This is a genomic window from Clostridium sp. NSJ-145, assembly GCF_021044725.1.
GTDB lineage: Bacteria > Bacillota > Clostridia > Clostridiales > Clostridiaceae > Clostridium > Clostridium disporicum_B.
Window position 1 is genome coordinate 1 of record NZ_JAJNOS010000022.1, and the last position, 42,592, is coordinate 42,592.

36 protein-coding genes and 4 pseudogenes are annotated in these 42,592 nt (G+C 28.3%); 4 read left to right on the forward strand and 36 right to left on the reverse strand.

What is annotated here, in order from left to right; genetic code table 11:
- Positions 1-174: 174 nt before the first annotated feature.
- From LQE93_RS15220 to LQE93_RS15240, 5 genes and pseudogenes are all read right to left on the reverse strand, one after another.
- Positions 175-333: pseudogene (locus LQE93_RS15220) on the reverse strand (FAD-binding protein); the annotation flags it as partial.
- 252 nt (positions 334-585) lie between these two features.
- Entirely contained in the window at positions 586-1,959 is a 1,374-nt protein-coding gene (locus LQE93_RS15225; RefSeq protein WP_231074306.1) for an MATE family efflux transporter, read from the reverse strand.
- Positions 1,960-2,121: 162 nt separating this feature from the next.
- Complete coding sequence (katG, locus tag LQE93_RS15230; protein WP_055266902.1) at positions 2,122-4,317, reverse strand: catalase/peroxidase HPI; 2,196 nt, start codon at positions 4,315-4,317, stop codon at positions 2,122-2,124.
- Between the two features lie 198 nt (positions 4,318-4,515).
- Positions 4,516-5,121 carry a hypothetical protein gene (locus LQE93_RS15235; protein WP_055266900.1) on the reverse strand — a complete coding sequence of 202 codons (606 nt, stop codon included), beginning with the start codon at positions 5,119-5,121 and terminating at the stop codon, positions 4,516-4,518.
- Positions 5,122-5,273: 152 nt separating this feature from the next.
- Complete coding sequence (locus LQE93_RS15240; protein WP_231074309.1) at positions 5,274-5,666, reverse strand: DUF3887 domain-containing protein; 393 nt, start codon at positions 5,664-5,666, stop codon at positions 5,274-5,276.
- 284 nt (positions 5,667-5,950) lie between these two features.
- Between LQE93_RS15240 and LQE93_RS15245 the strand changes: the two genes are divergently transcribed.
- Complete coding sequence (locus tag LQE93_RS15245; RefSeq protein ID WP_055266896.1) at positions 5,951-6,613, forward strand: hypothetical protein; 663 nt, start codon at positions 5,951-5,953, stop codon at positions 6,611-6,613.
- A 167-nt stretch (positions 6,614-6,780) separates the two neighbouring features.
- On the opposite strand, the gene LQE93_RS15250 is transcribed toward LQE93_RS15245, so the two are convergent.
- A complete protein-coding gene (locus LQE93_RS15250) occupies positions 6,781-7,608 on the reverse strand; it encodes a polysaccharide deacetylase family protein (RefSeq protein ID WP_186838802.1) in 828 nt (275 codons plus the stop codon).
- A gap of 273 nt (positions 7,609-7,881) precedes the next feature.
- Between LQE93_RS15250 and LQE93_RS15255 the strand changes: the two genes are divergently transcribed.
- Complete coding sequence (locus LQE93_RS15255; RefSeq protein WP_231074311.1) at positions 7,882-8,658, forward strand: sulfite exporter TauE/SafE family protein; 777 nt, start codon at positions 7,882-7,884, stop codon at positions 8,656-8,658.
- Between the two features lie 90 nt (positions 8,659-8,748).
- Here the strand turns inward: LQE93_RS15255 and trhA are convergent, their stop codons facing one another.
- The 12 genes and pseudogenes from trhA to LQE93_RS15315 form a co-directional block, all read right to left on the reverse strand.
- Positions 8,749-9,420 carry a PAQR family membrane homeostasis protein TrhA gene (gene trhA / locus LQE93_RS15260; RefSeq protein ID WP_055266888.1) on the reverse strand — a complete coding sequence of 224 codons (672 nt, stop codon included), beginning with the start codon at positions 9,418-9,420 and terminating at the stop codon, positions 8,749-8,751.
- Between the two features lie 362 nt (positions 9,421-9,782).
- Complete coding sequence (locus LQE93_RS15265) at positions 9,783-10,538, reverse strand: AIM24 family protein (protein WP_055266878.1); 756 nt, start codon at positions 10,536-10,538, stop codon at positions 9,783-9,785.
- A 543-nt stretch (positions 10,539-11,081) separates the two neighbouring features.
- Entirely contained in the window at positions 11,082-11,510 is a 429-nt protein-coding gene (locus LQE93_RS15270; protein ID WP_186838804.1) for an N-acetyltransferase, read from the reverse strand.
- A 77-nt stretch (positions 11,511-11,587) separates the two neighbouring features.
- On the reverse strand, positions 11,588-12,958 hold the full coding sequence (locus LQE93_RS15275; RefSeq protein ID WP_231074312.1) for an MATE family efflux transporter: 1,371 nt from the start codon (positions 12,956-12,958) through the stop codon (positions 11,588-11,590).
- A 256-nt stretch (positions 12,959-13,214) separates the two neighbouring features.
- Positions 13,215-14,033, reverse strand: coding sequence for a rhamnulose-1-phosphate aldolase (gene rhaD, locus LQE93_RS15280; RefSeq protein ID WP_186838806.1), 819 nt, complete (start codon positions 14,031-14,033; stop codon positions 13,215-13,217).
- A gap of 68 nt (positions 14,034-14,101) precedes the next feature.
- Positions 14,102-15,358, reverse strand: coding sequence for an L-rhamnose isomerase (gene rhaA, locus LQE93_RS15285; RefSeq protein WP_231074314.1), 1,257 nt, complete (start codon positions 15,356-15,358; stop codon positions 14,102-14,104).
- 1 nt (position 15,359) lies between these two features.
- Positions 15,360-16,775 (reverse strand): annotated as a pseudogene (rhaB, locus tag LQE93_RS15290) (rhamnulokinase).
- Between the two features lie 30 nt (positions 16,776-16,805).
- Positions 16,806-16,970 (reverse strand): aspartyl-phosphate phosphatase Spo0E family protein, encoded by a 165-nt coding sequence (locus LQE93_RS15295; RefSeq protein ID WP_148315771.1) that lies wholly within the window; start codon positions 16,968-16,970, stop codon positions 16,806-16,808.
- A 101-nt stretch (positions 16,971-17,071) separates the two neighbouring features.
- Positions 17,072-18,034 (reverse strand): AraC family transcriptional regulator, encoded by a 963-nt coding sequence (locus LQE93_RS15300; protein WP_186838809.1) that lies wholly within the window; start codon positions 18,032-18,034, stop codon positions 17,072-17,074.
- A 162-nt stretch (positions 18,035-18,196) separates the two neighbouring features.
- Positions 18,197-19,981 carry an alpha/beta hydrolase family esterase gene (locus LQE93_RS15305; protein ID WP_231074316.1) on the reverse strand — a complete coding sequence of 595 codons (1,785 nt, stop codon included), beginning with the start codon at positions 19,979-19,981 and terminating at the stop codon, positions 18,197-18,199.
- Between the two features lie 41 nt (positions 19,982-20,022).
- The gene (locus LQE93_RS15310) at positions 20,023-21,330 is read right to left on the reverse strand and encodes a PTS sugar transporter subunit IIC (protein ID WP_231074318.1); all 1,308 of its coding nucleotides are present in this window, start codon (positions 21,328-21,330) and stop codon (positions 20,023-20,025) included.
- An 87-nt stretch (positions 21,331-21,417) separates the two neighbouring features.
- Complete coding sequence (locus LQE93_RS15315) at positions 21,418-23,748, reverse strand: family 78 glycoside hydrolase catalytic domain (RefSeq protein WP_231074319.1); 2,331 nt, start codon at positions 23,746-23,748, stop codon at positions 21,418-21,420.
- Positions 23,749-23,973: 225 nt separating this feature from the next.
- On the opposite strand from LQE93_RS15315, the gene LQE93_RS15320 reads away from it, so the two are divergent.
- On the forward strand, positions 23,974-25,029 hold the full coding sequence (locus LQE93_RS15320; RefSeq protein ID WP_055266860.1) for an AraC family transcriptional regulator: 1,056 nt from the start codon (positions 23,974-23,976) through the stop codon (positions 25,027-25,029).
- A 137-nt stretch (positions 25,030-25,166) separates the two neighbouring features.
- Here LQE93_RS15320 and LQE93_RS15325 read toward each other — a convergent pair whose 3' ends face one another.
- The 18 genes and pseudogenes from LQE93_RS15325 to LQE93_RS15410 all read right to left on the reverse strand — a co-directional run bounded on the left by LQE93_RS15325 (position 25,167) and on the right by LQE93_RS15410 (position 40,883).
- On the reverse strand, positions 25,167-26,339 hold the full coding sequence (locus tag LQE93_RS15325) for a MalY/PatB family protein (protein ID WP_186838531.1): 1,173 nt from the start codon (positions 26,337-26,339) through the stop codon (positions 25,167-25,169).
- Complete coding sequence (locus tag LQE93_RS15330) at positions 26,329-27,189, reverse strand: DUF3737 family protein (protein WP_231074321.1); 861 nt, start codon at positions 27,187-27,189, stop codon at positions 26,329-26,331. Before LQE93_RS15330 ends, LQE93_RS15325 begins: the two co-directional genes overlap by 11 nt.
- Before the next feature lie 271 nt (positions 27,190-27,460).
- Positions 27,461-27,868: a MerR family transcriptional regulator gene (locus tag LQE93_RS15335; RefSeq protein ID WP_186838533.1), complete on the reverse strand. Its 408-nt coding sequence runs from the start codon at positions 27,866-27,868 to the stop codon at positions 27,461-27,463.
- A gap of 173 nt (positions 27,869-28,041) precedes the next feature.
- Positions 28,042-28,620 (reverse strand): sugar O-acetyltransferase, encoded by a 579-nt coding sequence (locus LQE93_RS15340; RefSeq protein WP_084759026.1) that lies wholly within the window; start codon positions 28,618-28,620, stop codon positions 28,042-28,044.
- 116 nt (positions 28,621-28,736) lie between these two features.
- A complete protein-coding gene (locus LQE93_RS15345; protein ID WP_231074322.1) occupies positions 28,737-29,996 on the reverse strand; it encodes an MFS transporter in 1,260 nt (419 codons plus the stop codon).
- 85 nt (positions 29,997-30,081) lie between these two features.
- On the reverse strand, positions 30,082-30,882 hold the full coding sequence (locus tag LQE93_RS15350) for an MBL fold metallo-hydrolase (RefSeq protein ID WP_231074324.1): 801 nt from the start codon (positions 30,880-30,882) through the stop codon (positions 30,082-30,084).
- Between the two features lie 500 nt (positions 30,883-31,382).
- Positions 31,383-32,399 (reverse strand): oxidoreductase, encoded by a 1,017-nt coding sequence (locus tag LQE93_RS15355; RefSeq protein ID WP_231074325.1) that lies wholly within the window; start codon positions 32,397-32,399, stop codon positions 31,383-31,385.
- A 9-nt stretch (positions 32,400-32,408) separates the two neighbouring features.
- Entirely contained in the window at positions 32,409-33,383 is a 975-nt protein-coding gene (locus LQE93_RS15360) for a Gfo/Idh/MocA family protein (RefSeq protein ID WP_231074327.1), read from the reverse strand.
- A gap of 1 nt (position 33,384) precedes the next feature.
- Positions 33,385-33,846 (reverse strand): heme-binding protein, encoded by a 462-nt coding sequence (locus LQE93_RS15365; protein WP_231074329.1) that lies wholly within the window; start codon positions 33,844-33,846, stop codon positions 33,385-33,387.
- Between the two features lie 117 nt (positions 33,847-33,963).
- Positions 33,964-34,800, reverse strand: a complete 837-nt coding sequence (locus LQE93_RS15370) for a MurR/RpiR family transcriptional regulator (protein WP_231074330.1) — start codon at positions 34,798-34,800, stop codon at positions 33,964-33,966.
- Between the two features lie 49 nt (positions 34,801-34,849).
- A pseudogene (locus LQE93_RS15375) lies at positions 34,850-35,095 on the reverse strand (MerR family transcriptional regulator); the annotation flags it as partial.
- 711 nt (positions 35,096-35,806) lie between these two features.
- Positions 35,807-36,106 (reverse strand): annotated as a pseudogene (locus LQE93_RS15380) (FAD-dependent oxidoreductase); the annotation flags it as partial.
- Positions 36,107-36,146: 40 nt separating this feature from the next.
- The gene (locus tag LQE93_RS15385; RefSeq protein WP_231074331.1) at positions 36,147-37,766 is read right to left on the reverse strand and encodes a recombinase family protein; all 1,620 of its coding nucleotides are present in this window, start codon (positions 37,764-37,766) and stop codon (positions 36,147-36,149) included.
- Positions 37,767-37,883: 117 nt separating this feature from the next.
- Positions 37,884-38,051, reverse strand: a complete 168-nt coding sequence (locus LQE93_RS15390; protein WP_231074332.1) for a hypothetical protein — start codon at positions 38,049-38,051, stop codon at positions 37,884-37,886.
- 141 nt (positions 38,052-38,192) lie between these two features.
- Positions 38,193-39,782: a recombinase family protein gene (locus LQE93_RS15395; RefSeq protein ID WP_231074334.1), complete on the reverse strand. Its 1,590-nt coding sequence runs from the start codon at positions 39,780-39,782 to the stop codon at positions 38,193-38,195.
- Positions 39,783-39,788: 6 nt separating this feature from the next.
- Complete coding sequence (locus tag LQE93_RS15400; RefSeq protein ID WP_231074335.1) at positions 39,789-39,944, reverse strand: hypothetical protein; 156 nt, start codon at positions 39,942-39,944, stop codon at positions 39,789-39,791.
- A gap of 63 nt (positions 39,945-40,007) precedes the next feature.
- Positions 40,008-40,367: a hypothetical protein gene (locus tag LQE93_RS15405; protein ID WP_231074337.1), complete on the reverse strand. Its 360-nt coding sequence runs from the start codon at positions 40,365-40,367 to the stop codon at positions 40,008-40,010.
- 372 nt (positions 40,368-40,739) lie between these two features.
- The gene (locus LQE93_RS15410) at positions 40,740-40,883 is read right to left on the reverse strand and encodes a hypothetical protein (RefSeq protein WP_231074338.1); all 144 of its coding nucleotides are present in this window, start codon (positions 40,881-40,883) and stop codon (positions 40,740-40,742) included.
- Positions 40,884-42,120: 1,237 nt separating this feature from the next.
- Between LQE93_RS15410 and LQE93_RS16955 the strand changes: the two genes are divergently transcribed.
- Complete coding sequence (locus tag LQE93_RS16955) at positions 42,121-42,264, forward strand: helix-turn-helix domain-containing protein (protein ID WP_442870541.1); 144 nt, start codon at positions 42,121-42,123, stop codon at positions 42,262-42,264.
- Positions 42,265-42,592 lie beyond the last annotated feature (328 nt).

Sequence of the window (42,592 nt, forward strand, 5' to 3'; positions counted from 1 at the left end):
ACCTCCTATTTGTCGTGTCAAAAAACTTGTTCATTTAGAAATAATTTCATATAAATATATGAATAAAAAATAAAAAGACCGTCTACTGAAATGATTTTAAAAATCATTTCAGAGACAGCCCCTTTCCACCTGAAAATCTACTGGACTTTCAATATAATATATTACTATTTCATATTACTTATTATTAGCAGCACTCTTACCTGCAATTCTACCAAATGTAAATATATCTGATAATGAGTTTCCACCTACTCTATTACCGCCATGAATTCCACCTGTAACTTCTCCAGCAGCATATAAACCCTCTATAACATTTCCTTCTTCATCAATAACTTCTATCTCTTTATCTTTTGAAACTCTAACTTATAATTTTGAAGCTTGATATTTTCTTCAAATTTAGTTTTCACTTCAGAGATTGAATTCCATTGAAGTATCTCATTACACTCCTTAAGTGAAAAGTCAAAACTTCTAAAAACCCTACATGCATTAAATTTTGAACTTTCATATACAAAAAAAGTGGAAAGCTAAAGCCTACCACTAAAATTATACTAATATTTTATAATGCAAAAACACTCTTGCTATATTTATTTAAATACTTTTAATCTCTATACTTAATGCTTTCTTTTTACACTCTTCAAGCCAATTTGATTTTTTATAATATATTAAAAATACAGTTGTACTTAAGAACCACGTAATAGGATATGCCCAGAATACTACTGCTATATCATTTATTAAATGTGTTGCAATTTGTATATATGAAACACGTATTACGCACCAACAAATCAGCATTGTTAACATAGGTATCTTTGACCTACCAGCCCCTCTTAAAACACCAGATACACAATGTGAAAATGATAATAAGAAGTAAAATAATGCATTTAGATGTGCTCTTTGTGCCCCTACAGCTATAACATCTGGATTATTTCCAAATATACTAATAAGATATGGAGCCAAGACAAATATAACTAGCCCAATTACTTCAGCGCAAATACAAGAAAATAAAATTCCAAATCTTGCTCCTTCTTTTACTCTATCAAAATTTTTAGCACCAATATTTTGACTTACAAATGTAGTAATTGCCATTGAGAATGCTGTAACTGGTATAAAAGCAAAGCCTTCTAATTTTATATATGCACCATTTCCAGCCATAACAACTGCACCAAATGAATTGACACTTGATTGAACAACTACATTAGCAAAAGCAATCACTGAATTTTGTATACCTGAAGGTAATCCTATATTTATCATACTTTTAAGAATACTTTTTTCTATACAAATACCTTTTATGGTTACTTTGTATGTGCTATCAATACGAGCTAATCTAAAAAAAGCTAAAAATGCACTTGTACCTTGTGATATTACTGTAGCTATTGCAGCTCCTATAACTCCCATATTAAAAAATCCTACAAATACTATATCCAAAATGACATTAATTATAGCGGATATAACAAGATAGTATAAAGGACGTTTGCTATCTCCTACAGCTTGAAAAATACCACAAGCTGTATTATACATAATAACAAAAATAATACCTGTAAAATATGTTCTTATATATATTGATGAATCTTGAAATACATTATCAGGAGTTCCCATAAGTCTTAGAATAGTCGGTGTTAATAAAGTGCCTATTATAGTAAGGATTGTACCGCTAATAAATCCAAATGATACTGCAGTTCCAACGGCTTTTTTAATCTTTTTCTCATCCTTTGCTCCAAAGTATCTAGAAATAATTACACCTGCTCCTGAAAACATTCCTCCAAAAAAACCTACAAGTAAAAATATTAATGCTCCAGTACTAGTAACTGCTGCTAAAGCATTTTGCCCAACATAATTCCCTACAACTATGGCATCTACAACATTATATAGCTGTTGGCATACTTGTCCTAAAAATATTGGAAGAGCGAACTTTAACATACCAATCTTTGCATTTCCTTCTGTCAAACTTATCTTTTCGTTTGTCATTTTTATACCATCCCCAAATTACTTATATTTCTATTTATTTTATCAATTGGAAATAATTATATAATTTGACACAGTATAAGTCAATAAGATACATTGGTTTCTAGAAAAGTGACAAGCAACTGCTTGCCACTGGAAATTTACTGGACCTTCAAGGTCTAGTTTTTATCTTTTTATATCAAAACGGTCTGCATTCATAACTTTATTCCAAGCATTTACGAAATCTTGCAAAAACTTTTCTTTATTATCATCACATGCATATACTTCAGCTATTGCACGAAGTTGCGAATTAGAACCAAAAATAAGATCAACTCTTGTTGCTGTCCATTTTACCTTTCCTGTCTCTCTATCACAACCTTCAAATCTTTGCTTATCTTCATCTATTGGTTTCCATACTGTATTCATATCAAGGAGATTTTGGAAGAAATCATTTGTAAGACATTCAGTTTTATTTGTAAATACACCATCTTTAGACTGCTTATAATTTATATTTAACACACGCATCCCACCAATTAATACTGTCATTTCAGGAGCAGTTAGTGTTAATAGTTGTGCACGGTCAATTAACATTTCTTCTGGTTTTGCTGAAATTTCACTTTTTATATAGTTTCTAAATCCGTCTGCTTTAGGTTCAAGTACGCTGAATGAATTTATATCTGTTTGATCTTGAGTTGCATCAGTACGGCCTGGAGTAAAAGGAACAATAATATCATATCCTGCATTTTTTGCAGCTTGTTCAATACCAGCACATCCAGCAAGTACAATAATATCTGCTAGAGAAACCTTCTTATTTCCAGATTGTGATTTATTAAACTTTACCTGGATTTCTTCTAATACATTTAGAACATTATTAAGCTCTTCTGGCTCATTTACTTCCCAATTTTTTTGTGGTTCAAGACGTATTCTTGCACCGTTTGCACCACCACGTTTATCTGAACCACGGAATGTTGATGCAGATTCCCAAGCTACTTTAACAAGCTCACATATAGATAATCCAGATGATAGAATCTTTTTCTTAAGATGTATGATATCCTTTTTATTAATCAATTTATGATTAACTACTGGCACAGGATCTTGCCAAATAAACCTTTCAGTTGGAACATCTGGTCCAAGATATCTTGATATTGGCCCCATATCTCTATGAGTTAATTTAAACCATGCACGTGCGAAAGCATCAGCAAATTTCTCTGGATTTTCTAAATAATCTAATGCTATTGCTTTATATTTAGGATCAGTAATAAGTGATAAATCTGCTGTAGTCATCATAGGTCTATGTTTCTTTAAAGGATCGTGTGCATCAACTACCATATCCTCTTCATCAACATTAATCGCTAACCATTGATATGCTCCTGCAGGACTTTTAACTAACTCCCATTTATATTTAAATAATGTTTTTAGATAACCCATATTCCACTGTGTAGGATTTGCTTTCCATGCACCTTCTATTCCACTACCTATAGTATATTCACCATTACCACTTCCATAACTATTCTTCCATCCTAGTCCTTGTTCCTCAATAGGTGCAGCCTCTGGTGCAGGACCAACATATGTAGCAGGACCTGCACCATGACACTTACCAAAGGTATGTCCCCCTGCTATAAGTGCAACAGTTTCCTCGTCATTCATAGCCATACGTGAGAAAGTTTCTCTAACATCTTTAGCTGATGCCATTGGATCTGGTTTTCCATTTGGCCCTTCCGGATTTACATAAATTAATCCCATTTGGACAGCCGCAAGTGGATTTTCTAATTCTCCATCACTTGACATTTTATTATCTCCAAGCCATTTTTTTGCACTTCCCCAATAAATCTCTTCTTGTGGCTCCCATACATCTTCACGTCCACCACCAAAACCTATCAGTTTTATTCCCATAGATTCAAATGCACAGTTACCTGCCAATATCATAAGATCCGCCCAAGATATTTTATTTCCATATTTCTTTTTAATAGGCCAAAGTAAACGACGTGCTTTATCTAGATTAACGTTATCTGGCCAGCTATTAAGAGGTGCAAAACGTTGTGTTCCTTTACCAGCACCACCTCTACCATCTCCAATCCTATATGTTCCTGCACTATGCCATGCCATACGAATAAATAATGGGCCATAGTGACCGTAATCAGCAGGCCACCAGTCTTGAGAATCTGTCATTAACTTATACAAATCATTTTTTATCTCTTTAAGGTCTAGTTTTTTGAATTCTTCAGCATAGTCAAAACATTTAGACATTGGATTACTTAAATCTGAATTTTGATGAAGAATTTGAAGATTTAATTGGTCTGGCCACCAATCTTTTGTTGTATATCCTTCACCAGACATATCTTTACTACTCCTTCCTGTCACTGGACATTTGCTTTCTGTCATACATTATCCTCCTTATATTTAATTTAACAAATTAATGCCGTTACTGTATTATATTCATAATTTAACTAATTATTTTAATTAATACGTAATATTAATGTTATGATTAAAAGCTTTTATTTCTCTAACCCAAAATACAACTTGAAAATAAAAATGCCCCAAAGGCTTATATTTTTACAAACCTTTGGGGTAATTTAACATTTATTTTATTTTAAACTTACCATCTACATTTATTACTTTAATACCTAAAGCACTTAGTAATTTTTCCATACTCTTTACTTGATTAACATATTTAATATTATTCTTTGCAACTAACTTTCCTACCATCTCTTTTATAGCTATTTTGTCATCACCAGTAAGATATATTTCCCTCTTTATATAGCCTCTATTAATATACGTAATAGTAGTCCATATCTGCTCATCTGTTATATTATTTATATTCATAAGAACTCTTGTAAATCCCTTACCTCTCATCTTCGCTGGATATGCTAGCTTAAAGTATTTGATAAATCCATGTTCTTTTTTAGGATCTTTATCACTTACAAATTTACCTAACTGAGCCTTTAAAGCATTCATTAAGAACATTATAGTATTTGGTTTTACTGAATCATTCATTTTATCTATACTGTTGTATATAAGATTGTATGTTTCTTGAACCTTTTCTGGATTAACTTCAGGATCTCTTAAAAATTTTACTATTTCTATATATTCCAATACAGTTTTCTTACTTTCTAACTTTTTACCATAAGCTCTTTCTAAAAGTTCTACTGCACTTAATTCATTAATTTCATTTATGCTTAATTCCATTATAAAATTACTCCTTTTTTTCTTTAGTCAATACATTATATCACTTACTCTTATCTAATGCATTATTTAACTTTTCCAAAGCTTCTTCATTATCATTTTTAGCAAAATTTATCACACAATAATTTGTATGATCTTTTAGTAATATCTTTCTACTAATTTATATCCATTGCATCTAGCTTTAAATCTTCTGTAAATACAAAGATAAATCTTACATTTTTCTCAAGATATTCCGTCTTAACAGCAGTTACTGGATTTCCATCTTTTTCTCTTACTTCATAATTTAATATTTTTTTAAAAGCTCCTACCTGTTCGCTAATGCCTGTCCATATACTTTCTAATGTTCCTTCAGAAATGGTTTCTTTTAAAGCATCTGTACTCATATCATAAACTGCCTCATAATTATTATGATTCAAATTATTTATTATTTGTTCTGATACTCCCTTTATTTCTTCCTCATTATACTTATCACTAAGCTTCTCGGTACCACAACTTATTAATAAGCTTAAACATAAAACTAATGACATCACCTTTATAAGCTTTTTCATAATAAATCTCCCCTTTTGTATATTAAATTTTATCATAAGCTATATGATATATTTTCAATTATACATTAAATAAAATTTTGTATGAAGAAATTACTAATAAATTAATACTTTTTATAATTTCATACTTTTTAACTAGTTATTACCTTATGGAAAATATTTGAATACATATTATATAATATAGTTTACATAATTAGATTTTAGTCTATAATAAAGTAAGTAGTTAAAAGTATTATTTTGTGGACAAATAAAAAATTAATAAAATATAGATATTATGAGGTGTAAAAATGAAACCGATATATAAAAATATAGGAAACTCTTATGAAGTAAAAGATAATGTTGTTTACATTACAATTCTAAAAAAAGACGGAACAGAACTTATTACAAAAATAGATGAGGATGATTTAGCTTTAATAAATGATATGGGAACTTGGTTTGCAGAATGGAATAAAGATTATAACAATTATATAGCTCAAAATATAAGTAAAACTAAGAAAAATAGCAAAAATAAGCCTTTAAAGCAAAGCATAGCAAGCGTACTGTTAAAGGTTAGTCCAAAGGCACCTATAAAATATTTAAATGGTGACACTTTAGATAATAGAAGATGTAATTTAGATATAGCTAAAAAGAATAGTGGTAATGAATACGAAGAAAAAGACGAAAATACTATTTCTATAATATTAAAGGATAAACTTGATAAAAAAGAAGGCTATGCATTAATATCTAAAGAAGACTTAGCTTTAGTAATAAACGATACTTATAGTTGGGTTCTTCATAAAACTCATGGTAATGTTTCAGTTGTTGCAAATACTCCTGAAGGTAGACTTCCTCTTTGGAAGGTTATTATGAAACCTCAAGAAAATCAATATATAGAATTTAAGAATCATAATCCGCTAGATAATAGAAGATCTAATTTGATACTTAAAAATCATGAAGAAGAAAATCAATAAAATAAACAAAAGGTTCTAAATATAAGCATTTAGAACCTTTTGTTTATTTTATTAGGTTATTTTTTATTATTTATAAAACATCCTATAAAAACTTGTTTTTGTTTGCTAACAGTAACTGATATTTAAAATTTAGTAGAATCTTACTAGAATAAATCAAGATTCTACTTTTATAATAATTCAATTGTTTCTCTTGAGTCTATTTTTACAGTTTTTCCATCAACACTAATCCATACGTCTAAAGCACTTGGATTGTAAACTCTTGACTTATTTCCAGAAAACTTAAGCGACCTAACAGCAGTTATATAATCATAAACTTCTATATTTGTTGCGTACCAAATATCTTCTTTATTACTGACCTTCTCAGCAAACTCTTCAATAAGCTCCCAATTATTATCAACTTCAAATTCATAACTATGTCCCCAAATATAAAATAAATCTAACTCACCATCTTCTTTTTCTAAGAATCTCTTTGTTATTTCCATTAATCTTGGATTAGCATGTCTGCAAGTTGAATGCCATTCTAGAAAATCATTTGGCAATGTAAAATCCTCATTTTCAACAACAGTTCTTGAATAGTCAACTCCGCATGTTCTAATAATATCTTTAACCTTTGAGTTATATGTTCCAAAAGGATAAGACATTCCTCTAATTACTCCTCCATAAATTCTTTCTAAGTTAATTTTATCTTCTAAAACTTCTTTAAGAATCTCATTTTCATTTAATTTCTCTAAATGTGGATGTGTTAAAGTATGAATTGCTATCTCATGTTCTTTATAAAGATCTTTATTTTCCACTAAATTTATTCTTGTTACATCTATACCTTTATTTATCCAAGTAGTTCCTGGCTTAATACCTGAATTAACATTAAATGTGGCCTTTAATTTATATCTATTAAGTATTTTTACTAATTTCTCATCAAATTGAACACCATCATCATAGCTTATTGTTAAAGCTTTACTTTTACCATGCTGATATAAAAATCTTGTTTTTCTCATATTATTCTCCTCATATATATCTATCTTTAATTAAATTATATCAAAATATATTTAAAGTAAAAAAGCTTTTGTATCTTCCTCAACCGATTCCCTATTACAATAATTAATACCCATTGGTAGTTGAGTTAAAAATACCATTAGCACAAGAGTTTATAGACTATAATCTAAATTAATTGTTAATATATTATTAATTAAATTGCGAACGATTGTTATATAATGTAAAATGTTAAGATGTAAACTGAAACAATATTAGTATTAAAAGGAGAGTATGTCATGTTATATCTTGTTTATATTTTAGCAGGAATTGGGGCAGGTGTTGTAACAGGACTTGCTGGTCTTTCTGCAGCAGTAGTTATTACCCCTTTGCTTGTTAGTGTATGTGGATGGCAGAGTTATGATGCTGTAACAGTAGCACTTTCAGCAGATGTGCTTGCTAGTCTATTGACAGCGTACACTTATTATAAAAATAGAAATATTGATTTAAAGAATGGAATGCTTGTTACAATAACAGCTTTTATAGGATCTATCATTGGTAGCTATAGCGGATATCTTTTCTCACAGTCACAACCCGATGGCCTAGGCTATATTTCTATGGCAACTACAATTTTTCTTGGGATAAAGTTTTTAGTAAAACCTATTGAAAAAGGTCATGATGCAAAATCTGGAATAAATCAAATAAGTAAGAAAAAGATCCTACAAGCAATGTTTTTGGGATGTGGTATAGGTTGGATTTGTGGATTTACTGGAAGTGGCGGAGGAATTTTAATGCTTACAGTATTTACATTACTCCTTGGGTATAATTTAAAAGTTGCTGTAGGGACAAGCACTATGATTATGACTCTTATTGCTTTAACCGGTGCAATAAGTCATATCTCTATGGGAGCTATACTACAACCTATTCCTATGTTATTAGTTACAATCTTTTGTCTTATTGGTGCATATGTTAGTGCAAAATTTGCAAATAAGTGTGAGATTAAAAAATTAAATAGAATTGTAGGTACATGTCTTGGAATTCTTGGAATAGTAACTATTTTAATAAAATTAATATAATAAGTATTTTTATTAATAAAATCATTAAACTTTATACTTTATATCAAAAGGAGCATCATATAACACGAAGCTCCTTATCTTTTTTATATTTTAATAAATGTAATAATAAATACCAATCCAATGCAGAATTGCACCTATCATCACAAAAAAGTGCCATATAAAATGTGAATACTTTTTATCTTTTGTAAATGGAATCATTCCAACAGTATATACAACCCCACCAATTAAAATCATCCACATAAGTGGTCTATTATTATGAAACCAGTCTGGCAAGAACACTAATCCACTCCATCCAATTATAAAATATAAAGAAAAATGTAACCATTTAAATCTTCCTGGTCCAAAAACGCTAATCATCACTATCCCTAAAACAATTAAGGCCCATTGTATAGAGAAAATAATTATTCCAAGGGTATTCCCCCAATACACTAGGTACAACGGTGCGAATGTTCCTCCAATTAAAAGATAAATAGAACAATAATCAAACCTTCTCCATAAGCGTTTTACCTTAGACCCACTTTTAAAAGCATGATATAAGGTACTCATAATCATTAATAGAAATAAACTTATCCCATAAAAACAAGATGCCATCACCTTAAGACCTGTATCTGATTTTAATAGAAGTAGAATAAATCCCGCTATTGCAAGCCCTGCTCCTATACCATGGACAACTGCATTACCAACCTCTTCTAAAATCGTAAGCTTTGGAGGTTCATTTAACGCTTTAATTTGTTTCTTTCTCTTTTCCTTTTCTTGCTTCATATCTATATTCCTCTCCTAATTTAACTTTATATAATTTATAGATACTATACTAAATATTAAATATAATTGTTTTTATAAATAAATTATACATAATTAAAAACTATATATAAACATTTTTTACCATCAAATTATTTCCTTACTTAATTTACCCTATATTTATCTTTCATCGTATTTATCTATTTCATTCCTAAATTTTGTTTTGCTTGTTATTGTGTAAAATGATCAGTTTGGTTTGTTTTTTTATATTTAATCATCATTTACGAGTATTTTATTTAAAAGTAATATTGTTAATTATTTAAGTAAAGACTTTATGATAAAAGGATGTGTTTAAACACATCCTTTTTGTTACAATTAATTTTGTATTAAATTATAGGTGCCATGAGGATTTTACCTGTTCCTCGATACACATTTACAAAACCTTCGCCTGAAACTGCTGATCCTACTAAGCTTTTACTTGACTTTTCTACTCTAAAATCTAAAGATTTTGACCATGCAATAGCAAAGTTACCATCAATTCTTACTTCATCATTTTCTAATATAAATTCTATAAGTTCATCTCTTGGCACTGGACTTTCAAGAATTGCAATACCGTCTCCTTCAAGACATAAATTAAATAAACCTTCATTTCCTAACATTGCTGAAGATAAATTAGTTCTTGCAACTACCTTCTGTTTTATTCTTGATTCACAAGCAAGAAAAAGTCCATCATCTAGAACTAATCCATTCCACTCAGAAACATCTTCAAGAAGAATATGTTTATATGTAGGCTCTAACATTAGTAATCCAGTTCCTTCATATTTAGGTTTAATGGCTGATTCCTTTGTAACCTTTGAAGAAATTGCTTTTCCAAAAAAATCTCCAATCCCTTTAACATCCGCTGCCATTTTCACATTCCCAGAAGTCCATTGCATTGCCCCAGCACTAATTGTATATGCATTGCCATTTAATTCAATTAATACTTGTCTTCTTCTTACGTTCATCTCTGATGCATAATATGCAGCCATAGCATTTGCAGTGTTAACACTTAAATCTTTTTTATATTCAAGTACTTTAACACCACCCTTTGATGCTATAACATCTATATTTTTATTATCATATAAATTATTACATTTCACCATAAGTCCTACCTCCATTTAATAAAATCATATAAATATTATACCATAAGAAAAAAACTTAGATAATTTTTATGCATATACTCTACAAAAGTAATAATCCACTCTTTTCATTACCTTTAAATCCATTTAAATACATATACTATTACTTTATTTTGTAGTTTCATAAAATTGATTATATCTTCGTCTGATATTTCAACAACCATTTTCTTTAATTTCATAATTTATCTCCTTTGTGATTGTAGTATTTATACAACTTTTATTAATACTCAGTTTGGTTTATGTTTTTTTATTTTATCATCATTTACGAGTATTTTATTTAAAAGTAATATTGTTCAATTATACTTGTAACTCTTTAATAACTAAACTATTTAATGCCGTAACTATAACTGTCAACCCCTTAGTTCATATGCACATATAACTCTCATACTATTTTAGAATTGCTAATAAAAAACACCGCTTATTCCCTTTTTGAATAATACAGTGTTTTCATTTATATATACTTAAATTCTCTTATTTGTAAAGTGTTAAAGTATTTTATGTCTAAGATTAATTATTCTTATAAACCATAGTATATTCAAGTTCATTTGTTTCTTCATTAATCTTACTACCTAATGCTTTGAAGTTATTTTTATAATAAAAATTTAATGCATTTTCATTTTTAGCATAAACATTCAATGAAAGTTCTTTATATTTGGATTTGCTATACTCTATCAATTTATGCCCTATTCCTTCTCTTTGATATTCATTCTTTATAAAAATTCCAGCAATATATCCATCCTCAATAATACCTATAAATCCTTTTATAATATTATCTTCTTCAAACACATAAATATTTGCATCTGGTAATAAACTCTTAACTAATTCATAATTATTATTCCAATACTCTTTTGATATAAAACTATGGGCATCTTCATTAACTTCAAGCCAAATTTTCATCACTTCATCTAATTGATTTATATTAAATTCTTTTATCATATTCTTCTCTCCATTTTTTAATATTAAAAGCTGTTTTTTATTACTCAATTTATAATTTTATATTTTAATTAATAATACTAAATACACTTCTCTTCAAGTTCTTCTTCAATTTTACTTATTACCTCTATATTTGAACGTTTATACAACATATATCCTATTATTATAGCTAATCCTTCAGCTATTGGAAAGCCTAACCATACTAATGGTAGCACTTCTGTTAATGATAATAAAAATACTATTGGCATCAATAATATAATTTGCCTTGCTAAAGATAAGTACATACTATACTTTGCTAATCCTAACCCTTGGAAGAATGATGATAAGACTATACTTATTCCTCCAAGTGGAATTGTTACGCTTAATATTCTAATAGCAGTTATTCCAATTGATTGCATTTCTTCAGTTGGATTAAACATATTTAGTATTAATGCTGGGATAATATTTAGTATTATCATTCCTATAGTTCCAACTACTATACTAAATATCACACTAAACTTTATTGCTTCTTTTACTCTACTTCTTTTTTTAGCACCATAATTATAGGCAACTACTGGTATAACTCCAAGTCCCATCCCATGAGGCATAATTAGTATCATATTCAATACTTTTAATACAACTCCATATATTGCAACTGCTGTAGTACTAAATGATATCAAAATCATATTTACACCCATTGTCACCACTGATACAAAACCTTGCATAAAGGCTGTTGGTATCCCTGTTTTCAACATTTCAATAAAGGTATGCCAATCTGGTATTATACTAAACTTCATATCTAACTCTTTGTTGAATTTGTAGTTAAAGTATAATGCTAAAAATGCTGAAAATGTTTGTCCAAATACTGTTGCAACTGCTGCACCCTTAACTCCTAATGCTGGAATACCTAAGGCAGATAGTCCAAATATGAACACTGGATCTAGAATTATATTTATAATTGCTCCTGATGATAAAGTAATCATAAATAATTTTGTCTTCCCTGTTGAAATTAAAAGTCTTTCAAGAACCCACTGAAACATTACTCCAAAGGCTAAAAACATTACTGTATTTAAATACTCTGTTCCTTGTCTTATAATTTCTGCATCATTAGTCTGTGAATTAAAATACGGTTCTACTATTATAAGCCTTGATGTAACAATAACTATATATGATGCTAATGCTAAAAATAAAGCTGTTCTTATTGCCTTTTTAACTTTATCATCATTCTTCTCACCTAGAGCCTTTGATAATACTGCATTTAACCCTATTGCATTACCACTTCCAAATGCAGCCATCATCATCATTATAGGTGCAGATAATGAAACTGCACTTAAGGCACTTTCTCCTAAACTTGATACATACATACTGTCTATTAGATTATAAAGATTGCTTATTAATAAACTAATCATTAATGGCAAACTCATTTTTATAAGTAGCTTTCTAATCTCTTCTGTTCCCATTTTATTTTCCATTATTTTTCCCCTTTATAATTATTTTTTCAACTGAAAATTTTCTCTCTCCTATGTTACTACTTAAAGTTAACTTTAAGTCAATATAAATTTCAATTATTTCCTTAAAATGAATAATTAAATTCTTGTTTAATCATTTTAAATATTTACTATTTTATTAAAATCACTAATAAATAAAAAAAGAAACCAAGCAAATTGTAATATTGACATTCTCAAAAAAGTCTATACACTCTTCTACTTGATTTCTTCAACTTTATATTTATTTTAAATACTCTTCAGAGATAGTTACATTAAAGTCTTTAGCTAATTCTCTAAAATTATTTGAAGTTATAGTTTGTCTCTTTCCACCCATAGATAATACTTTTACAAGTATTTCAGCTGATTTTTCTACTGTATCCATAAGACCAAAAGTTAAATCTAAATCTTCTCCTGAACAGAATACCCCATGATGAGCCCAAAGAACTATGTCATGTTTCTTCATTAATTTACTTGTTGCTTCTGCTATTTCTGCTCCTCCTGGAACCATCCAAGGAACAACGCCTACTCCTGTAGGGAATACAACTGGACACTCTGTTGCCATTTCCCATAGCTCTCTTGTAAATACTGCTCCATCTAATGGTAGTACAAATGTTAACGCTATTAAGTTAGTTGCATGTGAATGCATTATTACTCTATGCTTTCCACCTGTTACATCAAATTTAATTGAATGACTCATAAGATGTGATGGTAATTCACTTGTTGGCTTAGCTCCATTTATTAAGCCCCAAACTATCTTATATTTTTCACCTGTTTCATCTATTTTAATTATTCCGATATTTGATTCTAAATCCACTGATATATTTCTTATAAACTTTCCACTTCCAGTTACTAAAAAATACTCATTAGCTAAGTTAGGTACTTTTACACCTATTCTATTCCATCCATTATTGTATTTAATTGATAGGGATATTTCCTTAATATCTTCTGGTGTTAATCTATAAGTAATATTTCCACCATTTCTTTCATGCCATCCTTTTTCCCAAGCATCCTCAGTTATCTTCATAAAGTTTTTAATAAAATTTACGTTATTTAATCTCATAGTTACTCCTACTTTCTACGTTTTCACATCAATTTTGAGCTATATTTATACCTTAAATTATTTATATACTAGTTTCTCTTTGATAAAACTTTCTCTTCATATTCTTTAACTTCTTTTAACCAAGTTTCACCTACTGGTACATTATTCTTTTCACAGTAATAATTCCAAACATCTCCTATTGGATAAGTTTTAAATTCTTCCATTAAAGCTAATCTTTCTGTGAAGTTTCCTTCATCTTGAAGCTTTCTTAATACTTCATTTGGTGTTAACATTGCATTTAATAATGCTTTAATCATATTTCTTGTTCCAATAGTCCATGCTGCTATTCTGTTAATGCTTGCATCAAAGAAATCTAATCCAATAATAACTCTATCTAAAGCATCATTTCTTACTATTTCTTTTGCGATTTCCTTTAATTCATCATCATAAATTACAACGTGATCACTGTCCCATCTAACTGGTCTACTTACATGTAATGCAACCTTTTCATCAAATAATAACATTGCTGATAATTTATCTGAAACTACTTCTGTTGGATGATAATGTCCTGTATCCATTAATGAAAGAATTCCATTTTCAGCTGCAAATTTTAAATAAAATTCATTAGAACCTACAGTATAGCTTTCTGCACCAATTCCAAATACCTTTGATTCTACACAGTCTAAGTTATAGTTTTTATCAGTTTCAACTGCATATATTTGTTCTAAAGAATCCTTAAGTCTTGCTCTTGGCCCTAATCTATCTGCAGGAATATCCTTATATCCATCTGGAATCCAAAGATTTGTTAAGCAAGTTTGTCCTAATTCTTTACCAAAGTATTCTCCAATTTTCCTTGATGCAATAGAATGTCTTATCCAGAAATCTCTTATTTCTTTATCTGGGTGAGATAATGTTAATCCATCTGAAGCTTTAGGATGAGAGAATATTGTTGGATTAAAATCTAATCCTAATCCTCTTTCTTTTGCCCAGTTTACCCAATTTGCAAAGTGTTCTGGCTTTATTTGGTCTCTTTCAACAACTTCTCCATTGCTTTCTAAGTAAATAGCGTGAAGATTTACCTTATGATTACCAGGAATTAAGCTTAATGCTTTATCTAAATCTGCTCTTAACTCTTCAGCATTTCTTGCAGCTCCTGGATAATTACCATTACATTGAATTCCTCCTGATAATGCATTTTGAACTACTTTAAATCCCTTTACATCATCACCTTGCCAACAATGTATCGATACCTTTACTTTATTAAGCTCTTCTAAAACCTTGTCTACATCTATTCCCCATTTTTCATATTGCTCTTTTGCTAATTCATATTTTTCCTTAACATTCATATTAAATCTCTCCTTTATTTGGTTTAAATATATTTATCTCAAATGATTCTTTAATTACATTTCTAGCTTGTCCTAAATCTTCTAGAATTCCAGCACTTATTAATTGAGCTGCAAGATTTCCTATTGCTGTTGCTTCTATTGGTCCTGCTAACACTTCTTTGCCAGTAGCATTTGCAACTAATTGATTTAATAAATTATTTTGGCAGCCACCACCAAATATATTTATTCTTTCAAAGCTCTTTTCAAATATTTCTTCTAAGTTTCCTACTGCTTTTTTATAACTATAAGCTAAGCTGTTAAATACACAATAAGCAATTTCCCCAACTAATTCTGGTACTCTTTGCCCTGTTTCCATACAGTAAAGCTTTATTTCATCTATCATATTATTTGGATTTAAAAATCTATCATGATCTACATCTATAATAGAAGGAAAATCTTTATGCTTATTTGCTTCTTGGACTAACTCACTAAAAGAGTATTTATGATATAAATTTCTTTTTACCTCTTGTATAACCCAAAGACCCATTATATTTTTTAAAAATCTAAATCTATAATCAATTCCCCCTTCGTTCGTAAAGTTATAATCCATAGCTTGAGGTACACATATTGGGAACCTATTTTCCACACCAATTAATGACCACGTACCAGAACTTACATATATACTATCTGAATCATTACAAACTGAAGAAATAAAGGCTGATCCTGTATCATGAGTAGCTGGAAGTATAACTTCCATGTCAAAGCCGAACTCTTCTACTAATTCATCTCTTAAATTACCTAAGCTTGTTTTAGGCATTTTTATCTCTCCAAAGATTTCTTTATTTATTCCATACTCTTTTAAGATATTTTCATCTCATACTCTATCAAAAGAGTTTACTAGCTGAGTTGAAGTTGCATTTGTATACTCGTTTACCTTCTGCCCAGTTAACAATAAATTAAGATAATCTGGTATCATCAAAAATGCTTTTGCATTATCAAGAATCTCTGGCTTTTTATCTTTAATTGCAAGTAATTGATATAATGTATTAAACCTTTGAAATTGTATCCCTGTGTGTAAATACAACATATCCTTTGGAATAACTTCAAAAGCTTTCTCCATAATCCCTTCTGTTCTATCATCCCTGTAAGATACTGTATTTCCTAAAACCTCATCATTTTGATCTAACAAAACAAAATCTACTGCCCATGTATCTATTCCTATTGTTTTAGGTATCTTTCCAACTTCCTTACACTTTTTGATACCATTTTTTATTTCCTTAAATAACGCTTTAAGATTCCAACAATATTCATCATCAATTTTATGAATACCATTATCGAATCTATATATCTCTTCTAATTGAAGCTTGCCATCTTTTAAACTTCCAAGTATATGTCTCCCACTAGAATCCCCTATATCAATAGCTAAATGATAACTCATAACTCTCCCCCTTTAATTAATCCTATTTGTTTAACAGTTAATATAGCTCTCAGCTATACTCTTCTGTTTTATGTATATAAGCTTATCTAACCTTTGACTTAAACTTATAGTTTCTAAGCTCAATAATCCATTTCTTTCTATAGTTTCATGTAACAACTCTTTCATAGCTCTTATAAGAACTCTAAGTATCTTCATCCCTTTACCTCTCATATGCTATTTATTATCTTAAGTATACAAAAAAACAACCTTGGTCTTAATAACCAAAGTTGCCTAATTTATTAACCTTATTTGCATTTTTAAATATCATAACTTTTAAATTCATTTGGTGTGCATCCATATTTTTCTTTAAATATCTTATAGAAATATGTAAGATTTTCATAACCTACTGAAGTAATGACTTCTACTATTGGTAACTCTGTATCACTTAATAGTTTCTTAGCTATATCAAGCCTTTTTTCTTGAAGCAATTCCTTAAATGTCATATCTGTATGTTTTTTTATAAGCTTACTTATTTTATAATTAGGCTGATTTAACCTTTCAGAAACTTCTGTTAAAGTGGCTTTAGCATAATTATTATCTATATACTTAAATACATCAATAACCATAAGGCTATCATAATTATCTTCTGAATACATTTCAATTTTATCTGGTGTCTTTATTAATTCAACTATTAATAAGCCTACCAATAGTTTAATGCTTGTACTACTTATCATACTAGGTTCATATATCTCTATAATTATTTTCTCTAATATTTCTTGAATATATCTTTCATCGTTAACTTTAAAATAGAGATATTCACCTTTATTGTTATTCATATATATTGACTTTAATAAAAAGCTAAAAATAGTATTTTCCTCATTAGATAAAGATAGTAAAAAATCAAAAAATTCAGGCTTAATAATAAAATTAATTATTATATCATCTTTTGAACTTTCCTTAATTTTATGTGTTATATCTTTATTTAAAAATATTATTTCTCCTTCTTTTAGATTTATCTCTTTATTATAAATAACTTCTGTTAGTTTTCCTTTATATACGTAATTAAACTCAATGTAATTATGTTTATGTTCTGGAAATTCTACAAATCTAGTATGTTTTCTAATATTTATAAGTTGATCCTTTGCTAATATCTTATTGCTATCAATAATAAACTGGCTCTCATCTGTATAGATGCTCTTATCAACATCAGCCTCTCCTTCTAATATCTGTTTTTCCTCTTCTGTCAATTCAAATAACTTCTTTAATATATCTTCTCTCATAAAATTCTATATCCTTAAATTTTCTTTATTTAATTATAACTATTATATTAAAATACTTACCTGTTATCAATGTAATTTACTTATTATAATTTCACTTAAATGATATTAGAGCTGATACATTACTGTACCAGCTCTAAATAATTTATAATTTAATTTTAATATCTAATTGTTAAATATTAACTCCCCTGTTTCAACGTCTCTACTATATCTTTTAAAGAAGTTCCACATGTACTCTGCCTCTGGTTTGTAGTTCCAGTGTGCTAAATCTTTAATCGCTGCTAACTCCATAACTACACCATTTTCATTAGATAATGTACCTGTATACATTTCTTTATCGCCTAGTGTTGTCCACTTTTGGTCATCTAATGCAATGCCGTAATATTCATTAGCACTCATATCCATTTCGCTTACTTCTAATCCATTTACCTTTTGATACGCTTGAAGTGAGCTGAATATATGGACATTTTCATCTTCATCCCATACCTGATTTCCAAATAAGAACGCTGTTCCATACTCACTGCTTCCATCTACAGGTATCATTTGGAAGAAATCGTGATCTCCACATAAATATAGTAATGGAATTTCTCCAGCAGTATAATTGTTAGCTATTTCTATTACTTCATTAGCAAATACATTAACTCCAGAAACAACACCTACTCCTGCAAATATATTACTATACTTCATTCCTAATAAAAATGATTCAGCCCCTCCAATTGAAAGTCCTATCACATAAATTCTAGATGGATCTATTTGAGGATATTTTACTTTTAAATCCTCTACTAAATTCATAACTCCATCTCCACCTAAACCATCACATTTGAAAAAGTTAACTTCTTTTTCTTGCCATTCTGGTGATACAACAATAAAGTTTTCCTTTGCAGCTAACTCTGGCCAGCCTGTCGAATCTCCTTGTAATCTTGGATCATTTTGATTTCCATGTAAAGATACAACTAAAGGCACCGTATTTTCCTTACTTGATGCAACTGTATTAGGTACGTATTCAAACCATGTATACTTTCCATCCATACCTGTTATATTTTGATCAATCTCTTGATTATAAGTTATTCCTAACTCTTCAAATATAGGAGCTTCTATTAAATCATAATTTTCTGTAGCAGATCTTGCACTAAGCATATAAAATTCTGCAATATCATTATGTTGTCTATAATTTCTTGATAATACACTTTCCCATGCATTATTAAATGCTTCTTTTAATGTTTCTTCCTTAGAAGCAACAACAACCTTTTGTAGTGGCTTATCTTCATTTTCATATAAAACATAATTATCTTTTTCACTCTTCTTTGTAGCATCATTTATATTTTGATAAAACTCTACTGCAACATCACATGTATTACTTGCATAGACAGGTACTACATCATTTTTTTCTAATCCATCATCCATTTGACCACCATAAATCATCATTCCAGCGATAAAATAGCATGATTGTGAAATATAGTTATTTACAAATGTAGCTCCATCATCTATCCCAATTACTTTTACATTATTAATTGCTCCTCCGACTAAATCAATAAATGCTTCTTTATCCTTGTCATCATATACTTCACCACTTAAAGGACTAATAACATATACTTCTCCAGCCCATTCTCTAACATTTTCAAGTAACCCTAAATCAGCAATTAACTTATTAGCATCTTCTTCAGACTTATTACCAGCAAATATATAATATTTGGGAGTTAATACATCGCTTCTTATTGATGTATATCCATCTACAAGTGCATTATACATGTAATAAGAATAACCTTCTGTAACTTCACTATTGGTTAAAGTTAATATATTTTCTACTGGTTCTTCACTAACTTCATCTGTAACAGTATTGGTAACATTATCACTTGTACTTTCTTTATTTGAGCTAGCACATCCTGTTATAGAAAAGATATAAAATACTGTAACTAACGTTGATATATATCTAATAAAATTTCTTTTCATATTATTCTCCTACCCTAAACTTTTTACCATATAATTATTATCTATTTACTCATTTCCATTTCTCTTTTTTGTTCTTCTACATAAATTTGTTTATCTGCAATCTTTACGAAAGGTAACCAAATGAGTGTTGCTACAACTAATAATACAATTTGTAAAATAGAACCTGAAATACTTCCAGTAACTAGATATCCACTTATTATTGGTGGAGTTGTCCAAGGTAATTGTGCTAATCCTGTTGGAATAGGTACTAATTTAAATGCTAGTGCTGCATATGCTATTAGTGATGATACTGCTGGTGTTATTACTAGTGGTATAAAGTATATTGGGTTTAACATTAGTGGTACCCCAAATAAAACTGGTTCACCTATATTAAAGCAGTATGGTACAAGACCAACTTTTCCAACTTCTTTGTATTGCTTACTTTTTGCTACTATAACCATTGCAATTACACATCCAACAACACCTATACTTGCAAAAGCTGTTCTAAAGCTTGAACCTATAATATTTACTGGTGCTTCACCTGCAATAGATGCTACTCTATTGGCATCTTCTAACATAGTCCAGATAGGATTCATAGCTCCAGATGAAACTATTGATCCACCATGAATACCAAAGAACCATAAGAACTGCTCGAATAATAATGCAAAAACAAATCCACCTAAACTTCCACCTAATAATAATAAAGGTTTTCCAATAATTAAATTAATAGTAGTAAATAAATCTGAATTAAGTGCTACATCAAAAATAACTCTTACAATCCAGAAAACTAAGATTGTAACAAATGCTGGTACTAAAGAAGCAAATGGCTTTGCAACTGCAGGTGGTACCGCATCTGGCATCTTTATAACTATTCCCTTTTGTTCCATTCTTCTATATATCTCTACAGAAACCATTGCAACTATAAATGCAACGAACATAGCTTGTGCTCCTACTTTAACCATAGGAATTGCAGTTCCAGCATCACCTGAAATATAAGGTGTAACTACTAAAAATGCTGCTAATGCTGTTAATGATGCTTGTAGCTTGTCAACATTATATGACTTAGCTAAGCTGTACGCAGTGGCAAATAACACGAAGAAACCTGCAACATCATTAGTGGAATTTGTTACATATACAAGCTTTCCTACCCAAGCTCCTCCATCATTAAATAAATTAGTCATAAATTCTGAATACCCCGGAATAGGTAAAAATTCTATTATCAAGAATATTGATGAAATAATTGTAAATGGAAGATATGCTAACATACCATCTCTTAATGCAGTTAAATGTCTTTGTCTACTAAACTTATCAGCTACTGGAAGTAACTTACTCTCTATAAAATTTCCGAATCCCCCAACTTTTTCTTTCATATTAAATTCTCCTCTCATACTTTTGACTTCAATACTTTTATCAAAACTTTCTCTCTTTAATATCTACATTTTTTAATTAAGTTTAAATTAAAGCTTTATTATCATATAATACTGACCATTTTCTCTTCTTTTCCCGTTATAGTTTGTTTCTATAACTGAATAATCACTTGAAAGTATAACATCAAACTTCTCAATATCTCCTGGAATATTAAACTTCCATATTACTTGTCCATTTTCTACTTTCCAATTACTACTTATCTCTCCTGATAATGTTTTAAAGGTACATTCAACTTGATTTACTTTTTTTGAGAAATATGGTTTTAAAGTAATTTTATTAGCTTTTATAGCTTCATCATTAACTCTTATTCCAGCTAATCCTTGATAAAACCATTGAGCATAACTTGAAAACATTGCATGATTATGAGAGCAATTCTTCATATCAAATTGTTCTGATAGAGCTGTTTTTCCCTCTTTAATCATATTTCCTATACTCGGATATTCATCTTTAAACAACCATTCTTCAATAACCTCATCATATCCATATTTATTTAATACTTCAAAAGTCATCATCATTCCAAAAATACCTGAACGTAAATACCCATTATCTTCTTTTATTTTATCTACATACATTTTACATAGCTTTTCTGGTTCATCAGAAATATGGGTAAAAATTGCAAATGCAAAGCTACTTTGAGATTTATTGCCGTATGTTCCATCATCATTTTTAAAGTTATCATCAATAAATGCTTTTACCTTTACTAACTCTTCTTCATATTCTTTATAAATCATATCCTCTACTAACATAGCAAAATATCTGTTATACTGTAGGAATAAATAATATGCACAACATGCTAAGAATTTCTTATCTGGAGTTCCAACTTTGAAGCTAACCTTAGTATCACTACTGCCATGGTCTCCTAAGCACTTATCTTGTAATTCTTCAATTCCTATTGACTTCAAATACAACATTTGTTTTCTTAAATATTCATATTCATCTAATATTAACTCTTTATCTCCGTAATATTGATAATGTTTATATACTAGATACGGATAAGCTAATTGCCATAATATAGGCCCCTCACCTTCACCTGTACCGTTAGTTTGAATCCCCATATACGGAGCTGTTTCAGGTACTCCCCCTTTTTTAGTTTGATCTTGTCTAAAATCTATAACTGTTTTTTCATACATTTTATCTAAATCAAACATAAAAAGACTTGATGTAGCTAATGCAACTATATCTCCCCCATAACCTAAACGTTCTCTTGCACAATCTTCAAAAACTGAATGAATATTATTTAACTTAGTCTTTAAAGCTAAATCATATAATTTATTAATCCAACTATTATCTGTTTCTAATTTACCAACTACATCTACATCTGTATAAACGTAAGTTGCTGTTATACTCTTTAAATCATCTTTCTTTAATCCTGAAACTTCAACATATCTAAATGAATGGTAAGTAAACTTGTTTGTATAATGATTTTCTCCATCCTTAGATATAATTTCATCTACTTGCATTGCCTGCTCTGGAGCTCCAGGTCCTCCATCAAACCTAATGCTTACGCCTTCAAGTACTACTCCAACATTTCCTGCTAAAGAAGAATCACAATTAACAGTATTATCTTCATTAATATTTTCAGCATAAACTAGCTTAACGCTTTTATCTTTAACTCCTAAAAATGAAATATTAATTACAGCTGATAAGGTCTCTCCAAAATCAATAATTAAATTTCCTTTACTATTAATATTTATAGATATTGGTTCAAGGATTTTTTTCCTCTTTACCTTAGGAATTTTACTTTTAACTAATTTACCTTTTTTATTATTATCTATAATTGCTTCTTTCCAATTAAGATCATCAAATCCTATTAGCTTCCAATGATCTTGAGCTTGTCTAGCATCAAATCTCTCACCAATATATAAATTATTAAATAGTAGAGGGCCATCACTTACTTTCCATGACTTATCTGTTTTTAATATACATATCTCATTCTCATGAATACTTGCAATTAAACAAGGCTCACCTATTAATCTTAATCGTTCTCTTAAATTATATTTTCCAAACAATCTTAAAGGTGCTGGATTATACATACCATTGCCTAGTTCAAATGAAATTACATTTTTGCCATCAGTTAATAATTCACTTACTTCATAGGTGTCGTAATATATAGTTTTATCATATTGAGTCCAATCAGAGTTAAGTTCATAATCTCCAACTCTCTTACCATTGATATAAGCTATATAATATCCAAGACAACCTACATTTAAGTAATAGTTACTATTTGTTTTTTTTATGTTGAATTCTTTTCTTATTAAAGTATTTGGATTGTCATCATAATAATCTGATGCATCATAGTTATACTCTTTAGGAAACTTAGAAATCCACTGTCCCTCCAAGTTGATTCTCTCTGTCGACATCTACTTCCTCCTAGTCTTAATATTGAGTAATTGTTTACACATCGATGTTTAATCATTTATCATAGCTATATTCTTATGATATTATAGTTTCTCACTCTCTACTATGCTTATAAATGCCATTACTTATAGTCCATTTCTGACATTTTATACTTTCATATAGCTTATGTATTGTAATCGTTATATAATATTATTATGTAAAGTTATTTTATTTGGGGGAAACTTAAAATGAACTTTTTAAATTTAGATACATATCTATCTCTATCATCATCTGAAATGATGTATAAAAACATATTTATTAACAATCCAGAATTTACATTAGATAAAGCTAAAACAGTAAAACATGTATCTTCTTTATTAGATAGTTTATGTAATTGTAAAAAAGGTGGCTCTGATTCTTCTTATGATCCATCAAGAGAGTTTATGGAAGAAAATATTATACCTGCTCCTTATGATGTATTGGTTAGCAAACATCTTCGTTACAGTCCTTGTTTTATTCATACACATAGCTTTTTTGAAGTTATCTATGTTGCAAACGGCAGTTGTATAAATGAGATTTCTGACCAATCAATCAATATGAAAAAAGGTGATCTTTGTATTTTAGCTCCTGGTACTTCTCATGCTATAAGCGTTTTTAATGATGACTCTATAGTATTTAATTTACTAATTAAAGCAAGTACCTTTGAAAGTGCATTTTTTGGTACACTTAGAAATAAGGATATCCTATCATCCTTCTTCTCTAGAGCACTATATTCACCCACTTCTGAATCATACTTATTATTTCCAACTGGAAATGATATAATTATTCAATCTTTAATATTAGAGATGCACTCCGAATTTAACTTATCTTTAAGTTATTCTGAACGTATGTTAAACACACTAACAACTAAGTTATTTATAACTTTACTTAGAAGCTATGAAGAAACAGTAATTGTTCCTAATCCTCTAGGTAATACACTTGATACAAATATTGTTAATATAATGAATTATATTTCAAGTAATTATAAATCAATAACACTTAAAGATTTATCAGTATATTTCAACTATAGCGAACGTCAAATGTCTCGTATTTTAAAGGATTATATAGGGAAAAGCTTTATAAATATAATTCAAGATATAAAAACTCAAAAAGCCTGTGAACTACTTAGAAACGCCGATATATCTATAAATAATATAATCGATATTGTTGGTTATTCTAATACTAGTCATTTTTATCGTGTATTTAAAAAACAATATAATATGACTCCTGTAGAGTATAGAAACAAATATATTTATCCAAAATAAGCTACATATTACATGAATAAATGCATGACTAAATAAATTAAGTCATGCATTTATTATATTTCTATTAGATTATTTATCTTATATCTAACTTCTTAAAATTAAACTTGGTTATATTGGTTTTTCTTACATAAAATTACTTATCTTTTATTTTCAATATAACTCTTAATTCCAGCTTCAAGTCTTGATAATCCGTCTTCTAATCTGATTCTTGGGCATGCTATATTCATACGCATAAATGTTTTACCATTTCCACCATAAACATATCCATTAGATACATATAATCCTGTATTGCTTCTTATATATTTGCACAATTCTGCACTATCTTCTGTTACTTTGCTACAATCAATCCATAATAAATATGTTGCATCAGATTTAACAACCTTAAGCTCTGGTAGTTTTTCATTAATAAACTCAAGTACTACACTCTTGTTTTCTGATAAATATTCAATTAGGCCATTTAGCCAAGGCTCTCCTTTTGTAAATGCTGCTATTGTAGCCTCCATTGCAAAGGCATTAGGTTCTGCAACTTCATCTGTATTTATTCCTCTATTCACTTTCTTTCTTAGCTCTTCATTTGGAATGACAATACTTGCTGTTTGTAACCCTGCTATATTAAAGGTCTTTGTAGGAGCTATACATGTTATGCTATTTTGAGCAATTTCTTTAGAAACTGATGCAAATGGAATATACTCTTTATTGCCATAAGTTAAATCACAATGAATTTCATCTGAAAGTACAGTTACATTATGCTTTAATGCTAAATTACCTATTCTTTCAAGAGTTTCTCTATCCCAAACCTTTCCTATAGGATTATGAGGATTACAAAGAATCATTAATGTTGTTTTATTATCTGAAAGCTTTCTTTCTAAATCATCAAAATCAATATAATAATTGCTACCATCATAACATAAGTCACTAGAAAGTATCTTTCTATCATTATTAACTATTGAATTATAAAAAATATTATATACAGGTGCTTGTACAACTACATTATCTCCTACAGATGTTATTTTTCTTACTATTGAAGATATAGCTGGAACAACTCCTGTACAGAATAATATCCATTCCTTCTCTATTTTAAAGTTATGCCTCTTCTCCCACCAGTTGCTTATTGATAAATAATACTCTTCTGGAATGACTGTATAGCCGAATATACCTAACTTAACCTTATTAGAAATAGCTTCAATTATCTCAGGAGCTGTTTCAAAATCCATATCTGCCACCCACATTGGCAATTCATTTTCTTTAACATCCCATTTTAATGAATTAGTATTAAATCTATTTGTTAATTTAGAAAAATTATACTCCATCTACTCCATACCCCTCTTCAATAAAAATCTTTGTATTTAATTCATCTATATCAATATCATCCATAATTACTTCATCAATTGATTTTGCTTTGATTTTACCCTTTATAGGATTCTTTACACTTTCAATTGAAGTTGAACTTTCAACATCAATAGTTGAATATTCGAAAGCAAGATCCGTCTTTATAAATTTCGAATTTTTAATTACTAGATTTTCAACATAGCATAACCCTTGTTCACTTTTAATAAAGCAATTAATAAAAGTTAAGTTTTTTGAATTCCACCCTAAATATTCTCCAATTATTGTAGAATTATAAACTGTAACATTTTCACAGTTCCAAAATGCATCCTTTGAAATTATTTTAGAGTCGTAAACTTTTATATTTTTACCTCCATCAAAAGCATAATTACCTGATAAATTTAAATCTCTAATGTCTATATCTTTACTATTTATTCCAAAGTAATCACCTTTTGCACTTACCTTATTAATCTCAATATTATTACAATTCCACAATGTCTCTAAAGCATTAGGCATAGTTACATTTTCTAATGTAATATTTCTAGATTTTCTAAATGTTTTAGGTGCATCAATTGTACTATCTTTAATATTAATATTATCTGTATACCAAATCCCTGATCTTGCCGTTTCTAAAAATGTAGTATTTTCAACATTAATATTTTGGCAATACCATAAAGGATATTTCCATTCAAAAACACAACTTTTAATATTAATATCGCTACTCTCTTTTAAAGGCGATTCTCCATCAAAAAAATTTGAATTTACTATATCTAAATTTCTACTTTTAAAAAGTGCTCGTTCACCTGTTAATAGCTCTTCATTAATTAATTTCATAACTCTCAATCCTCTCTTTTACAACACTTCTTTTTAATATCTTAGCTATATCTTAAAAGAAACTCTTACTAATTATATCTGTGCTCAAATACCTTGTTATTATAAGGCCTAAAGTTAACTTTCACTCAAGATATTTTTTTAAAATATTTTTATATATTATTTACTAAGGAAAAACACCAGGAATTATCCTAGTGTTTTCATTTTTTTCAATAAATATCTATCAATAATATTTATTAAATACTTCTGTATTCATATATAATTTATCAAATAGTTATTTACTGCTTAAATCTTTATTATCCTTATGAATTGATTCACTTCCAGCCTCAATTGCTGTTTCGTAGTACCAAATTTTATGCTTAATAAGTTCCATAATATTATTTAACTCTTCTATTTGTTGCTTTACAATTTTTTCTCGTTCATGAAAAACTTCTAACCTTGCTTGTAAAGTACTATCACCTTCCATACACATATCCATATATCTCTTTATATCTTTTATTGGCATACCAGACCTTTTCATACATGATATTATTTCTAACCCTTTAAAATCTTCATCTTTAAATACTCTAGTTCCATTTTCTTTTTTTTCAATAAAAGGCATAAGTCCTTCTTTATCGTAATATCTTAATGTCGGAACTGATACTCCCATTTTTTCTGCCACTTCTTTTATGGTATATGTCATATAAAAAACTCCTTTTTCAGTGATAATTATACCTTTCTCTACTTAACTTGTAATTGTAAATTTTACATTTAAAACTTAAAAGTTTCACATTTGACGTTAAGGAGAAGGTATTTCGTTTCATTTGTATATATCATACAAGATAAAGTTAACTTTATGTCAAGACTATATGATATTTAAATTTCCGACTCTACTTCTATATTTTTAATAAATTTTGCTGGTACTCCTGCATATACACAGTTATCTGGTACATCTTTAGTGACAACTGAACCTGCTCCAATAACAGAATTTTCTCCAACTGTTACCCCTGGACAAATTATTGCTCCAGCTCCAATCCAAGCATTACGCTTAATTTTTACACTTTTTATAATTACACCACGTCTATTTTGTGGTTCTATAGGATGGTTAACTGATAATATTTTTACCTCTGGTCCAACTAATACATTATCCTCTAAGGTGATACCACCTAAATCAACAAACATACAAGATTTATTAATAAATACATCCTTACCAATCTTTATATTTCTTCCAAAGTCAGTATTAAAAGGTGTTAAAACTTGTACAGAATTATCAATTTCACTATCTGTTATCTTTGCTAAAATCTCTCTTACTTCCTCTGGAGCTTTATACCCTAAGTTTAATTCATTTGTTAATTTTAATGTTTCTTCTAAAATTGCATTAATTTCAGTAAATATTGCATCTTTATGTGATATAAATTCCATAGTCTCTAATCTTTTTAATAAGTCCTTACTCATATTTCCTCCTAAATTCATCATAAGCAATAAATTAATTTCAATGTTATTATATCCCTAAAGTTAACTTTACCTGCAATATATTTTTATAATTTTTCATTTTTTATCTAATATTTTTTCTATAAATTAACTACAGCATTTTCAAGCTTTAATTTTTTTGCAACTAAATAACTTTTTACTACTATATATAATAAAATTAAATTAGCGACATTAATAGTTAAAGCAATAATAAATGCATACACATAAGACCCAGTAAAATCATAAATATATCCTACTAAAGACAATGCAAATGCTCCTCCAAAATTAGTAGCAAATGAAATAATTGGATAAACAGTTGAGTAATTCTCCACCCCAAAGAAATGCTTTGTTAATAAAGCAAAACCAACTGCGCCAACTGAATAAACCGAGCCAAATAAAAATGATCCAATTAATAGTACTGTTGATGATGGTGCAAGCAATAATATAACAATTGATATAATATTTATAGCTATCATAATAATAGTTGCCTTAACTGGACCTAGTTTATCACTTATAAATCCAATTACAAGCTTTGATAAAATATTTCCAACCATACCTGCTGATAACATCATTGCTCCAATAGTTGCACTATAATTTAGAGTTTCTGCAAACCCTGGTAAATGTTGCGTTATACCTGATATCGCTGTGTGTAATATAGCAAATACAAAGAAACACACAAAGCTTACATTAAAGAAATTAAAATTATTCTCACTTTTCGTAACTTCATCTATAATTTGCTTTTCCTTTGCATTATATCCATATGCTAACAACCCTATCTCTTCAGGATCAATAGAAAATGGATATATTACTGCTGGAATACATAATACAATTATACTTATTCCCATTATTATATAAGCTATTTCCCATCCAAAACTCTGTATACACTTAGTAAATATAGGTGAACACACTGCCCCTGCTATTCCACTAAAGCTTAATACAATACTTGTAGCTAAACCATGATTTTTATAAAACCACTTATTAATAATCATTGTAATAGGAACTATAGCAAACAAACCTGAACTAACTCCTCTAATAGCACCTAAAATATAGAAGCCTAGTACTCCTTTAGAAAATGCCATTAAAATTGTTGAACCCCCTGCTACTAATACACTAAATATTAGAATTACTTTATAAGAATACTTTTTCATAATTGCTGGTACAAATAATGATATAACTGCTGTTGCTAATAATGATATAGTTCCATGCATTGAAAAAGTTCCTCTCATTATACCTAAACTTTCAGATACAGACGTATAAAAAACTCCAGCTGAATTGACACAAACTCCTATTGAACTAGCTGCTAATCCACAGCATACTATTAAAACGATTAAATGTTTTATACTTCTATTTTTATTATTCATATTACCTCTCCTAAAACTCATACCTCTATATACTTTTTCTATTAGCTATTTTATATTAACCTATAGATTAAAAACATAGCCTAATTTACAATTTAAAAGCTTCTCCTGGTGCCATTATATAAATTCTATCTTCATTAATAACTTTTCCAATTAAAGCTGCTGGGTCTGCATTAAATGCATCCATTTCAGGTGCATCTATACTTCCCCAGTGTGAAAGTATAAGCTTTGCATCTGGATAGGCATTTGCAAGTTTAATTGCATCCTCTAAACCGATGTGCCATGAATTATTAGAAAAATCAAAGATAATAACATCTGGATTTTTCATATTAAGATGCTCTTCTAAAAGACGTGAATCTCCTGGTGCCCATATAGTTCCATCCTTTGTTTCAATCCGAAATCCACAATAATCTTCAAAGTTAAACTTTCTTATTTTGCTATATTTACTACTTTCATTTTGCCATGCGTGATCTGCCGGTGTTAATGTTATATCCATATCTCCAATTTTAAATGTTTCTTCTATATTATGTCCTATCCCTTTAAGTCCTTCTTCTCTCATAAGCTCTGCAACATAATGAGGTCCATGATATGAATTACAAACCTCTGATAATTCTCTACAGGTTACTCTACTAAAATGATCATTATCACAATGTGTTATTAATATTCCATCTAAATGAGATATCTCCTCAACACTTATAGGCATATCAATTAATAATGGCATATCGAATCCTTTTAAAAGAGGATCTATCATTATACAAGTTCCTCTACTATTAATCATAACACCAGCGTTACCTAGCCAACGGATAACTGTATCTTTACTTTTATTAAACGCTTCTTTACCAAAAGCTTTTGTTTTTGGTGCTACTGCTTGTTTTATTGTTTTATTCATAAATTTTCTCTCCTTAGTTTTATAATCTTATTTAAAATACTTTTTACCCTTCTATAAATACTTTTTGCTATTGAAAAAAAATTAGATTCTTTTCCATAATTTTATTTGTTAATTATATAATAACATAAACAAATTCCATGTCTAATACTTATATTAAATACCTATATATGCTTAAAAAGCATTGTATATTGTAAGTATGTAATAATTGTACATTAAAGCAACCATCTTCATACTCAATGTACTTTTCTGTTATTCTATAATTATTGATAAATTAAACCCTTTTATTTCTTCATAACTTTCTCTCTATTTATATTTTGTATAAGATTATTTTTTAACCTGGCCTATTGATAAACACTTAACAAATCTGTCTGTAAATCAATAATTAAAATATAAAAAAATCACCGATGCTTTAGATATTAATACACCGGCGCTTATAATAAACTTACAGATTTTCCTATTAACTTTTAGTAAACTAGCTACATAAACGTAAGTATATATTCCTATTTTAAATCTTTTATACCTTGCTCTAGCATCTCCATTTGTAATAAAGTTTGCTCATCTGTTATTGTTTTTTCTTTACCGTTTATTATTGCATTATATAAATCATCGTAGACTCTACCATAATCACCTTTTTCCGATTTTACCTTTTCTTCATGGTAATCTCCCTCATTATCATAATAAGTTAAAGTACCATAATGCTCTGGTAAATCAATACCAAAGTCCTCATTATGAGGCATATAGAATAATTTTAAATGTTCTTCTTGTCTATCCTTAGTCTGTTTTACAAAGCATCCTTTTTTGCCATACACAACAAAACTTGGTCTTTCTTTCACTCTAAAATAACTTGATTTTACCGATACCTTTAATGTTTCATAATATAAATCCAAGTCAAAATAATCATTCATTCTACCTTTACCTAATAACTGACGTACATCATAATGAATATTATCAGGTTTACCAAAATAGCTTATAACTTGATCTAAAGTATGACACCCATGTCCATATAAATATGAAGATGATGGTATGAAGTTATCAACTGATTCTGGTATATATGGTCTATAGTAGTCATAATGCATTTCTACTTCTAATAAATCTCCCAGCTTACCACTCTCAATAACTTTTTGTACTGTCAAAAAATCACTGTCAAATCTTCTATTTTGATAAGCTTGTACTATTAATCCTTTTTCCTTTGCTAGTTTAAATATTTCTTTAGCTTCTTCTGATGTTTCCATAAAAGGTTTTTCAACCAAACAATGTTTATTATGTTCTAAAGCTAATTTCGCATATTCATAATGACTATCATGTCTAGTACATACAACTATTAATTGAATTTCTTCATCATTTAATACTTCATTCAAATTAGAAGTATACTTTACCCCTTCAATTCTATCCCATGATTCATTTTTAGGATTTCTTTGATAAATTGTTTTCACCTTGATACTATCCCTTTGTAATACAAATGGGAGATGATATCTATTTGTACTTTTTCCATTACCTATATAACCTATTGTTAACATAATTACCTCCTAAATTATCTCTATTCCAACTTGCTTTCTAGCTTCGTCTAATATTTCAATAACATTTAATGTATGATTATTATATTCCGCAACTACTTCATAATCTTTTTCTTTAATAACTCTTGCAAATTCTTCAATTTCATAAAATAATCTATTTTTATTACTATTAAGATTATAATGTTTAATTTCACCTAAATTACTGCCTTTAATAAAATTATTAAATACATTAGCTGGCTCATCACTATGAATAAATCCTTTATCCCCTTGAATATTTATAGTGACAGGCGCTTTACAATCCTTGGCACCTATTGATACACATTTAAATGTTGGATATTCTAATGTAAGTATTCCTGATGTATCAATATTTCTTTCAACATTTGCAATATACTGTATTTTATCTGGCTTTCCAAAAAGACCTAAAATGAAATGAATATTATATACATTAAGATCCATTAAAGCTCCTCCAGATTTCTTAGGATCAAATACTGGTAATACTTTACCTTCTTTGAACAAATCATACCTTCTTGAATATTGAGAATAATTTAATTGCACTATTTTTATATCACCAAGATCCTTTAATGTATCTTTTATATTAAGATAATTTGGTAAATACTGATTTGAAATCGCCTCAAAAATAAATAGTTTCTTCTCATTTGCAAAACCTATTAATTCTTTAGCTTCTTTATATGAAGATACAAATGGCTTTTCAAGTATTACATTTTTTCCTGACTCTAATGCTTCCATTGCAAATTTGTAATGAAGACTATTAGGCACAGCTACATATACTATTTCAATCTCATCTTTCAGCATATCACTATAACTTGTGTAAATATTATTTATAGTATTTTCTTCTGCTAACTTTTTCATTATTTTTAAATCTGATTCTTGTCCTGATATACTAACTACTTCTATATCTTGAATTTCTTTTGCTGCATTTAAGAAATCTGGTACTATAGTTCCTGCACCTACAATGCCTAATTTCATACTATTCATCTCCTCTTGATAATAAGTATTTTAATCCTTTAATAATAAGTCCATGATCCTCTTCTGAAGATAATCCTGAAACTGATATTATTCCAACCGTCCCTACACTTTTAACCCTTATAGGTACTGCACCTGGAGTTACTGCATATTCTCTAGCATCACCATATTTTTCATCAAAAGTTAAATTTTCAGATTTAAGTTTATACGCAATTAGTGCTGAACTTTTATCAAATCTTTTCACAACATTAATTTTCTTTTCTATCCAATAAAAATTATTAAACGATGAATTATCATTTAAATACTCAAAAACTATATTATTATTTTTAATTATTCTAATTGCAACAGCATAATTTTTAGATATTGCAATTTCACTTATGTATTTTCCTAAAATAAATGCATCCTTATTCATAAAAGAATCTAATATAATCTCACTATCCTCTTTAAGTAATTCTTTATAATCCATGTATACTTCTCCCCTTTCAACTTCATGTTATCATACTAAAATATCTATATCTATAAATCCTAGAATTCTGAAAAAAAAGTTCAGAATTTGCACTCTAAGAGAATACAAACCTGAACTTTATTTTTGTTCTGACTTTTCTATTTTATATTTTTTATTATAATTTTTTCTAAAATCGCTAGCAAAAATAATAGCATAAATACAATTTAAAATATAATTAATTGCTATTTGAGAATAATATGTAGCTATTTTTCCTTCAACTGCTTCTCTATTAGGAAATATTATAGTTCCATCATATCCAGATATATTCTTATCGGCAGTTATAATTAATATTTTACATCCACTTCTCTTTAAAACCCTCATATCTCTATCTTGAATTAGATTTTTCCCTGAATATGATACAAACAAAGCTACATCATCTCTTGTAACATTATAAGTATTAGTAGAAATCTCACCATATTGATTTGCTATAACAGTATTTATTTTTAATTTACTCAATCTATTTGCAAAACCTATTGAACTTATAAGAGAATCACCATTTGCATATATATATGTGCTATTAGCATTTATTATATATTTAGCTACTTTTGAAATTGCTAAAGAATCTATTGATTCATAACATGTATCAATAGCCTCTTTAGATAAATCAGCTATTCTCTTAATTATCTCCTCTTCACTTTCTTTTTCACCAAAAGGATGATTTATATCAACATCGCTCTTTTCTTTTCGCCTTTTTTCCACTTCTTTAATAAACTGAACTTTAAATTGTCTGTATCCACTTAATCCAATTTTACGACAAAGTCGTACTATCGTTGCATTAGAAGTAAAAGTTATTGCTGCTAAATCTGATATATTAAGATTTATTATTTTATCTTGATTTTCTAATATATATCTAACTAGCTCACACTCAACAGGAGTTAAATCATCTTGAGATTTTAATCTTTCTATAATTGACATTACATTTTCCTCCTAAAATATCAGCTCTAACCTTATTAAATTCATCTATTTACTGATTTACAGCTTTCTTACGATAGTAAAAGACCTGTAATCTCTCTTCTAAAGTATCGTCACCTACTAAACACATATCCATAAACCTCTTAATTTCCTTAATTGGCATACGAGAGCTTTTCATATATGAAATCATTTGTATTCCTCCAAAATCCTCATCCTTAAAAACTCTTGTTTCGTTTTCTCTTTTATCAACAAATGGCATAAGTCCTTCTTTATAGTAATATCTTAATTTTGATACACTTACTCCTAACTTCTATGCCACTTGTTTTATTGTATAATTTATAGAGCTTCTCCTTCCTGCATTAATTAAAACTCATCTTATATACATCTTTAATTCTTTACTTACTATTACATTTAATTATAGTTTACTTTTAATATATTTAGCAATTGCTATCTTTAATCTATTAAGCCAATCTTCTAATCTTTTTCTTAGACATACAATTTTTATTCTTATAAATTTTTGTCCATTTAATCTAAACACTCTATTCCTAAATAGATTTTAAATTAAGCTTCATTTATATAAATATTATTATTTCTTCATATATCCCCTCAATAATATCTAATTATCAAAATGATAAGCTTTAATTATTTATCACATTAACCACATGCTGAACTGCATTCTGTTGGTTTCTTTTCTGGTTGTTTTCATTCCCCAGCACCACATTAACTACCATAGCTAAAAGCATACGCATTGTTTTTTCATCTAATTATTTGATTATTTAATAAGGGTTCATAAAAATAGAACTTTGTACTTCCCTATTGCTAGATATAAGTACAAATTATTTTCTTCAATATCTTTTATTCCCCCATAAAATCTGCTTTTTATTACTTATTCATTACCTTAACTTCTGTATCTTTAAATCTCATTTTAATTAGATAAAATATATTAGTTATATTTTAAAATTAAGCTTAAAAGCCGTTACACTAATGTAACAGCTCCTTAAATTGAAATCTATACAAGTTTTTGCTCAAATATATTATCTAAATTAACTTTCTTAATCCTATTATTAATTTCATTTATATCAGTAGTATAAAGACCTAACTCTTCCATCCTCTTTAAATATCCTGCTCCTGCAAAAGTATATCTATTCATTCTTCCTTCTCTTGTCGCTGCTTTTTCATTTGCATATCCAATTAAGTCTCCTATTGCTATTGATGCTGGTAATATTAATAGTGGCATTCCTAACATAAGTCTTACAGCATTATGACCTGCTAGTGATCCCGTACATATTGCTTCTGCATGATGTCCAAACTACGAAATTTTTAGTCCAGTCAGCACTTTTAATTACAGTTCATAACTCTTCTAACATATTTAGGTTTTTACTTGTATATGTAATACTAATTGTATTACAGTCGCTATCCCAAACTATATTATCAAATATTTTCCTAAGCACTTTCTTTTTATCTTCATGCTTTAATATTTCAAAGGTATCTTTAAAATTTTGTATCTTATTTTTGATTTCTTCTATATCTATTTCACTTTTAATTACCATATTAGAACTCTGTTCGATATCTGATAATTTTTCATTTAATTCATTAATCCCAGTATTAATGTTTCTTATTATTTCTTGATATTCAACTATTATTTCTTTATCTACTTCAGGATCTAGATTTGAAAGTTGAATGAACATATTATTCTTTTTATTCTTTAAAAGCTTTATCTTATCATATATTTCTTCTAATTTTTCATTATCTTCTTTAAATATCTCATTCTGAAGTATTTTATCTAATTCTTTTATTACTTTAGATGCATCATATCCGACTACTTCTTCAATGACTCTTTTATCGACCAACGACCCATTAATATTCTTTTTATTGCATAAAGCTCCTCCACTACTAATCTTCATACTACAAGTATAATAATAAGGTCTTGTCCCATCATTAAGTTGCCTTGATTTTGTTACATTCATAACAGCTCCACAAGAACATCTTAAAATTCCACTCAAAAGCCCAGCAGTAGAATTACCTCTATTTGGTTTCTTATCCTTATTCATATTCATTATTTCTTGAACCTTTAGCCAATGATCTGGTTGTATTACCCCCGAATGTTTAGATGTAGATGCAATTTTAGGATTATTTCTTGTCTTATCATTTGACCTTTTACAATAAGTCAAAATTCCTTTTCCATCTTCATTATTTGTTACAATATATCCATCCTCTTCTAAATATTCTATAATATCCTCATTACACATAACATAATTAGGATTTATAAGAATACTTTTTATTGAAGATTTATTTATATATCCACCTTTTTTACCTCTAACTCCCCTTTGTAACAAATACTTATGAACCTGGCTTAAAGATTGCATCTCTAAATATAAATTATAAATTTGCAATACAATATCCATCTCATCTTCTTTAATTATAAGTGAGCTAAAGTATCTTGTTTTTCCATGAGAATCTGTAAATGACTCTCTAATATGCTTAAATCCATAGGGTTCTTGTCCACCAAGCCAGCGACCATCTTTAGCCAAAATGTACATATTATCCGTAATACGTTGTATCATATCATCTCTTTCAAATTGTGATATGCTAGCCAAAATGGTTAGAAACATAGTTCCCATTGGACTAGACGTATCTATCTTCTCAGTTACAGAATGTAAAGCACAATTAAATTCTTTAAAGATATCAATTGTCTCTAATATATCTTTAACTTTTCTACCTAACCTGTTAAGCTGATATACTACAACTGAATCTAACTCTTTCCCTTTAACCATGTGCATCATCCTTTTAAATCCGGGTCTTTCAGTATTCTTGCCACTGAACCCCTCATCCTCAAAAATTATAATCTCTATATCTTTTTGTTCAGAATAAATAAAATTAATGTAATCCCTACATCTATCAATTTGATTTCCTATAGAGTCTCCTTTTCCCGTAAATTTAGATTTTCTTGAATATATAGCTATTTTCATATTAATTTCACCTTTCTTAATAATTATTTTAAATTATTTAGTAAGGTATTTGTGTATTACAATTTCTAGATTACCTTTCACCTTAATATTTTACAAGTTTTAAATATTGGAATCATGTCATTTACTCTCATCCTTATTGCTTTTCTTATTAAACTGATTAACCAATAGTTTACATGTATCCTTTCCAAAGACATTTAGTAATCCCCTTGCAACTGTTTTATATCCTTCTGCTGTAACACACTCCCCCTCTACTTCATTTATAATGACTTTAATATTGTCCTTCAAAATAGATTCACCTTATTAATTAATACTTATAATTATCCTATGAAATTAATAATGATTTTGTTACTAGCCCTACCCTCAAATAATTCACATCAAAATCTAAAGAGATTTCTGACATATTTATTCTCAGAAATCTCTTTAGATCTATTTATTCTTTTTTATATAAACTGTTTTGGTATCAGAATCCCAAATCATCTCTTTAATTATCATTCTTAATATATTCTTTCGTGTATCTAAATCAGCTTCTTCAAATAATATATCTCTTAAACTTTTATTATTTAAGGATAAAGTATATTCTTCTACTTTATTATTAATATTAGGTATCATTTTATCTATTAATTCTAGTTTCTCATTGACTTTTACAATTCTTAAATACTTTTTATCTATTGCCCTAGTTAAACTAATTACTCTAGCCTCATTATTTGATTCAAGAATAATGAGCTTCTCAACTAATTTATTATATTGAGTATCTAGATTACTTTTTTCTTTATTTAGATTTTTATAACCAACACTTACTTTCTTTAAAACTTTGCTATAATTACTTCTCATATTTTGAATTAATACACTCTTATTAATTTTTACTATATCCTCAAAAAGCATTTTTTCTAAGTTTGTCCCATTTACATTTTTATTACCACACTTTACAGAGCAGCAATAATATACCTTTTCCTCTTTAATAGAAGCTATTTTCATATCTGCTCCACATCTACATTTCAGCAAGTTATCTAATGCACTTTTTCTTGACTTCCCTTTTTTAGGTGCTAGCTTTAAGTTATTCTTCAAAATTCTTTGAACTTCTAACCATTTATCAGCTTCAATAACACCATCATGATGCAATGTAAAGAAATGCTTCTTTCTATATTCTTCATTCAAAAATTCTGCTTTTGACTTTTTACCGTAGGTGTTGCCACCTTTCCCAAACTCTATTTCTCCAATTTCGAATCCTTGTCCATAAAAGTAATCAACTACCTTTTCATTAGTTTTTACGTTAGCTGGGTTCGTTAATATACTTCTTACTGTAGTTTTACATATATCATTTCCATACTTTCCACATACATTATCTTCATGTAAAATCTTAGTTACTTTAGAAATAGATTGATGCTTTAAATATAATTCATATATTCTAATAACGTTATATATCTCTATCTCATTAATAGAATAATATGATTCTTTTTTCAGCGAGTCATTTATAAATATTTCTCGACTATTATTTGTATATCCGAATGGAGCTTGGCTACCTGTTTTAATTGAAAGCTCTGCTTTTCTAAATGCGTTCTCAGCCTGATTTTTTTTAGTTACATTTAGTTCAGTTTCAGCATTATTACAATTACTTATAAAATAGCTTAATCCTTCGGGTGTATCTATGTGAAGGTTCCCTTTTTGATAAATATATAAATCCACTTTTTTAGCTCTCAAGAATTTTGATAACGCTACGCCTTCTTCTACATCTCTAACTAATCTATTTTCTGCGTAAGAATAAACAATACACTTTTTATTATTTCTAATAAAATTCTTCATTTTATTGTATTCTGGTCTAGTAGCATCATCACCTGACTTATTTTCCTCTGGAAAAATTTTTATTTCAGCTTTATCTCCAAAATACTTTTTTGCTTCTCTCTTACATCTATCTACTTGTGTTTCGAAAGTTACACCATACTCTAGCTTCTTACTTTTTCTAATATATATAAGAATAAATAACTCTTCTAAATTTGAATTAAATTCTACTTTAAGCATCTTGTACTAATCCTCCAACATGATATCTTCAGTATTTTTCTTCAACACTTCTGATATATACTTCTCCAATATTGATTCTGCAATAAACTTATATACTGTTTTGCCAAGCTCTACTTCTTTTTCTTCATTTTCATAAACTTCAAACTTAATTTTTTTAATCATAACATGGTCTCCTAACAAATTAATTTATTAGGTCATCCATAACCGTTAAAGATAAATTCCTTTTTATCTCTTTTCAACTTCCTTTAAAGCTAATTTTATTCTTAGTTCGTCACTCTCACGTTGGTATTTATATTCTTTCTCTACTGTGCTTTTAAGTTCATTTAGCAGAATAGATATTTTTTCATCCCGTATTTCTATTTCCTTATCTTTATCCTTAATAATATTTTTTAGCTCTATATTTTTTATAATAGCTTCACCTACAATATTGTTTTTATTTTCTTCCAATTTAAATTTATCAAAATATCCTAACAGTACATGCATAAACTCTGCTTGTGTTATGCCTTCACTCTTAACTACATCTTTAAACTGGTTGTAATCAGCATCATAAAATCTTATCGATCTATTTTTGCTTATATTTTTCATATTAGAACCTCCACAATTTATTGGAGGCATCCCTGCCGCTGTCGCTCAATTATTATCCATAGCTAAAAAACCTCTTATAAACCCAAATTTAATTTCAAAATACTATCATAACATTCCTCCTCATATTTTTTATCTTCTATAACTTTCTCAAAATAAGATTAACATATTTAACTTAGATTTTCATTTAATCTTCAATTTTTTGAAGCTTTATTTTGTATGAAATTTAAACTTTTTATAATATTTCTATAGTCCTAATAGGCTTTGATAAGTATTTTTTGTCCATATGTACTAAACATATCTTTCATTATCTACCTATTAAACAATTTTAGATTATTCTTTAAGACTATACCACCTAAATAATGTTTAAATTCTTCAAATATTTCTTGCAGTATCTTTAAATTCTCTTCCAGCGCTATTGTAACTCTTAATATAAAAGTTTATAAAAGTTTCATTATTAAAACGTATGAATTTATTAACTTTTTCTGTTGAAACTTCCCAAAATTTTGATATTATCATTCGCAATAACAACCAATATATTTTTCTTAATTTTAAAGCAATTATGTATTCTTATAGGGTTAACATCATTTATTTCTCTATCTTACCTTTCAATTATACAGCCCCTTTGGGTATTAATTGTCATTCTATAATTTTATATTTATTCCCTCTTTAACTTTATTTACTGCATCTTCTGAAGTTAAGTTATAATCTTTAATAATTCATCTACCTTAGCAGTTCTCCCAAAAGTATCGTTTATTTCACCTCTTAAAACTAGAACTGGATAATTTTCAGCTACAACTAATCCTAGTCCATCAATTATACTGTGTTCTTCTGCAGTAACTACTGCTCCAATTTCTTTTTCTCTATAGCTGTATCAACTATTATTCCTATAGCAAATATAGTTGTATCAATATCTTCCGAAACTACTACTCCTTTACCTTTTACAGTTTTACAAACTATTACAGTAAATTGATCTTTATGATTCTTAAAAAAAGACAGTAGATATATTGTTATTACACAAATCTATCTACTGTCCCTCTTATGCCTACAAAAATAATTTACAAATTACATATACCATTATTGATAATACATATGTGACCACCACAATTATCATTGCTGCTCTAATTTTAGCCAAATCTAACTTCTTACGTCCAAATTTAGAACATAATAAAATACTCTCTAAATTTTATTGGTATTTTTCACGAATAATGCTGCTAACTCTATACATAAAAATATTGTTGTAAACATAGCTATCTTCCCAATAAACTATATATATCTTGCCCATCTATCTATTCATAATTAAAAGATGTCTCTATTTGTGAATTTTGACTTATAAAAACTTCTTTCTCTTCTTCATTAGGCACTTGAGTTTTTAGATAGTCAAAAATAATTTTATCTCTCTCTTCATAACAATCTCAAATTATATCCAAAGGAATAAAATTGAGTAAATAGTATGAGATATACTCTGGTATCCCTTGAAATGTCCTACGTATTTAATTAGGAATAATTAGATAATAAATACTTCTAAAAGCTAGTACAATAGCTTTTATTTTTTATATTTTCAATTTAGTATCCATTAGAAAATATACTTTTTTAAGTATAAAAATTCGCAAAAATCTCATCCTGTTGTTTTCTTGCTAAAATTTAATTAATACCTATTAATAATCTATTTAAAAGATTATATTAATTTAAATTTAAGAAATAACTATGAGGATTTTTTATGTAAGAAATTGAAGTTTTATACTAATCAGAAGCAATGCAACTTTTAAGAATAGAAAAAAGTACTATGCAAAACTTATTGCATAGTAAAGGCTTTCCTTTTTATAGAATCGGTAGAATATGGTATGTTAATGAAATTAAATTACTTGAATGGATAAATACTCATGACTCTAAATATTAATTATTCTATATACTTAATATTTAAAATGATTTTAATTAATGAATTATCTTCTAACAGAAATACCTATATCAGAACACTCTGATATAGGTATTTTTAACGTTATAAATTAAATCAATTAAACTAATTAATTTTTTTATTGTAGTAATTTACTAAATATACTTATTTTATTATAAGGTTCCTCTTAAGTAATGTTATTTTAACCATAAGCCGAGTTCTGTAAAATATTTTACGTATATTTTTCATATCTTTTCAAACTAAGATCCTTGGATTACCAAGGATCTTTATCTCTTTTTATATTTTTATTGTATCTATTTACTTTAGAATTTTG

What these genes read in the sequence shown, in the direction of transcription:
- LQE93_RS15225 (WP_231074306.1), bottom strand. Translation starts at nt 1,959, where the DNA reads ATGACAAACGAAAAGATAAGTTTGACAGAAGGAAATGCAAAGATTGGT.
- katG (WP_055266902.1), bottom strand. Translation starts at nt 4,317, where the DNA reads ATGACAGAAAGCAAATGTCCAGTGACAGGAAGGAGTAGTAAAGATATG.
- LQE93_RS15235 (WP_055266900.1), bottom strand. Translation starts at nt 5,121, where the DNA reads ATGGAATTAAGCATAAATGAAATTAATGAATTAAGTGCAGTAGAACTT.
- LQE93_RS15240 (WP_231074309.1), bottom strand. Translation starts at nt 5,666, where the DNA reads ATGAAAAAGCTTATAAAGGTGATGTCATTAGTTTTATGTTTAAGCTTA.
- LQE93_RS15245 (WP_055266896.1), top strand. Translation starts at nt 5,951, where the DNA reads ATGAAACCGATATATAAAAATATAGGAAACTCTTATGAAGTAAAAGAT.
- LQE93_RS15250 (WP_186838802.1), bottom strand. Translation starts at nt 7,608, where the DNA reads ATGAGAAAAACAAGATTTTTATATCAGCATGGTAAAAGTAAAGCTTTA.
- LQE93_RS15255 (WP_231074311.1), top strand. Translation starts at nt 7,882, where the DNA reads ATGTTATATCTTGTTTATATTTTAGCAGGAATTGGGGCAGGTGTTGTA.
- trhA (WP_055266888.1), bottom strand. Translation starts at nt 9,420, where the DNA reads ATGAAGCAAGAAAAGGAAAAGAGAAAGAAACAAATTAAAGCGTTAAAT.
- LQE93_RS15265 (WP_055266878.1), bottom strand. Translation starts at nt 10,538, where the DNA reads ATGGTGAAATGTAATAATTTATATGATAATAAAAATATAGATGTTATA.
- LQE93_RS15270 (WP_186838804.1), bottom strand. Translation starts at nt 11,510, where the DNA reads ATGATAAAAGAATTTAATATAAATCAATTAGATGAAGTGATGAAAATT.
- LQE93_RS15275 (WP_231074312.1), bottom strand. Translation starts at nt 12,958, where the DNA reads ATGGAAAATAAAATGGGAACAGAAGAGATTAGAAAGCTACTTATAAAA.
- rhaD (WP_186838806.1), bottom strand. Translation starts at nt 14,033, where the DNA reads ATGAGATTAAATAACGTAAATTTTATTAAAAACTTTATGAAGATAACT.
- rhaA (WP_231074314.1), bottom strand. Translation starts at nt 15,358, where the DNA reads ATGAATGTTAAGGAAAAATATGAATTAGCAAAAGAGCAATATGAAAAA.
- LQE93_RS15295 (WP_148315771.1), bottom strand. Translation starts at nt 16,970, where the DNA reads ATGAAGATACTTAGAGTTCTTATAAGAGCTATGAAAGAGTTGTTACAT.
- LQE93_RS15300 (WP_186838809.1), bottom strand. Translation starts at nt 18,034, where the DNA reads ATGAGAGAAGATATATTAAAGAAGTTATTTGAATTGACAGAAGAGGAA.
- LQE93_RS15305 (WP_231074316.1), bottom strand. Translation starts at nt 19,981, where the DNA reads ATGAAAAGAAATTTTATTAGATATATATCAACGTTAGTTACAGTATTT.
- LQE93_RS15310 (WP_231074318.1), bottom strand. Translation starts at nt 21,330, where the DNA reads ATGAAAGAAAAAGTTGGGGGATTCGGAAATTTTATAGAGAGTAAGTTA.
- LQE93_RS15315 (WP_231074319.1), bottom strand. Translation starts at nt 23,748, where the DNA reads ATGTCGACAGAGAGAATCAACTTGGAGGGACAGTGGATTTCTAAGTTT.
- LQE93_RS15320 (WP_055266860.1), top strand. Translation starts at nt 23,974, where the DNA reads ATGAACTTTTTAAATTTAGATACATATCTATCTCTATCATCATCTGAA.
- LQE93_RS15325 (WP_186838531.1), bottom strand. Translation starts at nt 26,339, where the DNA reads ATGGAGTATAATTTTTCTAAATTAACAAATAGATTTAATACTAATTCA.
- LQE93_RS15330 (WP_231074321.1), bottom strand. Translation starts at nt 27,189, where the DNA reads ATGAAATTAATTAATGAAGAGCTATTAACAGGTGAACGAGCACTTTTT.
- LQE93_RS15335 (WP_186838533.1), bottom strand. Translation starts at nt 27,868, where the DNA reads ATGACATATACCATAAAAGAAGTGGCAGAAAAAATGGGAGTATCAGTT.
- LQE93_RS15340 (WP_084759026.1), bottom strand. Translation starts at nt 28,620, where the DNA reads ATGAGTAAGGACTTATTAAAAAGATTAGAGACTATGGAATTTATATCA.
- LQE93_RS15345 (WP_231074322.1), bottom strand. Translation starts at nt 29,996, where the DNA reads ATGAATAATAAAAATAGAAGTATAAAACATTTAATCGTTTTAATAGTA.
- LQE93_RS15350 (WP_231074324.1), bottom strand. Translation starts at nt 30,882, where the DNA reads ATGAATAAAACAATAAAACAAGCAGTAGCACCAAAAACAAAAGCTTTT.
- LQE93_RS15355 (WP_231074325.1), bottom strand. Translation starts at nt 32,399, where the DNA reads ATGTTAACAATAGGTTATATAGGTAATGGAAAAAGTACAAATAGATAT.
- LQE93_RS15360 (WP_231074327.1), bottom strand. Translation starts at nt 33,383, where the DNA reads ATGAAATTAGGCATTGTAGGTGCAGGAACTATAGTACCAGATTTCTTA.
- LQE93_RS15365 (WP_231074329.1), bottom strand. Translation starts at nt 33,846, where the DNA reads ATGGATTATAAAGAATTACTTAAAGAGGATAGTGAGATTATATTAGAT.
- LQE93_RS15370 (WP_231074330.1), bottom strand. Translation starts at nt 34,800, where the DNA reads ATGTCAATTATAGAAAGATTAAAATCTCAAGATGATTTAACTCCTGTT.
- LQE93_RS15385 (WP_231074331.1), bottom strand. Translation starts at nt 37,766, where the DNA reads ATGAAAATAGCTATATATTCAAGAAAATCTAAATTTACGGGAAAAGGA.
- LQE93_RS15395 (WP_231074334.1), bottom strand. Translation starts at nt 39,782, where the DNA reads ATGCTTAAAGTAGAATTTAATTCAAATTTAGAAGAGTTATTTATTCTT.
- LQE93_RS15400 (WP_231074335.1), bottom strand. Translation starts at nt 39,944, where the DNA reads ATGATTAAAAAAATTAAGTTTGAAGTTTATGAAAATGAAGAAAAAGAA.
- LQE93_RS15405 (WP_231074337.1), bottom strand. Translation starts at nt 40,367, where the DNA reads ATGAAAAATATAAGCAAAAATAGATCGATAAGATTTTATGATGCTGAT.
- LQE93_RS15410 (WP_231074338.1), bottom strand. Translation starts at nt 40,883, where the DNA reads ATGATAATATCAAAATTTTGGGAAGTTTCAACAGAAAAAGTTAATAAA.
- LQE93_RS16955 (WP_442870541.1), top strand. Translation starts at nt 42,121, where the DNA reads ATGCAACTTTTAAGAATAGAAAAAAGTACTATGCAAAACTTATTGCAT.